At 65.5% G+C, this 57,671-nt stretch carries 46 protein-coding genes and 1 riboswitch (1 of these 47 running past the window's edge); of the genes, 33 read left to right on the top strand and 13 right to left on the bottom strand.

Annotated elements, in window-relative coordinates; all coding sequences use genetic code 11:
* A protein-coding gene (locus A9Z00_RS01330) for an endo-1,4-beta-xylanase (RefSeq protein WP_296973539.1) crosses the window boundary here: on the top strand, positions 1-2,419 show its 3' portion. The gene continues 2,000 nt to the left of window position 1, outside the view; only the last 2,419 of its 4,419 coding nucleotides appear in the window; the start codon falls outside the window, past its left edge; the stop codon is at positions 2,417-2,419.
* A 70-nt stretch (positions 2,420-2,489) separates the two neighbouring features.
* Here A9Z00_RS01330 and A9Z00_RS01325 read toward each other — a convergent pair whose 3' ends face one another.
* Both A9Z00_RS01325 and thrC read right to left on the bottom strand, forming a co-directional pair.
* Entirely contained in the window at positions 2,490-3,347 is an 858-nt protein-coding gene (locus tag A9Z00_RS01325) for an AraC family transcriptional regulator (protein ID WP_296973538.1), read from the bottom strand.
* A gap of 148 nt (positions 3,348-3,495) precedes the next feature.
* Positions 3,496-4,887, bottom strand: coding sequence for a threonine synthase (gene thrC, locus A9Z00_RS01320; protein ID WP_296973537.1), 1,392 nt, complete (start codon positions 4,885-4,887; stop codon positions 3,496-3,498).
* Between the two features lie 323 nt (positions 4,888-5,210).
* Here thrC and greA point away from each other — a divergent pair, with 323 nt between their 5' ends.
* Complete coding sequence (gene greA, locus A9Z00_RS01315; RefSeq protein ID WP_296973534.1) at positions 5,211-5,687, top strand: transcription elongation factor GreA; 477 nt, start codon at positions 5,211-5,213, stop codon at positions 5,685-5,687.
* Positions 5,688-5,866: 179 nt separating this feature from the next.
* Here the strand turns inward: greA and A9Z00_RS01310 are convergent, their stop codons facing one another.
* Positions 5,867-7,003, bottom strand: coding sequence for a zinc-dependent alcohol dehydrogenase (locus tag A9Z00_RS01310; protein ID WP_296973533.1), 1,137 nt, complete (start codon positions 7,001-7,003; stop codon positions 5,867-5,869).
* 319 nt (positions 7,004-7,322) lie between these two features.
* Positions 7,323-8,567: a peptidase T gene (pepT, locus tag A9Z00_RS01305; RefSeq protein WP_296973531.1), complete on the bottom strand. Its 1,245-nt coding sequence runs from the start codon at positions 8,565-8,567 to the stop codon at positions 7,323-7,325.
* Between the two features lie 308 nt (positions 8,568-8,875).
* Between pepT and A9Z00_RS01300 the strand changes: the two genes are divergently transcribed.
* The 4 genes from A9Z00_RS01300 (at position 8,876) to A9Z00_RS01285 (ending at position 11,996) form a co-directional block, all read left to right on the top strand.
* The gene (locus A9Z00_RS01300) at positions 8,876-9,574 is read left to right on the top strand and encodes a futalosine hydrolase (RefSeq protein ID WP_483316246.1); all 699 of its coding nucleotides are present in this window, start codon (positions 8,876-8,878) and stop codon (positions 9,572-9,574) included.
* An 8-nt stretch (positions 9,575-9,582) separates the two neighbouring features.
* Positions 9,583-10,416 (top strand): 1,4-dihydroxy-6-naphtoate synthase, encoded by an 834-nt coding sequence (locus tag A9Z00_RS01295; RefSeq protein ID WP_296973640.1) that lies wholly within the window; start codon positions 9,583-9,585, stop codon positions 10,414-10,416.
* A 445-nt stretch (positions 10,417-10,861) separates the two neighbouring features.
* Positions 10,862-11,152, top strand: a complete 291-nt coding sequence (locus A9Z00_RS01290; RefSeq protein WP_296973529.1) for an alpha/beta-type small acid-soluble spore protein — start codon at positions 10,862-10,864, stop codon at positions 11,150-11,152.
* A 133-nt stretch (positions 11,153-11,285) separates the two neighbouring features.
* Positions 11,286-11,996 carry a type 1 glutamine amidotransferase gene (locus A9Z00_RS01285; protein WP_296973527.1) on the top strand — a complete coding sequence of 237 codons (711 nt, stop codon included), beginning with the start codon at positions 11,286-11,288 and terminating at the stop codon, positions 11,994-11,996.
* 83 nt (positions 11,997-12,079) lie between these two features.
* Here A9Z00_RS01285 and A9Z00_RS01280 read toward each other — a convergent pair whose 3' ends face one another.
* The gene (locus A9Z00_RS01280) at positions 12,080-13,699 is read right to left on the bottom strand and encodes a glycoside hydrolase family 9 protein (protein ID WP_296973526.1); all 1,620 of its coding nucleotides are present in this window, start codon (positions 13,697-13,699) and stop codon (positions 12,080-12,082) included.
* A 218-nt stretch (positions 13,700-13,917) separates the two neighbouring features.
* On the opposite strand from A9Z00_RS01280, the gene A9Z00_RS01275 reads away from it, so the two are divergent.
* The 8 genes from A9Z00_RS01275 (at position 13,918) to A9Z00_RS01240 (ending at position 23,918) form a co-directional block, all read left to right on the top strand.
* On the top strand, positions 13,918-14,862 hold the full coding sequence (locus A9Z00_RS01275) for a helix-turn-helix transcriptional regulator (protein WP_296973525.1): 945 nt from the start codon (positions 13,918-13,920) through the stop codon (positions 14,860-14,862).
* Positions 14,863-15,015: 153 nt separating this feature from the next.
* Positions 15,016-15,639 carry a ThuA domain-containing protein gene (locus A9Z00_RS01270; protein ID WP_296973524.1) on the top strand — a complete coding sequence of 208 codons (624 nt, stop codon included), beginning with the start codon at positions 15,016-15,018 and terminating at the stop codon, positions 15,637-15,639.
* 69 nt (positions 15,640-15,708) lie between these two features.
* A riboswitch (cyclic di-GMP riboswitch) is annotated at positions 15,709-15,821 on the top strand.
* Between the two features lie 20 nt (positions 15,822-15,841).
* On the top strand, positions 15,842-16,111 hold the full coding sequence (locus tag A9Z00_RS01265; protein ID WP_296973521.1) for a hypothetical protein: 270 nt from the start codon (positions 15,842-15,844) through the stop codon (positions 16,109-16,111).
* 424 nt (positions 16,112-16,535) lie between these two features.
* Positions 16,536-18,320 carry an ABC transporter ATP-binding protein gene (locus A9Z00_RS01260; protein WP_296973519.1) on the top strand — a complete coding sequence of 595 codons (1,785 nt, stop codon included), beginning with the start codon at positions 16,536-16,538 and terminating at the stop codon, positions 18,318-18,320.
* Positions 18,317-20,431, top strand: a complete 2,115-nt coding sequence (locus A9Z00_RS01255; RefSeq protein ID WP_296973517.1) for an ABC transporter ATP-binding protein — start codon at positions 18,317-18,319, stop codon at positions 20,429-20,431. The genes A9Z00_RS01260 and A9Z00_RS01255 overlap by 4 nt, the downstream gene beginning before the upstream one ends.
* Before the next feature lie 193 nt (positions 20,432-20,624).
* Complete coding sequence (locus tag A9Z00_RS01250; protein ID WP_296973514.1) at positions 20,625-22,031, top strand: ABC transporter substrate-binding protein; 1,407 nt, start codon at positions 20,625-20,627, stop codon at positions 22,029-22,031.
* Positions 22,032-22,093: 62 nt separating this feature from the next.
* Positions 22,094-23,065 carry a carbohydrate ABC transporter permease gene (locus tag A9Z00_RS01245; protein WP_296973510.1) on the top strand — a complete coding sequence of 324 codons (972 nt, stop codon included), beginning with the start codon at positions 22,094-22,096 and terminating at the stop codon, positions 23,063-23,065.
* Positions 23,058-23,918 carry a carbohydrate ABC transporter permease gene (locus tag A9Z00_RS01240; protein WP_296973509.1) on the top strand — a complete coding sequence of 287 codons (861 nt, stop codon included), beginning with the start codon at positions 23,058-23,060 and terminating at the stop codon, positions 23,916-23,918. The genes A9Z00_RS01245 and A9Z00_RS01240 overlap by 8 nt, the downstream gene beginning before the upstream one ends.
* Before the next feature lie 243 nt (positions 23,919-24,161).
* Here A9Z00_RS01240 and add read toward each other — a convergent pair whose 3' ends face one another.
* Complete coding sequence (gene add, locus A9Z00_RS01235) at positions 24,162-25,217, bottom strand: adenosine deaminase (protein ID WP_296973508.1); 1,056 nt, start codon at positions 25,215-25,217, stop codon at positions 24,162-24,164.
* 188 nt (positions 25,218-25,405) lie between these two features.
* On the opposite strand from add, the gene A9Z00_RS01230 reads away from it, so the two are divergent.
* The 6 genes from A9Z00_RS01230 (at position 25,406) to A9Z00_RS01205 (ending at position 35,477) form a co-directional block, all read left to right on the top strand.
* Positions 25,406-26,095, top strand: a complete 690-nt coding sequence (locus A9Z00_RS01230; protein ID WP_296973506.1) for a metal-dependent hydrolase — start codon at positions 25,406-25,408, stop codon at positions 26,093-26,095.
* A gap of 274 nt (positions 26,096-26,369) precedes the next feature.
* Positions 26,370-28,280 carry an ABC transporter ATP-binding protein gene (locus tag A9Z00_RS01225; RefSeq protein WP_296973504.1) on the top strand — a complete coding sequence of 637 codons (1,911 nt, stop codon included), beginning with the start codon at positions 26,370-26,372 and terminating at the stop codon, positions 28,278-28,280.
* Positions 28,273-30,057 carry an ABC transporter ATP-binding protein gene (locus tag A9Z00_RS01220; RefSeq protein WP_296973501.1) on the top strand — a complete coding sequence of 595 codons (1,785 nt, stop codon included), beginning with the start codon at positions 28,273-28,275 and terminating at the stop codon, positions 30,055-30,057. Before A9Z00_RS01225 ends, A9Z00_RS01220 begins: the two co-directional genes overlap by 8 nt.
* A 25-nt stretch (positions 30,058-30,082) precedes the next feature.
* Positions 30,083-31,621, top strand: coding sequence for an ATP-binding protein (locus tag A9Z00_RS01215; protein ID WP_296973500.1), 1,539 nt, complete (start codon positions 30,083-30,085; stop codon positions 31,619-31,621).
* Between the two features lie 209 nt (positions 31,622-31,830).
* A complete protein-coding gene (locus A9Z00_RS01210) occupies positions 31,831-32,334 on the top strand; it encodes a MarR family winged helix-turn-helix transcriptional regulator (protein WP_296973498.1) in 504 nt (167 codons plus the stop codon).
* Complete coding sequence (locus A9Z00_RS01205) at positions 32,331-35,477, top strand: MMPL family transporter (RefSeq protein ID WP_296973495.1); 3,147 nt, start codon at positions 32,331-32,333, stop codon at positions 35,475-35,477. Before A9Z00_RS01210 ends, A9Z00_RS01205 begins: the two co-directional genes overlap by 4 nt.
* Positions 35,478-35,709: 232 nt before the next feature.
* Here A9Z00_RS01205 and A9Z00_RS01200 read toward each other — a convergent pair whose 3' ends face one another.
* Together A9Z00_RS01200 and A9Z00_RS01195 are read right to left on the bottom strand one after the other, a co-directional pair.
* A complete protein-coding gene (locus tag A9Z00_RS01200) occupies positions 35,710-36,015 on the bottom strand; it encodes a hypothetical protein (RefSeq protein ID WP_296973492.1) in 306 nt (101 codons plus the stop codon).
* A gap of 118 nt (positions 36,016-36,133) precedes the next feature.
* Entirely contained in the window at positions 36,134-36,322 is a 189-nt protein-coding gene (locus A9Z00_RS01195; protein ID WP_296973490.1) for a sporulation protein Cse60, read from the bottom strand.
* 253 nt (positions 36,323-36,575) lie between these two features.
* On the opposite strand from A9Z00_RS01195, the gene pdaA reads away from it, so the two are divergent.
* Both pdaA and A9Z00_RS01185 read left to right on the top strand, forming a co-directional pair.
* Positions 36,576-37,451 carry a delta-lactam-biosynthetic de-N-acetylase gene (pdaA, locus tag A9Z00_RS01190; protein ID WP_296973488.1) on the top strand — a complete coding sequence of 292 codons (876 nt, stop codon included), beginning with the start codon at positions 36,576-36,578 and terminating at the stop codon, positions 37,449-37,451.
* A 231-nt stretch (positions 37,452-37,682) separates the two neighbouring features.
* Positions 37,683-38,663, top strand: a complete 981-nt coding sequence (locus A9Z00_RS01185; protein WP_296973485.1) for an aldo/keto reductase — start codon at positions 37,683-37,685, stop codon at positions 38,661-38,663.
* A gap of 354 nt (positions 38,664-39,017) precedes the next feature.
* On the opposite strand, the gene A9Z00_RS01180 is transcribed toward A9Z00_RS01185, so the two are convergent.
* A complete protein-coding gene (locus A9Z00_RS01180) occupies positions 39,018-41,234 on the bottom strand; it encodes an LTA synthase family protein (RefSeq protein WP_367188953.1) in 2,217 nt (738 codons plus the stop codon).
* Positions 41,235-41,480: 246 nt separating this feature from the next.
* On the opposite strand from A9Z00_RS01180, the gene A9Z00_RS01175 reads away from it, so the two are divergent.
* The 10 genes from A9Z00_RS01175 (at position 41,481) to rbsK (ending at position 52,877) form a co-directional block, all read left to right on the top strand.
* On the top strand, positions 41,481-42,194 hold the full coding sequence (locus tag A9Z00_RS01175) for a queuosine precursor transporter (protein ID WP_296973638.1): 714 nt from the start codon (positions 41,481-41,483) through the stop codon (positions 42,192-42,194).
* Between the two features lie 322 nt (positions 42,195-42,516).
* Complete coding sequence (locus A9Z00_RS01170) at positions 42,517-43,206, top strand: FadR/GntR family transcriptional regulator (RefSeq protein ID WP_296973482.1); 690 nt, start codon at positions 42,517-42,519, stop codon at positions 43,204-43,206.
* A 264-nt stretch (positions 43,207-43,470) separates the two neighbouring features.
* Positions 43,471-44,850, top strand: coding sequence for an acyclic terpene utilization AtuA family protein (locus A9Z00_RS01165; protein WP_296973479.1), 1,380 nt, complete (start codon positions 43,471-43,473; stop codon positions 44,848-44,850).
* Positions 44,834-45,169 carry a DUF4387 domain-containing protein gene (locus A9Z00_RS01160; protein WP_296973477.1) on the top strand — a complete coding sequence of 112 codons (336 nt, stop codon included), beginning with the start codon at positions 44,834-44,836 and terminating at the stop codon, positions 45,167-45,169. The genes A9Z00_RS01165 and A9Z00_RS01160 overlap by 17 nt, the downstream gene beginning before the upstream one ends.
* Positions 45,166-46,059 carry an ABC transporter permease gene (locus A9Z00_RS01155; RefSeq protein ID WP_296973475.1) on the top strand — a complete coding sequence of 298 codons (894 nt, stop codon included), beginning with the start codon at positions 45,166-45,168 and terminating at the stop codon, positions 46,057-46,059. Before A9Z00_RS01160 ends, A9Z00_RS01155 begins: the two co-directional genes overlap by 4 nt.
* 15 nt (positions 46,060-46,074) lie before the next feature.
* On the top strand, positions 46,075-46,947 hold the full coding sequence (locus A9Z00_RS01150; protein ID WP_296973474.1) for a carbohydrate ABC transporter permease: 873 nt from the start codon (positions 46,075-46,077) through the stop codon (positions 46,945-46,947).
* A gap of 88 nt (positions 46,948-47,035) precedes the next feature.
* Positions 47,036-48,547 (top strand): extracellular solute-binding protein, encoded by a 1,512-nt coding sequence (locus A9Z00_RS01145; protein WP_296973472.1) that lies wholly within the window; start codon positions 47,036-47,038, stop codon positions 48,545-48,547.
* Between the two features lie 54 nt (positions 48,548-48,601).
* Positions 48,602-49,756: an ADP-ribosylglycohydrolase family protein gene (locus A9Z00_RS01140; RefSeq protein WP_296973469.1), complete on the top strand. Its 1,155-nt coding sequence runs from the start codon at positions 48,602-48,604 to the stop codon at positions 49,754-49,756.
* Positions 49,757-49,819: 63 nt separating this feature from the next.
* Positions 49,820-51,937: an ADP-ribosylglycohydrolase family protein gene (locus tag A9Z00_RS01135; RefSeq protein ID WP_296973466.1), complete on the top strand. Its 2,118-nt coding sequence runs from the start codon at positions 49,820-49,822 to the stop codon at positions 51,935-51,937.
* A gap of 25 nt (positions 51,938-51,962) precedes the next feature.
* A complete protein-coding gene (gene rbsK / locus A9Z00_RS01130; RefSeq protein ID WP_296973464.1) occupies positions 51,963-52,877 on the top strand; it encodes a ribokinase in 915 nt (304 codons plus the stop codon).
* 569 nt (positions 52,878-53,446) lie between these two features.
* On the opposite strand, the gene A9Z00_RS01125 is transcribed toward rbsK, so the two are convergent.
* From A9Z00_RS01125 to A9Z00_RS01110, 4 genes are all read right to left on the bottom strand, one after another.
* Positions 53,447-54,694, bottom strand: coding sequence for an MFS transporter (locus A9Z00_RS01125; protein ID WP_296973461.1), 1,248 nt, complete (start codon positions 54,692-54,694; stop codon positions 53,447-53,449).
* Between the two features lie 295 nt (positions 54,695-54,989).
* The gene (locus A9Z00_RS01120) at positions 54,990-55,787 is read right to left on the bottom strand and encodes a Nif3-like dinuclear metal center hexameric protein (RefSeq protein WP_296973460.1); all 798 of its coding nucleotides are present in this window, start codon (positions 55,785-55,787) and stop codon (positions 54,990-54,992) included.
* 22 nt (positions 55,788-55,809) lie between these two features.
* Positions 55,810-56,391 carry a thioredoxin family protein gene (locus A9Z00_RS01115; protein WP_296973457.1) on the bottom strand — a complete coding sequence of 194 codons (582 nt, stop codon included), beginning with the start codon at positions 56,389-56,391 and terminating at the stop codon, positions 55,810-55,812.
* Positions 56,392-56,639: 248 nt separating this feature from the next.
* The gene (locus tag A9Z00_RS01110; protein WP_296973455.1) at positions 56,640-57,182 is read right to left on the bottom strand and encodes a DoxX family protein; all 543 of its coding nucleotides are present in this window, start codon (positions 57,180-57,182) and stop codon (positions 56,640-56,642) included.
* Positions 57,183-57,516: 334 nt separating this feature from the next.
* On the opposite strand from A9Z00_RS01110, the gene A9Z00_RS01105 reads away from it, so the two are divergent.
* The coding region (locus tag A9Z00_RS01105; protein WP_296973636.1) for a UPF0236 family transposase-like protein at positions 57,517-57,671 on the top strand (155 nt) is incomplete at its 3' end.

The raw sequence follows: 57,671 nt of genomic DNA, 5'->3' as shown, positions 1-57,671 counted from the left end.
GAACGAGGCGATGAACGACAATCCGCCCAATCCCGAGGATTGGCGGGCTTCGCTGCGCCGGTCGGGCTGGTATTACGCGATCGGTCCCGACTTCATCTACGAAGCGTTCAAGGCCGCACGCGAAGTGATTGACCGGCATGGCTGGAACATCGAACTGTATTACAACGACTACAACGACGACAACCAGAACAAGGCGCGGGCCATCGCCAACATGGTCAAGGAGCTCAACGAGCGGTATGCCGAAGAGACGGGAACCGACAGGAAACTGATCGACGGCGTCGGCATGCAGTCGCACTACAACCTGAACACGAATCCGGAAAACGTGCGCGCCTCCATCGAGCGTTTCATCTCGATCGGCGTGAAGATCGGCATCACCGAGCTGGATGTCATGGCCGGAGACAACGGCACGCTGACCGAAGATCAGGCGATCCGGCAAGGCCAGCTGTACGCGCAGCTGTTCAAGCTGTACAAGGAATACGCCGACCATATCACGCGCGTCACGTTCTGGGGCGTGGACGATGGCACGAGTTGGCGTTCGGAGAACGCCCCGCTGCTGTTCGACAGCCGGTTCCAGGCGAAGCCGGCCTATTACGCCGTCATCGATCCGGACGGGTTCCTCGAGGAGCATCCGCCCAGGGAAAAAAAATACGAGAAAGGAACCGCCGCCTACGGCACTCCCGTCGTGGACGGCGAGGAGGACGAGGTATGGAGCCGGGCGGAAGAACTGCCGATCATCAAATATCAGACGGCGCATAACGGCGCGAAAGGTACAGCCCGGGTGCTCTGGGACGATCAAAACCTGTATGTCCTGTTCAAGGTTCAGGATACCGAGCTGGACAAGGCGAGCGTCAATCCGTGGGAGCAGGATTCGGTCGAGGTCTTCCTCGACGAGACGAACAGCAAGGATCCGTTCTACGGACCGGGCGTCGGCCAGTATCGCGTCAACTACGAAAATGAAGCGACGTTCAATCCGGAAGGCATCGCCGAAGGATTCGAATCCGCGGTGGTGGTGGACGGCACGAACTATACCGTCGAGATGAAGATTCCGTTCCGAATCATCACGCCGGCGAACGGCCATCTCATCGGATTCGACGCGCAGATCAACGACGCGAAGGACGGCAGCCGCCAGAGCGTGGCGATCTGGAACGACACGACGGGCCAGGGCTGGCAGGATCCGTCCGTGTTCGGCGTGCTGGAATTGACCGGCAAGCCGGCAGTCGTGATTTTGCCTCCGCCGTCTTCCGCTCCGCAGCCGTCCGTATCGGACGACGGCGTCGTGAGCGTCAAGCCGGTCGTCGAGAACGGGCGGGCGAAGGCGAGCCTCACGGAAGACACGTTGGCCCGTGCGCTGGAAAACGCGGCGCCGGATGCGGGCGGAAGCAGAATCATCGTGATCGACCTTGCGGCGGAAGGTGCCGATGCCGTCGAAGTCGGGCTGCCGCGGTCGGTCCTGGACGGTGACGAACCGTACGTGATCCGGCTGAAGACGCCGCTCGGCGCGATCGACCTGCCGTCGAACATGCTGGCCGGCATCGCGGAAGGGGCCGGGACGGTCACGATTGCGATCGAGCGGGTCGATGCCGACGATCTGGACGAAGGCGTGCGCCATGCGATCGGCGGCCGGCCGGTGATCAGCCTGAATGTCCTCGCGGACGGCGAGGCGGTCGCGTGGAACAACCCGGACGCGCCGGTAACGGTGTCCATCCCGTACGAACCGGCGGACGAGGAGCTCGCCCATCCGGACCGGATCGTCATCTGGTACATCGACGGGGAAGGCCGCGCGACGGCCGTGCCGAACGGCCGCTATGACGCCGATTCGGGTGCCGTCGTGTTCCGCACGACCCACTTCAGCGTCTACGCGGTCGTCTACGCGGACGTGAAGTTCGGCGACATCATCGCAAGCGCGCCCTGGGCGGTGCAGGCGATCGAAGCGATGGAGGCCCGCGGCATCCTCGCCGTGTCCGCCGACCCCCGGTGGCCGTACGAGCCGATCGGCCGGGCGGAATTCGCCGCCGCCCTCGTCCGGCTGCTGGAACTGCGCGCCGCCGATGAAGGCGCAAGTCTGTTCGCCGATGTGCCGGCATCGCACCAATACGCCGCGGAATTGAGGATCGCGAAACAGCTCGGCATCATCCGCGGCGACGGGAAAGACCGGTTCCGTCCGGACGCGCCGCTCATCCGCCAGGATATGATGGTGATGGTTGACCGGGCGCTGGCGGCCGCGGGCAGGCCGCTTCCGGCGGGAGGTTCCCTCGCCGGATTCCCCGACGCCGGCAATGTGGCCGGCTACGCGCGGAGCAGCGCGGAGAAGCTCACGGCGGCCGGGATCGTGATCGGCTCGCGCGGTCAGCTGGTCCCCGCAAAACCGCTGACGCGCGCGCAGGCGGCCGTCGTCCTGCACCGGATCTGGTCGCTCTGAGGATCAAACCAATCGGGGCCGTCCCCCTCGCAGCCGCGGGCTGCCGGGAAACGGCCCCTTCCTTCTCATGCTACTTCTTCACGATCGGAATCCATACTTCGCAGCGGTAATCGGGCGCGGACGAATCGCCGTCCAGGTACACCTCCAGTTCGGGTCCGTGAGCATGCTCGTAGTTCGTCGCCGGGAACCATTCCTGGAAGATGCGCCGGATCGTGTCCTGAATGGAACCCGGCAGCGGGCCGACCGACGTGAACACGGCCCAGGTTTGCGCCGGCACCGTGTACCCGGTCCATTCGTCCCCTGCAAGTTCCGGTCCGCCTTCGACGGCGATCATGTACGTCAAATCTTCGCTGCCGGGCGCGATCGGCAGGCAGACGCCCATCGCCATCTTGCCCGCGAGCGACTCGAGGCGCGGGATCCAGCCATCCGCATAACCGGAATTCCAGAATGCCGGAATTGCCCTGAAATTCTCGCCTTCCTGCAGCGTCGTGTGCAGCACCTTCCCGACGACGTGAAAGGCCTCCCGTTCGACAATCCGATAATCCATCGCATGAACTCCTTTCAATGATAATTGGAATTCCATGCGGGGAAAAGCCTTCAGCCGGACGCCGGGGTTGCGCGCTTCCGACGGCGATACGCCGTGCAGCCGGCGAAACGCCTTGGCGAACGACTCGGGCGAATCGTATCCGTACTTGAGCGCGACATCGACGACCCGGGTTGCGGTCGACGCCAGTTCCTGCGCCGCCAGCGTAAGACGTCTGCGCCGGATATACTCCGTCACCGTAAGCCCGGTCACCATATGGAAGAGCCGGTGAAAGTGAAACGCCGACGACCAGGCCGCACGGGCCGCTTCCTCGATGTTCACTTCATCCTCCAGATGGCGCTCGATGTAGTCCAGCGCCCTGTTCATCCGCTCCAGCCATTCCATCCGCATCGTCCTCCTGCTTCCCAACTTAGCATGAGAGGCCGCAAAGCCGCCTGTTCAGGCTTGCTCTCCGATGACAGATGGCGGCAAAGTCTGCGGCGGCGCACCGGCCGGGCGCCGACGGCGCGGCGGCGATCGCCGGCATGCCGGATCAGGCGAAGAACGCCTCGAGCTGCTCCTTCACCCGGTCGCGCGAGTTCGCGACGACCGTGACGCGGCGCGGTTTGCCGAACAGCGCTTGGATCGGCTCCGGATAGACCTGCGTGATGTTCCGCAGCCGGATCGCCTCGTCGAATTTGGCGGGGTGGGCCGTGGACAGCGCGATCGTGACCTCACCCGCTTCCGCGCGCCGGTCCGCGGCCGCGACGCCGCAGGCGGTGTGCGGATCGAGCAGGTAGCCGTACGCTTCGTAATAGCGGGCGATCGTGTCGAGGCATTCGTCGTTCGACACGCTGTACGCGGTGAAGTCGCCCCGCGCCCGGCGCAGCACGTCCGCCGGGACTTCAATCCGGCCTTCGGCCTTGAACCGCTCCATCAGCGAAGCGACCGTGCCGGCATCGCCGTCATGCAGGTCATGGAGATAGCGCTCGAAGTTGCTTGCCACCTGGATGTCCATCGAAGGGCTGTACGTGCCGCGGAACTCGCCGGGCTGATAGACGCCGCTCCCGAAGAAGCGGGCGAGGATGTCGTTCTCGTTCGTCGCGAGGATGAGCTTGCCGACCGGAAGGCCCATCCGCTTCGCGAGGTAGCCGGCGTAGATGTCGCCGAAGTTGCCGGTCGGCACGCTGAAATTGACCGGCCCTTCGTGGCCCTGCTCCGCCAGCCGGAAGTACGCGTAGAAGTAGTACACCGTCTGCGCGAGGATGCGGGCGATGTTGATCGAGTTGATCGCGCGCAGGTGATGCCGGCGCTTGAACGGAACATCCGCGAACAGCTCCTTGATGATGCGCTGGCAGTCGTCGAACGTGCCCTCGACGGCGAGATTCAGCACGTTGTCGTCCTGCACCGTCGTCATTTGCAGTTCCTGCACGCGGCTGACCCTGTTGTGCGGGTGAAGGATGCAGATCTTGATGCCTTTCTTGCCTCGCACCCCCTCGATCGCGGAGGCGCCGGTATCCCCGGACGTCGCGCCGAGGATGTGGATGACGGAACCGGTCCTGTCCGCGACGTATTCGTACAGGTTGCCGAGGAACTGCAGCGCCACGTCCTTGAACGCGAACGTCGGGCCGTGGAACAGTTCGAGCACGTGCAGGTCATCGCGCAGCTTCACGACCGGCGTGACGCGCGGATCACGGAACGTCGCGTAGCTGGCGTCGACGAGCCGTTTCAGCTCGTCCCGCGGGATGTCCTCCTCCATGAACAGCGCCAGAATCTCCAGCGCCAATGCGGTGTAGGGCAGCTTCTTCCACGCTTCCAGCGTGTCCGCCCGGACCTGCGGCAGCCGCTCCGGCACGAGCAGTCCGCCGTCGTCCGCCAGCCCCATCAGGATGGCGTCGGTGAATCCGATCGGGGCGACCCCGCCCCGGGTGCTGATGTACTTCATATCGCACTCCCTGTCGCATGCGCTTGATGTGAAGCGGCGTCCGGACCGGGCCGCTTCCTCCATGCCCCCTATTGTACATCAGGTTGCCCGTCCGGTCGACTCCTCGCGTTCGGACGGTTACGGCGGCAAGGTTTGCACGCTGTGCCATGCTGCGGCATGCGGCCGAGGAAGAGGGGCAGATATCCGCCGGACGTCCGCGGAAGGCGGGAGAGCGCCGGCAGGGCGGGCAAAACGCGCATTTTTTGCGGATCATCGATTATCGAAACCGGCGGGCTTGGGGTAAAATATAGAGGGTTATGCAATTGATGGGGAGTGGAAAAACCATGGCGAACGACGAACTGATCCTGACACCTGAGGGTTACAGACAACTAGAAGAAGAGCTCCGCGAGCTGAAGGGACCGAAGCGGAAGGCGCTCGCCGAGCGGCTCAAGGTGGCGATCAGTTACGGAGACCTCCGCGAGAACAGCGAATATCATTCCGCCAAGGAAGAGCAGGCGTTCATGGAGACGCGCATCAAGCAGCTTGAGCGGATGCTGCGGACGGCCAAGGTGGTCAATCCCGAAGAGAACCGGGACGGCACGATCCAGATCGGCTCGACCGTCCTCGTGCATGACCTCGAGTTCGACGAGAAGATCGAATACCGGATCGTCAGCCCGGCGGAGGCGAACGTCAACGAGAACAAAATCTCCTACGAGAGCCCGCTCGGCAAGGAGCTGCTCGGCAAGAAGGCCGGCGATACGGTGAACGTGAGCGCTCCGATGGGTGTCATCCAGTACAAGGTGCTCGAAGTCAAGGGCTGAACGAGGCTCCATCGCAGCGAGCCGTTGCGTGCCCTGCGGCGGCAGTACGGGTTCGGGAATCCGGTTCGCCGTCTGCGCGGGGCCGGTGCGCCGCGGCCGTCCGTTCACGCATGCTCCGTCGGCCCGCGCTGCCGCCCGGTTCGGCCCGGCGGCGCCGGCGAGGGCATCGACGCGGGCCGTCACGGCCGCAGGATCACCTTGATGCAATGCTGCTTCCGCTTCGCGAATATTTCATACCCCTCTTTCGCTTCCGAGAGCGGCATCACGTGGGTCACGATGTCTGCCGGATCGAGGCGGCCCTGCGCCATCAGGTCGTAGACGACGGGCATGTAGCGGACGGCCGGTGCGAGGCCGCCTTTTAGCGTCACGTTGCGGGAATAGATGTCCCCGTAGGGGAAGCCGTTGTAACGCATCCCGTACAGGCCCGTGACCTGGATCACCCCGCCCTTGCGCACCGCCTGCACGGCGGTGCTGAGCGCGCTCAGCGAGCCGCCCTGGATCTTCAGCATCGTCTCCACGTATTCGAGGGGCGTCATTTTGGCCTCCATGCCGACGCAGTCGATGACGATGTCCGCGCCTCCCCCCGTCATCTCCTTGATCAGGTATCCCGTCTCCTTCGGCGATTCGAATTTCACCGTGTCCACCCGGTTCGTCCGCCTCGCGTGATCCAGCCGGTAATCGACCGCCTCGACCGCGATCACGCGCTCCGCGCCCATCAGCCAGCACATTTTCTGTGTCGCCAGCCCGATCGGACCGCAGCCGAGCACGACGACGGTAACGCCCGGCTTCACGCCCGCGTTCTCCGCGCTCCAGTACGCCGTCGGGAGCACGTCGGAGATCAGGACGAGCCGTTCGTCGGTCAGCTCGCAGTCTTCGGGTACGCGGAACGGCAGGTAATTGCCGTAGGGCACGCGCAAATATTCGGCCTGTGCGCCGGGGAAGCCTCCGCCCTCCTCGGAGAAGCCGAACACGGCGCCGACCTCGGCGTTCTCGTTCGCATTGTCGCATTGGCTCTCCAGTCCGTGCCGGCAGTAGAAGCATTCGCCGCAGCTCACGTTGAACGGGATGACGACCCGATCGCCCTTTTTCACGTGTCGGACCTCCGGTCCGACCTCCTCGACGATGCCGAGCGGCTCGTGGCCGAGCACGAAATCCTTCGGAAGGTCCGGGACCATGCCGCTCACGAGATGAAGGTCCGAGCCGCAGATGCCGCTCGCCGTCAGCCGGACGATGACGTCGTCGGGCCGTTCGATGCGCGGTTCGGGGACTTCCTTCACTTCAATGGTGCGGACGCCCTGGTACGTGACGGCTTTCATGTGCAAAGCATCCCCCCGCCTCAGTCGGTGTGGGTTCGCCTGCCGGTAGGTTGTCCAATCGCATCCATGTTATACCGGGGGCGTCCGCGGACTCTCCGGTCAGCCGGCCGGCATGGCGGCGGGCGGATGATGGACGGGCTCGCCGCGTACATGCGGGCTTCGGACACCGGATCGGATTTCGGGCGGACTTGATTCGCCGGCGGGCTCCCGTCGGGAGCCGGTGCGTTCAGGGAACGGAACGCGGCGGTCTTCCGGATGGACGCGTTCCGCCCGTATCCGGACGGGCACCGGCCAATGCGCGCCGCCGGCGATGCGGCGCTTACGGGTTGGGCCAGTCCCGCTCCGCGAACCGCTTCACGATTCCGATGACCGTCCGGGCGGACTGCTCCATGACATCGACGGACACATATTCGTAAGGACCGTGGAAGTTCTCGCCGCCGGTGAACAGGTTCGGCGTCGGCAGCCCCATCCAGGAGAGCTGGGACCCGTCGGTGCCGCCGCGGATCGGCCGGATGACCGGTTCGATGCCGAGCTCGCGCATCGCGTCTTCGGCGATGTCGACGATCGCGCGCACCGGCTCGATTTTGTCCCGCATGTTGTAGTACTGGTCTTTCATCTCGATCCGGATCCGGTCCTTGCCGTAGACCGCCTGCAGTTCGGCGGCGATGCGGGCGAGGAACGCCTTCCGGTCCTCGAATTTGTCCCGGTCGAAGTCGCGGATGATGTACTGGAGCCGGGCGCGCCCGACGTCGCCTTCGAACCGGACGAGATGGTAGAAGCCTTCGCGTTCCTCCGTGTGCTCGGGCGCTTCCGCGGCGGGCAGCTTCGCGTGAAGCTCCATCGCGATTTTCGCGGCATGGATCATTTTGCCCTTGGCGGTGCCGGGATGGACGCTCTTGCCGATGATTTCGATATCCGCCTGCGCGGCGTTGAAACTCTCGTACTGCAGCTCGCCGGACGGGCCGCCGTCGACGGTGTAGGCCGCCCAGGCGCCGAACCGGGCGATGTCGAACCGGTGCGGGCCGCGGCCGATCTCCTCGTCGGGCGTGAAGGCGACGCGCACGGTGCCGCGCGGGATGTCCGGATGCCGGACGAGATCATGCATCGCGGTCATGATGATTGCAATGCCGGCCTTGTTGTCCGCGCCGAGCAGCGTCGTGCCGTCGGTCGTGACGAGCGTGTGGCCGCGGTACCGTTCGAGTTCGGGAAATTCGTCCGGCGACAGCACGATCCCCCGCTCCTCGTTCAGTACGATGTCGCCGCCCGCGTACGGATCGACGATCCGGGGCTTCACGCCCGCGCCGGTGAAGTCGGGGGACGTGTCGAGATGGGCGAGGAAGCCGATGACCGGCACATGGCGGTCCGTGTTGCCCGGCAGCGTGGCCATGACATAGCCGTTCTCGTCCATGGACGCGTCGGCCAGGCCGATCGCCTTGAGCTCTTCGACCAGCATGCGGCCGAGCTCGAGCTGGCCGGGGGTCGAGGGACAGCCCGGGTTTTCGGGGTCGGACCGGGTGTCCACCTGCACGTAACGTACGAGGCGCTCGATGAGCTCCTGTTTCATCGCGGCATCGCTCCCGTGGAAAGGATTATTGGGTTATTATAGGCATTCGTCCGGGCCGGCCGCAACCGGCGGGGCCGCGCGGCGGGAGCGGGGGACGTGTCCGCCGTGAAGCGGCGAAGGACCTTACGGTTCCCCGCCCCTTCGGTTATAATGGGAAAAGCTGCAGACCGGCGGTGCCTTCACCGCGCGCATGAAGGCGCACGTGAAGGCCGTTCGGCCGACGGACTGCCCGGCACCGCCGCCTGCGCCGTGGGGGCGAAGGCCGGGAACAGAATCTTCCCTATATGCATGGCGGAGGTGCGGCGGGAATGGAGCGGATGAGCCCGGCCGGCGCGGACCGGCCCATGGACCGGAAGGCAGAACCGGACATTCTCATCATGACGGCGGTGGAAGCGGAGCGGGAAGCGGTACTGCGCGGCCTCGCGGGCTGTCCGCGGGCGGAGGTGCGGATCGCCGGTGTCGGCCCGGCTTCGGCGGCCGCGCGGACCGCGGCGGCCCTCGCCCGCGGCGGATGGCGCCTCGTCGTCAGCGCGGGCCTGGGCGGCGGATTCACCGGCGCCGCCGGCATCGGCGATCTCGTGCTGGCCGATGTGATCGCGGCCGCCGATCTCGGCGCCGAGACGCCGAACGGTTTCCTGACGGTGGACGAGCTTGGGTTCGGCGCGTCGCGCATCGCGGCCGACCCGGATTGGACGGAGCGGCTTGCGCGGCGGATCGAAGCGGCCGGCCTGCCGCTGCGCCGCGGCCCGGTGCTGACCGTCTCGACCGCGGCGGGAACGGCCGCCACGGCGGCCGAGCGCGCGCGCCGCGTGCCCGGTGCCGCCGCCGAAGCGATGGAGGGTTTCGGCGTGGCATCGGCGGCCGCCGATGCGGGCGTGCCGGTCGTCGAGCTGCGCGCCGTATCGAACGCGGTCGGTCCGCGCGATCGCGCCGCATGGCGCATTCCCGAGGCGCTTGCCGCGCTGGAGGCGGCGTTCGCCGCCGCGAAGGAGGTTTTCGGGAACTGATGGATACGTTGCGCATCGCCTATTCGCCGTGTCCGAACGACACGTTCGTGTTCCATGCGCTGGCGCACGGTCTCGTGCCGGGAGCGCCGAAGCTCGACGTGACGTATGCGGACGTCGACAGGACGAACCGTTACGCGGCCGAGTCCGAGGCATTCGATGTGCTGAAAATATCCTTCGCCGCCCTGCCCTGGGTGCTCGACCGGTACGCCCTGCTGCCGTGCGGCGGCGCGCTCGGCCGCGGCTGCGGCCCGCTCGTGCTGACGGCGCGTCCGGCCGGTCCGGAAGCGCTCGCGGGCAAGCGGGTGGCCGTGCCGAGCGACCGGTCGACGGCGTACCTGCTGTTCCGGCTGTGGGCGGCCCGGCATGTGCCGGGCGGCGTCGGCGAGATCGTCGTCATGCCGTTCCATCGCATCATGCCCGCCGTCCGGGACGGCGAGATCGACGCCGGCCTCGTCATCCACGAGGCGCGCTTCACGTACCACGAATACGGGCTGTCCCTCGTCGAGGATATGGGCCGCTGGTGGGAAGAGGACACGGGGCTGCCGATACCGCTCGGCGCCATCGTGGCGCGGCGGTCGCTGGACCGGGAGCGCATCGCGTCCTGGATCCGCGCCTCCGTCGAATATGCCTGGGCGCACCCGGAGGCGTCGCGCGAATACGTGCTGCGCCATGCGCAGGAGATGAAGCCCGAGGTGGCGCAGGCCCACATCGATCTGTACGTGAACCGGTTCACGGCGGATCTCGGAGAGGAAGGCTACGCGGCGGTCGAAGCGCTGCTCGGCCGCGCCGTGCAAGAAGGGCTCGTGCCCCCGTTCGATTTGGCGGCGTTGCGCTGCGGGTAGCGGTTCGGGCGTTCGCCGGGGCCCGGTATGCCCGGCATATGCCGAGTCCCGGGATTCCCCCATTGGTGAAGCTCCGGTACCCGGCATGTTGGAACAAGCGAACCATTTGCGTTTGTCGGATTCCGGCGTCGGGTCCGAATCAGGCGCAAAAATTTCGCTTATTTTTTTTGGTTACGGGGAATATCGGGGCTGCGCGGAAGAATAGAAGAAGTCTTTGCGCTTATTTTTGATTCCGGCGCCGGACCGGACGAAACAGGGGCAAACCGTTCGCATGCCGCGACGCATCCGCACCGCGGGCCCGGCCCGCGCGCCCGTCCGCGTCCGTCCGATCGCCCGCCGCACGAAGTCCGGCCGGAGCGCCGCCGTCGCCGGCCGGGCTGGCAACGATTCACGCGGTTAAAATGCGTCCGGGCGGGGAAGTTAAGCGCGAAAGGAGGCGGCGGACATGGCGAGGAGAGGCAGAAGAAGGCCCGTCGTTCCCGGAGCCGGACCGGCGCTGGACGCGCTGAAGGCGGACGTGATGCGGCGCGAAGGCTGGGCGGTCAATCCGGCCCGGCCGGACGACGTGAAATACGAGATCGCGCGCTCGATCGGCGTTCCGCTTCAGCCGGGCGCGGGCGGCGAATTGCGCACCGGGGAGGCGGGAAAAATCGGCGGACGCATCGGCGGCCCGATGGTGCGCGAGATGATCCGCATGGCGCAGGAACGGCTGGCCGGACAGACGCCGCGCATGTGACGGATACAGGACGGGTGCCCCGGACGGGGCCCTTTTTTTATTTATCGGGGTGATTGCATCATTTTATCGGGCGGGATGTGCCGCTCCGACAGCTAGCATGTTAAAATAATTGACGCAAGAGGAGGGTGGAGCGATGCGTTTGCTTGTATTGAAGCATTTTTCGTTTGATGATGCGTCAGTTATTTTGACATGGGCAAGGGAGCGGGGCTGTCCCGTAGAACGGTTCGAGCCTCCGTCCGGTCTGCCGTTTCCACCGCCCGACAGCTTCGACCTGCTCGTCATCCTCGGCGGCCCGATGAGCGTCACCGAAGAAGACAGGCATCCTTGGCTGAAGACGGAGAAGGCGTTCCTGCGGGAAGCGATCCGGTGCGGCAAACGGGTGCTCGCCATCTGCCTCGGCGCGCAAATGCTGGCGGAGGTGCTCGGGGGCCGGGTGTACCGGAACCGGGAGAAGGAGATCGGCTGGCATCCGGTGCGCCGGACGGAGGCCCGCCACCCGCTGCTCGGCGGGCTGCCGGAGGTGTTCTGGACGTTCCATTGGCACGGCGACACGTTCGACCTGCCGGAGGGCGCGGTGCATCTGGCCTACTCGGACGCCACCCGAAACCAGGCGTTCGCCTGGGGCGACCGGCTGCTCGGCCTGCAGTTCCATCTCGAGACGACGCCGGAATGCATGAAGACGATGACGGAAGCCTGGGCCGGCGAGCTGGTGCCGGGCCGGTGGATCGAATCGGCCGGGGAGATCCTCGGGAAGGCGTCCCGCTGCGCCGATTCGGCATTGTACCTGCGCGGGATTCTGGACAGGATTCTCGCGGCGCACGCGGAGGAACGCGCGGCGGGGTGACGCCGCGCGCGGCCGGCCGGTTGCGGCGTTCCGCGGACGGCGGAAACGGAGCGCGGCCGGCCGGTTGAGGCGGGCGCGCCGGTCTATTCCGCAAAAGCCGACACCGCAAATACGGCGGGCGAGTTCCAGTAGATCGCCACTTCGTTGCCGGCGTAGCTGTCCCGGTGGTCGACGTAGCATTGCGCCGGCGGTTTGCCCTGCAGTTCCGCGCGCATGCGCTCGTCCTGCAGGCCGGCGTTCGGTCCGCCCGCGACGAAGCCGGGAACCGGATCGTCGATGCCGTCCGCGACGCCCGGGCGGTAATGCGGATCCCGGCACGACCGCTCGCCGTAACCGGTCACAAAGCTGATGCCGAGCACATTGCGGCCCAGCAGATAATGGATCTGGTCGAGCGCCGCCGCGCGCCAGGCCTCGTTTCCGAGCAGCCGGTCGGCGATCAGGAGCAGCATCGCGTCGTTCATGACGAGCATGTTGCTGCCCCAGACGTATTCGTGCCGCTCCAGCGATACCCGGTAGCCGGAGGCGTCGACGAGCCCGGCGATCCGGTCCGCCTCGGCGCGAAGCCCCTCCAGCAGCTCGTCGTACAGCGCGGCGTCGGCCCGGTCCCGGCCGTTCATGAGGTAGGCGGCCGTGCCGTAGCCGCCCATGTCGGCCCAGCCGAGCGCGAACCGGTCGAAATCCTCCCGCGCCAGCCGCCGGAACGCCTCGTGATACGCCGCCTCGCCGGTCGCGCGGTACAGTTCGGCCGCTGCCCAGTACCGCTCGTCGCGGTCGCCCCGCCGGTCGCCGTACTCGCCCGTGGAGACGCCGGGCGGATTCCTGAATCCGGGAGCGTCCGGATGCCGCTCGAGCCAGTCCCACGCCCGGCGCGCCGCCGCGAGGCAGCGGTCGGCATAGGCGGGATCGAACGGCCGCAGGACGCGGGAAGCGAGCGCCATGACCGCCGCGAAATCGGCCGTCGCCGTCGGCGAAACCGGCATGACGTAGAGGTCGCCGTCGTCCTCCTCCGCCTTCCGGTTCAGCGGGGGAAAGCCGAGCGTCGTCAGCTTGTGGTGCACGCCGCCCGTCGCTTCGTCCTGCATGTTGAAAAGGAAATCGAGCTCGTACCGGCATTCGTGCAGCACATCCGGCATGCGCCCGTCCGTCTCCGGAATCGGCACGGGCTCGCGGAACGCGCCGGGGAAGCATTCGTACGCGAGCAGCAGGTCGGCGACCGCCTTTGCGGCGGGCACCGTATATTTGCCGTAGTCGCCCGCGTCGTGCCAGCCGCCCCGGCCGTCGATCCGGCGCTCGGGATCGCCGTATACGACGGCGGGCTTCAAGTGGCAGGCGCCGCGCGACCACGGTCCGGCGATTTCGGGCACAAGGTCCATGCCGCAGCGGAAATGGTAGAAGGCTTTGAGCAGGCCGCGGTGCAGCTCGTGGTAAGGGCGATCGGAAATGTCGAACGCCGCGGACGATGCCCCGTCCATTTCGATCCGGTAGCGGCCGGGCGCGGTCAGTGCCGTGAAGTCGCCGTGCGCCACGCTGACGCCGCTGTCCGGGTCGTGTCGGGCCTCGCCCGTGCGGCCGGTGTAGACGGTCTCGCCGGTCGCGGCGTCGACGACCCGGAATTCACCGGCCTTCGTGAAGCAGGCCGTCTTCGCCGCCCGCGCGGGGTACCCGATCTGGTTGACGGCGATGGGGCAGATGTCATGAGCCAACAGCGATCGCTCCCTTCCCTTCCGTCCGCCCGGCGTGCGATAATGGAAGCGGAGATGCGCTCCGTCGAGATTGTCGCGGACACAACCGGCGGACGTTTTTTCGAAAGCGCGTACATACCGGTTGTTCTCATGATTATAGGCGGTTCCGTGGGTTCGGGAGTATCAGACGGGCAACTTCTTCTGTCACGGAATCAACCTGTTCGGAGGGATTGGCGCGCATGTCCGTGATCGAGTTCACCGCGCTTCCGCTGCCCCATTACATCTGCGCGGGTTACAGCGTTGCCGGACCGGGCCGGAAGCATCCCGAGCGGTACGCGATCGGCGAGTTCGATCTGCTGGTCGTCGCGCAAGGCTGTCTGTACATCGGGGAGGAAGATCGGCATTACGAAGTATCGGAGGGCCATGCGCTCATCCTGCGGCCGGATCTGCACCATTATCCGACGGCCGGCTGCCGGGAGAAGACGATCTCGTACTGGCTGCATTTCCATACGGCGGGGTCGTGGCGGATGGCGGACGACGAGGACGGGGAGGACGGGAGCCGGCCGGACGACCAGCCGGCGCCGGGCCGCACGTTCCGGATGCAGACGTTCCGGATCCGCGTGCCGCAGTTCAGCCGCCTTGCGCACCCGGCGAAGATGTACGAGGTGCTGCGGCAGCTCGTCGCGCTCGAGCGCGATTCCCACCTGCACTGGGTGCGCTGGGAGCAGCAGCTCCTGTTCCAGCAGGTGCTCATGATGCTCGCCGCCGGCGACCGCGCCCGCCTGCCGCGCCCGGGCGCCGTGGTGGCGGACCAGGCCGCGTCGTACCTGCGCCAGCACTACCGCGAGAAGCTGACGGCCAGGGATCTCGGCGAGGCGCTCAATTTCCACCCGGTCTACATCGCGCGATGCATGAAGCGGCAGTTCGGCTGCTCGCCGATGGAGTATCTGATGCATTACCGGCTGGAGCAGGCGAAACTGCTGCTGCTCCAGACCGACCTGCCGGTCGGCCAGATCGCGCAGGAAGTCGGGTTCCGGCAGCCCGCCTATTTCACCGCCTGCTTCGTGAAGCATGAAGGGGTGACGCCCAGCGAATATCGCCGGCGGTTCCTGCAGCATCCCGGCGGCGCGGAGGGGGCGCATCCGAAGCCGGCCGTGCAGGCCGCATCGGAAGGCGGGCATTGAGATGGAGAGACGCTGACGCGACGGGAGGCGGCCGCGGAAAGCGTCGCATGGCATGCAGCCGGCGACCCTGCAGCACCATCGGCGGGAGTACGGCTCGAGGCAACGGGCTTCCCATCCGGGGAGCCGGCAATCTGCACGAGGAGGAATCGGAGCATGAAACAGGTGGTGGCCCTGGTCGGCGACTATTGGCACGCGGAAGACATGATCCGGGAAGCGCTGGACAAAGCGGCGGAGGCGGCCGGCGGCATCGCGCTCGCCTACGTGGAGCACGGCGAACTGAAGGACCGGCTGTCGGAAGGGCCGGACGCGGTCGTGCTGTTCAAGCAGAATCCGCTGAACGCGCCGGACGAGCCGTTTGTGCCGTGGATGACCCCGGAGATCGAAGAGGCGATTGTCCGGTATGTGGAAGGCGGCGGGCGCTGGCTGGCCTGGCACACGGGAACGGCCGGCTACGACCGGGACGGCGCCTACGTGAAGATGCTGCGCGGCCGGTTCCTGCACCATCCGCCGATGGGCGAGGTCACGTATGTCCGCGCGTCGGACGGCGCCGAGGTGATGACGCTGTACGACGAACATTACTTTGTCGAGGTCGACGAGGCGGGGACGAACGTGTTCCTCCGGTCGCGTTCGGCGGCCGGCGAATCGATGGCCGGCTGGGAGCATGCGTGCGGGCGGGGCAGGGTGTGCTGCCTGACGCCCGCCCACGCGCGCGAGGCACTGCTCGATCCGCGGTTTCAGGCGCTGCTCGCGGAGCGGCTGCGGTGGCTGCTGGCCTAAGGAACGGGTCTCATCCCGACATTGACGATCTAGGATTAATTACCTATACTTGAGGTGCGCAAGTCCTACCTGCGATCAGGGCAACCTGCGCGAAAGCGCAAGGACGCAAAGCTACAGGGGCTAATCGGCGGAAGCGGCCGTCCGCTCGGGCGGCGTCCGCCGAATGCCAGCCAGCTGCCGACAAGGAAGGAGGGCGCTCGGGATGGAAACCGCACAACCGCGGATCGCATCCGGGCATGCGGCCGCCCGCGGGGCCGGGGGGAACGCCGCCGATTCGCATCCGGCGGAAGAAGACGGCGCCGGGAGTCCGCGCCCGGCCGGGGGTGAAGCCGGCGGGGCGATCCGCGCGGGAGCCGTGCATCGCCTGGTGATCGCCAGCTACGCGAAGTTCAAGGGATCGGGCCCTCCCGGGCGTGCGGAAGGGATGCCGCCCGCGCTGCTGATCGGCGCCCATCTGGACGTCCGGGTGTGAGGCGGAGCCGAACCGGATCCGGGCGCGAGACCGCGAGAGGCGGCCGGCGGGAGCACGCTGCCAACCGCCCCCGGGCCTCCAGGCCGCTGAAAACCGTTGACAATTCTTCGAACGTCATGATACTGTACGTTTTAAAGATTCGAAATCAAGGTACGGAAAGGAGCTGCGGACAATGAAGGGACAACGCATGGAACACCTCCTCCTTGCGCCAACCGGAGGCCATCTGCATATTGTCCGCGGCTGTTTCGTGCCGGTTCGGGCCCGCCGTCCGCGTCCGGCCGGTTGAATCGTTCGGGGAAGCACGCCGCGGAAGGGGCGCGGCGTGCACCCATATGCGCACCCATATCGGGACAACGGGAGCACATCGCGGCTACTGCGGTGTGCGTTTTGTTTTTGCGGCAAGCAACAGAGGGGAGATACAGGCATGCTGGCGGTGCTTCGAAAACTCGGCTGGTTCTTCAGACAGGAAAGAAAACGCTATCTCATCGCCCTTCCGCTGATGGTCGTATCCGGTCTCATCGAGGTGCTGCCGCCGATGATGGTCGGGGACGCGATCGACGCGATCTATCAGGGCACGATGACCTGGCGCAGCCTGACGATGACGCTCGCCGCGCTGCTGGCGATGACGGTCGTCATTTACCTCATTTCCTTCACCTGGCACTACAACCTGTTCGGCGGCTCGTTCGTCGTGGAGCGGATGCTCCGTTCGCGGCTGATGCGGCATTTTCTGAAAATGACCCCGTCGTTCTTCAACCGGAACCGCACGGGCGACCTGATGGCGCGCGCGACGAACGACCTGAACGCGGTCAGCCTGACGACCGGCTTCGGCATGCTGACGCTGATGGACTCGACGCTGTGGATGGCGCTCCTGCTCGTCATGATGACCGTGTTCGTCTCGTGGAAGCTGACGCTGGCGGCGGTGCTGCCGCTGCCGCTCATGGCCGTGCTGGTCGGCAGGTACGGCGGCTGGATCCACGACCGGTTCACCGCGGCGCAGGACGCGTTCGGCGACATGAACGAGCGCGTGCTCGAGACGATCTCCGGCATCCGCGTCATCCGCGCGTATGTGCAGGAGCGGGCGGCGGAGCGTCAGTTTGCGGAGGTCACGGAGGACGTGTACCGGAAAAATCTCTCCGTCGTGCGGATTGAGGCGCTGTTCGAGCCCACGGTCCGCATCTTCGTCGGCGCGAGCTACCTGATCGGGCTCGGCTACGGCGCCTGGCTCGTCTTCCGCAACGAGCTGACGATCGGCGGGCTCGTCACCTTCAACGTCTACCTCGGCATGCTGATCTGGCCGATGTTCGCGGTCGGCGAGATGATCAACGTCATGCAGCGCGGCAACGCGTCGCTCGACCGGGTGAACGAGACGCTGAACGACAGGCCGGACGTGCCGGACGTGCCGAACGCGGCGGAGGCCGGAGAGGCCGCGGACGCACCGGAGAAGCCGGGCGACATCGTCTTCCGGAACGTGACGTTCCGGTATCCGGGATCTCCGGTCGACAGCCTGCGGAACGTCAGCCTCACGCTGCCGCGCGGCGGCACGCTCGGCGTCGTCGGGCGGACCGGCGCCGGCAAGACGACGCTGATCCGGCAGCTCCTGCGCGAATATCCGCCGGGAGAGGGCGAGATTACGATCGGCGGCGTGCCGATCGAGCGGATCCCGACCGACCGGCTCAAGTCGTGGTTCGGCTATGTGCCGCAGGAGCAGTTCCTGTTCTCGCGGTCGGTGCGCGACAACATCCTGTTCGCGCGCGACGAAGCGGGCGAGGAGGAACTGTGGCGCGCGATCGAGGCGGCCGCGCTGAAGAAGGATCTGGAATTTTTTCCGAACGGCCTGGACACGCTCGTCGGCGAGCGGGGCGTCGCGCTGTCCGGCGGGCAGAAGCAGCGCGTCGCGATCGCGCGGGCGCTCGTCCGCGACCCGGAGATTCTGATGCTCGACGACGCGCTGTCCGCGGTGGACGCGCGGACGGAGGCGGAGATCATCGCGAACATCCGGCGCGAGCGGAGGGGCAAGACGACGATCATCGTCACGCACCGGCTGTCCGCCGTCCAGCACGCGGACCGGATCATCGTGCTCGACGACGGGCGGATCGTCGAGGAGGGCACGCACGAGGAGCTGCTCGCGCTCGGCGGCTGGTACAAGAAGCAATACGAACGGCAGCAGATGGAAGAGGCCGTCGGATTGGAAGCGGGTGATCGCGGATGAGCGCGGAAGACTTTTTCCAGCAGGATCTGGACATCGACCGCAGGTCGGCCGGCAAGCGCGCGACGGTCCGGCGGCTCGTGCGCTACGCGATGCTGCACAAATGGCAACTGCTGATCGCGATTGCCATGCTGGCGGTCGCGGTCGGCACGAACCTGGCCGGCCCGTTCGTGGCGAAGCGGCTGATCGACGTGCACATTTCGGGCATCGAACAGCCCTGGTACGAAGCTTCCGGTCCCGACGCCTGGACCGTGGAGTACGGCGGCAGGCTGTACAAGCGGGCCGACCATTTCGCGGAAGGCGAGGCGCGGGGCGGCGAAGTCCGCATTCTGCAGATCGGAAGGGACTACTATTTCATCCCGCAGGCGATTGCCTTCGACGGCATGCGCTCGGTGGACGCGGAAGGCCGGGTCGTGATCGGGAAGGACGGGCGGACGGCGGTCTATCCGGCGGAACGGATCACCGAGGAGGACATCTTCCGCTTCTACCGTCCCGAGGTGGACGGCATGGTGCGGCTCTGCCTGTTCTATTTCGGGCTGACGGTGCTGTCGGCATTCTTCGCGTACGGGCAGCGCTACTGGCTGCAGGCGGCGGCGAACCGGATCATCTTCCGGATGCGGAACGACGTGTTCGCCCAGGTGAACCGGCTGCCGGTCCGCTTCTTCGACAATCTGCCGGCCGGCAAGATCGTCTCCCGCATCACGAATGACACGGAAGCGATCCGCGAGCTGTACGTGACGGTGCTGGCGAACTTTTTCACCGGCGGCGTGAACATGGCGGGCATCCTCTTCGCGATGTTCCTGCTCGATGCGCGGCTTGCGGCGATCTGCCTCGTCATCGTGCCGATTCTCGCGGCCTGGATCTGGATCTACGGCCGGTTCGCCCGGCGGTACAACCGCGTGATCCGCGCGACGCTGAGCGAAATCAACGGCCGGATCAACGAGGCGATCCAGGGGATGTCCGTCATCCGGGCGTTCCGGCGCGAGAAGAAGATCGAAGAGGAGTTCGAAGCGTACAACCTCCGGAACTTCGTCTACAAGAACAAACTGCTCACCCTGAACTCGCTGACCTCCTGGAACCTGGTCGGCGTCATCCGGAACCTCGCCTACGTGGCGGTGATCTGGTATTTCGGCGCGGAGCGGCTGACGGGTCCGGAGGCGGTCGTGTCGCTCGGCGTGCTGTACGCGTTCGTCGATTACCTGAACCGGCTGTTCGACCCGATCGTGAACATCGTGAACCAGCTGCCGAATCTCGAGACGGCGCTCGTGTCGGCGGAGCGGGTGTTCGTCCTGCTCGACGAGCCGGGCGAGGACGTGTCGGACGAGCGGAGGCCGCGCTTTGGCGGCGACGTCGAATTCCGCGACGTCTGGTTCTCGTACAAGGAAGGCGAGCCGGTGCTGAAGGGCATCTCGTTCTCGGTGAAGCGGGGGCAGACGGTCGCGCTCGTCGGCCATACCGGCTCGGGCAAGAGCTCGATCGTGAGCCTGCTCTTCCGCTTCTATGACCCGGACAGCGGCAGCATCACGATCGACGGCGTCGACATCCGGAACATTCCGCGCCAGGCGCTGCGCGCGCACATGGGCATCGTGCTGCAGGATCCGTTCCTGTTCACCGGCACGGTCCTGTCGAACATCACGATGGGCGATCCGCGGATTACGCGGGAGCGGGCCGCGCGGGCGCTGGCCGAGGTCGGCGGCGAACGGATGCTTCGGACCCTGCCGCGCGGCATCGACGAGCCGGTGCTGGAGCGGGGGAGCACGCTGTCGGCCGGACAGCGGCAGCTCATTTCGTTCGCCCGCGCGCTGGCGTTCGACCCGGCGATCCTCATCCTGGACGAGGCGACGGCGAACATCGACACGGAGACGGAGGCGATCATCCAGGACGCGCTGGAAGTCGTGAAGAAAGGGCGCACGACGTTCATCGTCGCGCACCGGCTGTCGACGATCCGGAACGCCGATCTCATCCTCGTGCTCGACCGCGGCGTCATCGTCGAACGCGGGAACCACGAGTCGCTGATGGCGCAGCGCGGCAGATACTGGCAGATGTATCGGACGCAGCACGGCGAGGCGCAGGCCGCGGACTCCGCGGCGGGCGCCGAACCGCTGAAAACGTGAACATGCAGGGGAACCCCGGGACCGCGGACGGCGGACCGGGGTTTTTTCAACATGACAGAACCAAAAAAAGATGGAACATACCCAACGACTGCATCCTTATCCGCACGGAAAGCCGGATCTATAATATGATTGCGTTTACATCCAGAAATGCAGAAAGAGAAAACACATGGAAAAGGGAGGAAGGACACAAGAGATGAAGCGGACACTGGCACTGATCACCGCGATCATCATGCTGGCATCGCTCCTGGCGGCTTGTGGAGGGGGTAAGAAAGAAAACAACGCGGGATCGGGCTCGAACGGCGGCAACACATCGACGACGACCAACTCGGGCGGTTCGTCGGGTGGCTCCGGCGGCTCGGGCGAAAAGATCACGATCAACCTGTGGTCGTTCACGGACGAGATCCCGAAGATGACGGAGAAATACCTGGAACTGAACCCGGATCTGAACGTCGAATTCAATTCGACGATCATCTCGACGACGGACAACGCGTACCAACCGGCGCTTGACCAGGCGCTGGCGGCCGGCGGCAAGGACGCTCCGGACATCTACGCGGCCGAAGCGGCGTTCGTCCTGAAGTATACGCAGGGCGACATGTCCGACTTTGCGGCCGGCTACGCCGACCTCGGCATCACGGAAGACATGGTGAAGGAAGCCGGCATCGCCGAGTACACGATCGACATCGGCACGAAGGACGGCGAGCTGAAGGCGCTCGGCTATCAGGCGACCGGCGGCGCGTTCATCTATCGCCGCTCGATCGCGCAGGACGTGTTCGGCACGGATGATCCGAACGCCATCAAGAATGAGATCGGTCCGGGCTGGGACAAATTCTTCGAAGCGGCCGAGAAGCTGAAGCAGAAGGGCTACGCGATCGTCTCCGGCGACGGCGACATCTGGCACTCGATCGAGAACAGCTCCGACAAGGGCTGGATCGTCGACGGCAAGCTGTACATCGACCCGAAACGCGAAGAGTTCATCGACCTGTCGAAGCGTCTGAAGGACAACGGCTACCACAATGACACGCAAGACTGGACGGAAGCCTGGTACGCCGACATGAGGGGCGAAGGCCCGAAGCCGGTGTTCGGTTTCTTCGGTCCGGCATGGCTCATCAACTACGTCATCGGTCAGCATGCGCCTGACACCGCCGGTGACTGGGCCGTCACCGAACCGCCGGTCGGCTTCTTCTGGGGCGGCACCTGGGTGCTCGCGAACAAGGAAGTGCTCAAGGACGAAGCGAAGAAGCAAGTTGTCGCCGACTTCATCCGGTGGGTGACGGTGGACACGTCCGACAACGGTCTGCAATATCTGTGGGCCAACGGCCTCATGAACGAAAACGGCACGAAGGACACGGTCGCATCCTCCGTCGTCATGGCGAAGTCGAACGGCGAACTCGATTTCCTCGGCGGACAGAACATGTTCGACGTGTTCGTGCCGGCCAACCAGTTCGCTTCCGGCAAGAACCTGACGCAATACGACCAGTCGATCAACGACATCTGGCGCGCTCAGGTTCGTGAATACACCGCCGGCAACAAGAGCCGCGATCAGGCGATTGCGGACTTCAAGAATCAGGTCAGGGACGAACTCGGCATCGACAGCGAATGACGGGCGCCAAACGGGGCGGGCGGGCAACCCCCGCCCCTTTACATCATTGGGGGTGATTGCGTTTGCGCCGGCGGTCGATCAGCTACTCCAGGTACGGTTTTCTCTTCTGCCTTCCCTTCATATTGGCGTTCCTGGTTTTTTCGCTGTATCCGATTCTGTACACGGCATTTATCGGGTTTACCGATTTGAAGGGCGTCGCCACAAAGGAATTCCACGTGCTGGACGACCCGTTCGAAAACTTCAAGAACCTGCTGTTTGACAACGATCTGTTCCGCAATTCGCTTCTGAACACCGCGATCATCTGGATCATCAACTTCATTCCCCAGTTGGGGATCGCGCTGCTGCTCACCGCCTGGTTCACCAACCGGAGACTCAAAATCCGGGGGCAGGGCGGATTCAAGATTCTGTTCTACATGCCCAACATGATCACGGCCGGCACGATCGCCGTGCTGTTCAGCTCGTTGTTCGCTTATCCCATGGGTCCCGTCAACAGCCTGTACCAGATGCTCGGATGGTCGGATGAGCCGATCAACTTCCTGCTGGACAAGTGGACGGCGAGGGGGATCGTGTCGTTCATCCAGTACTGGATGTGGTACGGCCACACGATGCTGATTCTGATCGCCGGCGTCATGGGTATCAACCCCACGTTGTATGAAGCGGCCGAAATCGACGGAGCCAACGGATGGCAGCAATTTACGAAAATTACGCTTCCGAGCCTCCGGACGATCATGCTGTATATCCTGATCACGTCGATGATCGGCGGTCTGCAAATGTTCGACATTCCGCTGTTGTTCCAGAACGGCGGTCCGGACAATGCGACCTACACCGCGTCGATGTTCATCTACGCGCAGGCGTTCAAGGGGCAATATCTGTACAACCGCGCGGCTGCGGCGAGCATGATCCTGTTCGTGATCGCGGCCGTCCTGTCGGCGATCCTGTTCTATCTGCTGCGCGACCGCGACGCCGCACGGCTCAAGCGGGAAGAGAGAAGGATCCGGAAGGCGGCTGCCAAAGGGGGCGTCATGAATGCATAATACGGCGGTCAAGAAGACCAATTCCTTCGCCCTGCGGCTGAACCGGACGTTCGTTTATATCGTCTGCGTCTTCCTGGCGCTGCTCAGCATCATGCCGTTCTGGATCATGTTCGTGAACGCCACGCGTTCGACGCCGGAGATCCAGTCCGGTATCTCGCTTCTGCCGTCGGGCCATCTGATGCGGAACCTGGAAGTTCTGGTGGGCAAGAGCTTCGACCCGATTACCGGTTTCATCAACTCGTTCACCGTTTCCGCGGGCACGACGATTTGCGCGATCTATTTCTCGTCGCTGACCGCGTACGCGCTCGTGGTGTACAACTGGAGGTTCCGCCAGCCGTTCTTCACCTTCATCGTGCTGATCATGCTGATTCCGGCCCAGGCCAGCGCGGTCGGGTTCTATCAGTTCATGTACAAGATCGGCTGGACGAACAGCTTCCTGCCGCTGATCCTGCCCGCGATCGCGTCGCCGGCCATCGTATTCTTCATGCGGCAGTATCTGCTCGGCGCGCTGCACTATGAAATCGTGGAATCGGCGCGGGTGGACGGTTCCGGCGAGTTCGCCACGTTCAACCGGATCATCCTGCCGATCATGGCGCCGGCCCTGGCAACGCAGTCGATCTTCGTTTTCGTCGGCAGCTGGAACAACCTGTTCATGCCGCTCATTCTCCTGACGCAGAAGGAGAAGTACACGCTGCCGATCATGGTCAACCTGCTGAGGGGCGACATTTACAAGACGGAATACGGTTCGATCTATCTCGGTCTGTCGCTGACGGCGCTTCCGCTGTTCGTCATCTACTTCCTGCTCTCGCGGTACATCATCGAAGGTGTGGCGCTGGGAAGCGTGAAGGAGTAAGGATATGCAGATCGGCGAGGCTGCTCCGGGCCCGGATCCGGGAGCAGCACGCCGATGACCTCCGGCACACGCCGGAGTTTCATGGCCAGGTTTTCCCCTCTCCATTTCATTTCCATATCCGTCTTGAACCTTGCCTAGGCCCGATGCGTCGCGCGCGCGTCGGGCGCTTTTTATGACGGCGGGCTGCGGTGCCCGCAAGCGGAATGCGGCCGCGAAGCCGAAGGCGCGCGCGTCGGCCGCCGCTCAGGCGTCCGGATGCCGCGGACGGAGGCCGAGGGCGTCCAGCGCCGCGATCACCCGGGATTTCAGCGCGCGCTTCGCCTCCGGCTCGAGGAAGGCCGCGTCCGCCGCGTTCAGGACGAGCGCCGCGATCTCCTCCGGCGGCATGCCCAGCCGTTCGTGGAGCAGCCGGTACTCGTCCGCGATGGTCGTGCCCGATACCGTCGGGTTGTCCGTGTTCGCCGTGACGACGAGCCCTTCCGCGGCGTAGCGGCGAAGCGGGTACGCGTCCCAGCCCGGCACCGCGCGCGTCTGAAGGTTGCTGGTGGGGCACATTTCAAGCGGAATCCGGCGTTCCCGGAGCAGGTCGCAGACGTACGGGTCCTCCTGCGCGCGGACGCCGTGGCCGATCCGGACGGCGCCGAGGCGCTCGACGGCTTCGCGGATGCTGTCGGGGCCGGCCGCCTCGCCGGCGTGGATCGTGGCTTTCAGCCCGAGCGCGGCGGCCGCCTCGAACACCCGCCGGAAGGCGGAGGTCGGCCAGCGCGACTCGTCGCCGGCGAGATCGACGGCGGCCACGCCGTCGCCGGCGAAACGGGCCGCCGCCTCGACGGCGGCGATGTTCGTCGCCTCGTCGTGATGGCGCATGCAGATGACGATGGCGCGCGCCGGAATGCCGCATGCATCCTCGCCGCGCCTGAGACCGGCGAGGACGGCGCGGATCGCGCCGTCCGCGGTCAGTCCCTCCCGCGTATGGAGCATCGGGGCGAAGCGAACCTCGACGTAGAGGCCGCCGCTTGCCGCCGTCTGCTGCACGCATTCGAACGCGACGAGCTCGAGCGCTTCGGCATCCTGCAGATGGGGCAGGACGAAATCGAAGCGGGTCAGGTATCCGGTCAGATCGGCGTTGTCGGGCGCTGCCTGCATGTAAGGCCTCAGCCGCCCGGGGTCCCATTCCGGAAGCGCGCGCTTCCGCTCGCGGGCGAGGCGGATCAGCGTCTCCGGGCGGACGCAGCCGTCCAGATGCAGATGAAGGTCGATCTTCGGCATCGCGTCGATCCGTTCCAGGGCTCCGGCCACAGGGAACTCCTCCTCCCGTCATCGGCGCGGCCCGCGCGTCCGGGATCCGCGCCGGAATTTTCCATCATCGTAGCGTTGCGGGCGGGAGGGTGTCAACCGGCTCCGGACGGCTCAAGCATGGACATTCGGACGCGATTTTCGGATAATGGAATTATGATGACAATATTTTGAAACAAGGGGTGGGGGACATGAAGCTGACCTATTACGGCCACAGCTGCGTGTTGATCGAAACGAACGGCAAGCGGCTCGTGATCGATCCGTTTCTGACCGGCAATCCGTCCGCACCGGTCGCCGCGGGCGATATCCGGGTCGACTACGTGCTGCTCACGCACGGGCACAACGATCATGTCGGCGATGCTTTTGAGATCGCGAAGCGCTGCGACGCGGTCGTCATCGCGCCGTTCGAGCTCGCGACCTACGCGGGCTGGCAGGGCTGCAAGAGCCATCCGATGCACATCGGCGGTTCGCATCGGTTCGACTTCGGCACGGTCAAGCTGACGCTCGCGTTCCACGGATCGGGCTACCAGCCGGCGGGCGAGCAGCACTTCGTGTACATGGGCATGCCGGCGGGCCTGCTCGTGACCGCGGAAGGCCGCACGATCTACCACGCGGGCGATACGGCGCTGTTCGGCGACATGAAGGTGATCGGTGAGCGGCATGCGATCGATCTCGCGTTCCTGCCGATCGGCGACAATTACACGATGGGACCGGACGACGCGCTGACGGCAGCGGAATGGCTGCGCGCGAAGCGGGTCGTGCCGATCCACTACAACACGTTCCCGCTCATCGCACAGGACGGGAAGGCGTTCGCCGAGCGGCTGAAGGCCGCCGGCATCGAGGGGCTGCCGCTGGCGCCCGGCGAATCGGTCGAGCTGTGACGGGGCGCGGAACCGGTCCGCGCCATCGGGCCGCGCCGGTCCGATGGACCGGGACAGGCGTGCGGTGCAAGCAGCCGGCGTTTCCGGCGAAAGCGCATTCGTGCCGGATGCCGGCCGCATCCGGCCCCGCGGCGCGCAATCCGTGCATCCGGGAAGGGAGCTGCATCGACTGCGGCCCGCGTGTCCGGCGCGGGCGCATCCGTTCCGGTTGGCGTGAAGGCGGATGCTTCGGGGTTCCATGTCCGGACGGAAGGGGTGAGCGGAGTTGCGGTGCTTGCTGCGCCATTTGAAACCTTATCGTCTGGCCGCGGGGATCGCCCTCATCCTGATGCTGGCGGAGCTCGTCGTCGAGCTGTGGCACCCGGTGCTGATGGCCCGGATCATCGACGAGGGGATTCTGGTCGGGGATACCGTCGCGGTGCTGCGGATCGGCGCCTGGATGACGTGCCTCGCGCTGCTCGGCTTTGCCGCCGGGATCGTGAACAGCTTCTTCGCCGCCCGCGTGAGCCAGGGGTTCGCCCATGACGTTCGCGCCGCGATGTACATGCGGGTGCAGGGGTTTCCCTATGCCGTGTTCGATCGGTTCACCGCGGCGACGCTGATGAACCGGATAACGAGCGACGTCACCCAGGTGCAGAACGCGGTGTTCATGGGGCTGCGCGTCATGTTGCGGGCGCCGCTCCTGATGGTCGGCGGCCTGGTCATGGCGCTGGTCATGAATGTCCGGCTCGGAATGATCCTGCTTCTCATCTCGCCCGTGCTCTTCGCGGTGCTCGTCTGGATGATGAGCCGGGGCTTCCGGCTGTTCCGGGCGGTGCAGGCCCGGCTGGACCGGACGAACGGGCTGCTCCGGGAGAATCTGGTCGGCATGCGGCTCATCCGGCTGATGGTGCGCTACGAGCGCGAGCGCGAGCGGTTCACGGAGGCGAACGCGGATCTGATGGCGCGCACGATCTCCGCGATCCGGGTCGTGGATCTGACGGTGCCGGCGCTGCTCATGGTCATGAACATCGGCATTTTGCTGCTGCTCTGGCTCGGCGGCGGCGAGGTGCAGGCCGGCCGCGCGGAAGTGGGCGGGATCGTGGCGGTCGTCAATTACGCGATGCGCATCATGGCCGCATTCTCGATGCTGTCCTGGATCGTGACGAGCCTGGCCCGGGCCCGGGCGTCGGCCGGCCGGATCGCCGAGGTGCTCCTGACGGAGGCGCGGGAAGCGGCGGTGCCCGAAAGCGCGCCGGATGCGGCGGTCGCCGGGCGGCAGGCCGATGCCGTCAAGCGGGGCGCCGCCGGGCGGGCCGCCGACGGCGGACCGCAAGACGCGCCGGCGCGCGCCGGGGATGGCGGGCGCGGCGCGGACGCGCAAGCGGCGGCCGAAGCGGCGGGTGCGCGTACATCGGCCGGCGCGGCGGATCGCGCCGCCTTCGCCGTCCCGCGGGATGAAGGCGCGGAGGTCGTGTTCGAGAACGTCACGTTCCGATATCCCGGCATGAACATACCGGCGCTCGCGCATGTGTCCTTCACGATCAGGGCGGGACAGACGGTCGCGATCCTCGGCGCGACCGGCTCCGGCAAATCGACGCTTCTCCAGCTCATCCTGCGGCTGTTCGACCCGGACGAGGGCGCCGTGCGCATCGACGGCCGGGACGTGCGGAGCCTGGATCCGGAACGGCTGCGGGCGCAGATCGGCTACGTGCCGCAGGAGGTCGTGCTCTTTTCCGGGACGGTGCGGGAAAACCTGCTCTGGGGCAAGGAGGACGCGACGCGGGAGGAGATCGTGGAAGCGGCGCGCGCCGCGCAGATCCACGAGACGATCATGCGGCTGCCGGAGCAGTACGAGACGGCGCTCGGGCAGAAGGGCGTCAACCTGTCCGGCGGGCAGAGGCAGCGGCTTGCGGTGGCGCGGGCGCTCATCCGGAGGCCGCGGCTGCTCCTGCTTGACGACAGCACGAACGCCCTGGACGCGAAGACGGAGGCGGCGCTGCTGGATGCGCTGCGGTCGTACCGCTGCACGAAGCTCGTCGCCACGCAGAAGATCTCCGCGGCCGCGGGGGCGGATGCGATCCTCATCCTCGAGGACGGCCGGCTTCACGCGTTCGGGACGCACGAGGAACTGCTTCGGACGTCGCCGCTCTATGCGCGCATCGTCAGCTCGCAGTACGGAGAGGAGGCGGCGCGCCATGGCTGACCGCGGCGGCAGGCGGGGGGAGCGGCCGAAGCGGTGGCTGCCGACCCTGCTTCGCATCTGGTCGTATCTGGCCGCGCACAGGGGGCTGCTGGCGGCCATCTTTCTCATGACGGCGGCGGGCTCGACGCTCGGGCTGCTCGGTCCGTACCTGCTGGGACGGGCGATCGACGACTATTTCGTGCCCGGCGATTACGAAGGTCTCGCCGCGCTGATCCTCGTGCTCGGCGCGGTCTACGTCGCGCAGGGCGCAGCCGGCTGGCTGCAGAACTTCTGGATGATCGGCGTCGCGCAGCGCACCGTCGCGAAGCTCCGGGCGGATCTCTTCGACGCGCTCCACCGGCTGCCGATCGCGTATTTCACGAAGCGGCAGCACGGCGAGCTGATGAGCCGGATGACGAGCGACATCGACAACGTGAGCCAGACGCTGAACAGCTCCTTCATCCAGCTCGTCTCCAGCCTGCTGACGTTCGCGGGCATGCTCGGGCTCATGCTCTGGCTCAGTCCGCTCATGACGCTCATCACGCTGACGACCGTGCCGGTGATGTTCGCCGGCATGCGGTGGATCACGAACCGGACCAGCCGGTATTTCCGGGAGACGCAGCGCAATACGGGGGCGCTCAACGGCTTCGTCGAGGAGACGCTGTCCGGCCAGCGCGTCGTGAAAAGTTTCTCGCGCGAGCGCGCCGTCATCGAGGCGTTCAGGGAGAAGAACGACCGGCTGCGCGAATCCGCCTATTGGGCGCAGGTCTACTCCGGCTTCATTCCGAAGCTGATGAACATGCTGAACAACATGAGCTTCGCCGTCATCGCCCTGGCCGGCGGGCTGCTCACGCTGAAGGGGATCGTGTCCGTCGGCATCATCGTGACGTTCGCCGAATACGCGCGGCAGTTCACCCGGCCGCTGAACGATCTGGCGAACCAGTTCAACACGTTCCTGTCGGCCGTCGCCGGCGCCGAGCGGGTGTTCGAGGTGATCGACGAGAAGGAGGAGACGGTCGACGAGGGCGGCGCGAAGCCGATCGGCAAAGTCAGAGGTGAAATCGTTTTCGAGAACGTCTCCTTCGCCTACGAACCGGGCGTGCCGACGATCGAGAACGTGTCGTTCCGCGCGGAAGCGGGAGAAATGATCGCCCTCATCGGCCCCACCGGAGCGGGCAAGACGACGATCGTGCATCTCCTCGCCCGGTTCTACGATCCCGACAGCGGGCGGATCCTGATCGACGGGCGGGACATTCGCGGCGTGACGCGCCGGTCGCTCCGGCAGGCGATGGGGTTCGTGCCGCAGGATGTTTTTCTGTTCGAGGGGACCATCCGGGAAAATATCCGGTACGGCCGGCTTGACGCGACCGACGAGGAAGTCGAGCAGGCGGCCCGGGCGGCGAATGCGCACCGGTTCATCATGAAGCTGCCGCAGGGCTACGATACGATGCTTCGCCCGGACGGCGGCGGCATCAGCCAGGGGCAGCGCCAGCTGCTCGCGATCGCGCGCGTGTTCCTGGCCGATCCGGCGATTCTCGTGCTCGACGAGGCGACGAGCAGCATCGACACGATCACGGAACTGCATATCCGGGAAGCGCTGCAGAGGCTGATGGCCGGGCGCACGAGCATCGTCATTGCGCACAGGCTGAACACGATCCGGCGTGCCGACCGCATTCTGGTGCTGGACAGGGGCCGCATCATCGAGCAGGGGACGCATGAGGAACTGATGGCGCTGTCCGGCTTCTACAGCAGCCTCGTGCGCAGCGGCCGGCAGACGGTATCGGCGGGTGCGGAGTGAAAATGGTGTACGGGAGCGTGCAGCGATGCGGAAACGGAAAGAAGCGGGGAATGGCTGCAGCGTGCCGGACGGGCTGTTCGCCCCGCTCATCCGGCATTCGGATGACATTTACCTCGGACTGGGGCCGGACATGACGATCGAATTCATATCGCCTTCGGTCGAGCGCGTCCTGGGCTACCGTCCGGAAGAAATGACGGGCAAGCCGGGCGTGCTGTACATATGTTCCGACGATCTGCCGCGGCTCGGCATCCATCTCCTTGCCGGGGGAGAAGAGGGGACGGCCGCGGCCGCTGCGGCGGGCGTTCCGCATGTCGCGGAAGTGACGGAGTCGTACCGGTTGAACCATGGCGTGCGGGAGCTCCGGGTGCGGCGGCGGGACGGGCGGTACATCTGGTGCAGCGTTTCCTTCGCCATCGAACGGGACGCGCATGGGGCGGTCGAGCGGATCGTCGCCGTCGCACGCAACATCACGAGGCAGAAGCGGGCGGAGGAGGAGCTCCGGCGCGCCCGGGCCAATCTGCTGCTCGCCCGGCGCTTCGCGGAGTTCGGCTATTTCGAATGGTGCCCCGAAACGAACGAACTGCATTGGTCGGACGAACTGTACGCCGTCTTCGGCGCAAAGCGGACCGACTTCGCGAGCGACCTGGAAGCGTTCGAGAAGCTCGTGCATCCCGAGGACAAGCCCGGCCTGGCGGCGTATTTCCGCGAGCGGGCCCGGAGCGGCGCGGACGGGGAAATGAAATACGAGTACCGCGTCATCGCGCCGGACGGGAACATCCGGACGATGCAGGCGTACGGCCTGTGGATGCGGGATGACTGCCGGAATGCGAACATGCTGGCCGGCATCGTCCGGGACGTGACGATCGAGAACCGGAAAGAGGAATTGCTGCGCACGTCGGAAAAGCTGAAGATGGCCGGGCAGCTGGCCGCCGGGATCGCCCACGAGATCCGCAATCCGCTCACCTCGCTGAAGGGATTCTCGAAGCTGCTGCTCAAGGCGACCGGCGAGCAGGCCGAAAGGTACTACGAGATCATGGACCAGGAGTTCGTCCGGATCGAGATGATCCTCGGCGAGCTGCTCCTCCTGGCCAAGCCGCAGGCCTCCGTCTACCAGGACTGGGATGTCCGCGTGATCATGCACGAGGTCGCCGATCTGCTCAGCAGCCAGGCGATCCTGAACAACGTGATCATCCAGGAGCAGGCGGTCCCGGAGGCGTGCATCGTCCGATGCGACAAAAACCAGCTCAAGCAGGTGTTCATGAACATCGTGAAAAACGCGATCGAGGCGATGCCGACCGGCGGTTTGCTCGCCATTTCGATCGAACGGGAAGGGACGGATGTGCTCGTCCGCGTCACCGACCAGGGCAGCGGCATTCCGGAGGATCATCTTCCACGCCTCGGGGAGCCGTTTTTCACGACAAAGGAGAAAGGCACCGGGCTCGGCCTCATGATGAGCCACAAAATCATCGAAGAGCACGATGGGCAAATCCGTTACGACAGCCGGGAGGGAGAGGGGACGACCGTCACGATCCGGCTGCCGAAGGCCGGCGCTGCACACCGGTAACGGCGCGGGGAGCGCATCCGGTGGCGCGCGGCCCTTTTTTTATGGCTTGTTGTCGCGGCATGGCCGGGGCCGCCTTCGCCGCCATGCGGGCGGAACGGTCCGCGGCGGGCGAATTGACGGGACGGGTTTTGCCGTGATATAGTTCAATCGTGAAATCATTCGATTATCGAACTATCGACAATTCCGCGAAGGACCGCGAGGGGTGGAGCGTGACGGACGACCGCTTGGAACAGCCGTTGGATCGGGAGCTGCTGGCGTCCATCATCCGGCGATACGAGGATGCGACATACCGCATGCACCGCCGGGTGAACGCGCTGCTGCGCAAGTGCATCGGCGAGGAGGATATCACGCTGGATCAATATCTGGTGATCCGGTATCTGCGCATGAAAGGCCGTTCGATTTCCTCGGAGCTGGCGGACGTGTTCGGCGTCGGCAAAAGCTCCATCACGGCGATCATCACGAGGCTGTTCGACAAACGGCTGATCGAGCGGCATCCGGACGCGAAGGACCGGCGGATGATCTATCTCTCGCTGACCGAGGCGGGCCGCAGGCTGGCCGAACTCGTGGACGAACGGATGCGGGATCGGCTGTCGGCGGTCATGAATCATTTCAGCCGCGACGAAGCGCTCCGGTTCATCGGAACCTACGAGAAAATGGTCGATTTGTTGGCGGAAGCGGCGGAAACGGAAGGAAGGGGCAGATCAACCGTATGAGACATGTCGTGAAATGGCGGTGGCTGGTGCTGGTGCTGTGGCTGGCCGCGGCGGCCGGTTTGCTGCTGACGTCACCCGACCTTGCCGAGCTGGTGCGGGAGAAAGGGCAGATCACGATACCGGACGACTATCCGTACGTCAAGGCCAATGAAATGCTTGACGCCATGGGCGACACCGGCTACTCGACGGTGCTCGTCTTTCACCGCGAATCGGGACTCACCGACGCGGATTTCGAGGCGATCCGGGAAGGCGTCTCGCGGTTTCAGGAGGACGGCGATGCGTACGGCGTCGTATCGGTGACGTCGCCCTTCGACAACGAAGAATTGGAATCGATGATGATTTCCGGGGACGGCACGACCCTGCTCACGCTGCTGAACGTGGAGTTCGGCGACCGGACGCCCGGGGAAGAGCGGGAGGCGCTGCACGAGGCGCTCGGGGACATCGATGTCGATCATTATCTCACCGGCGACTGGGTCATCATCGAGGACGTCATCAAAAGTTCCGAAGAAGGGTTGAAGAAGACCGAAATCATCACCTTCTTCATCATTCTCGTCATCCTGTTCATCGTCTACCGGTCGCTGGTCGCGCCGTTCATTCCGCTCTTGACGATCGGGCTCAGCTATCTGGTGGCCCAGTCCGTCGTCGCGTTTCTGGCGGAATACGCGGATTTCCCGCTTTCCAACTTCACGCAGATCTTCATGGTCGCGATCATGTTCGGCATCGGCACGGACTACTGCATCCTGCTGATCAGCCGGTTCAAGGAGGAGCTGACGAAGGACGGCGACAAGGTCGGCGCGATTCTGCGCACCTACCGGACGGCCGGGAAGACGGTGCTCGTCGCGGGGCTGGCGGTGCTCGTCGGCTTCACGTCGATCGGGCTGTCGCAGTTCTCGCTGTATCGTTCGGCCGTGGCGGTCGCCGTCGGCGTCGCGGTCATTCTGATCGCGCTCGTGACGATCGTGCCGTTCTTCATGGCGACGCTCGGGAAGGTGCTGTTCTGGCCGCAGCGCGGTTCCCTGGAGCACAAGGAAAGCCGGCTGTGGGGCGCCGTCGGCTCGTTCGCGATCAAGAGGCCGCTGGGCGCCCTGGCGATCATCGCCGTGCTGGCGGTGCCGCTCCTCGTGGCTTATCAGAACACCTTGACGTACAACCAGCTTGATGAAATCGGCGAACGTTACGAGTCGGTGCGCGGATTCAACCTCATCGCCGAAGGTTTCGGCCCCGGCGAGACCTTGACGACGACGGTCGTGCTGCAAAGCGATGCGCCGCTCGACACGCCGGAAGGGCTGGCCGCGGTCGAACAGGTGACGCGCCGCATGGCGGAAACCGAGGGCGTGAAATCGGTGCGCAGCGCGACGCGTCCGACGGGCGAACCGCTCGAACAGCTGCAGGTGACGTATCAGGTATCGGAGCTGGACAGCGGGCTCGGGCAGGGCGGAGAAGGCCTGAGCCGGATCGGCTCGGGGCTCGTGCAGGCGAGCTCGGAGCTGAAGGCCAATGCGCCGAAGCTGGAGGAGGCGGTGGACGGCGCGAAGCAGCTCGCGCACGGGACGGTCGAACTGCAGAAGGGGCTGGAGCAGCTCGGCGACGGGTTGCGGCAGCTCGCGCAAGGCTTGGGCCGCGGCGAGGCCGGCGCCGGCGAGCTCGCGACCGGCGCCGCGGAGGCGCGGAAGGCCGCGGAGCAGCTGGCCGCCGCCGCGGAGGAGCTGCTCGCGGGATACGAGCAGGTCGCGGGCGGCCTGGATCAACTGTCCGCAGGCTACCGCGAAATGGCGGGCCGGCTCAACGAACTGGGCGGCGGGCTGGCCGGACTTGCGGCCGGCATCGACGGCCTGGCGCTCAAATATCCGGAGCTTGCGGCGGATGCGGATTACCGGATGCTGCAGGGCACGGCGAAGCAGCTCCAGGAAGGCGCGGCGCAGCTCGTCGCGGCGCTGGAGCAGCTGAACGCGCAGCTGGGCGGCCTCGGCGCCGGCCTCAAACAGGCGAACGAGGGGCTGAAACAGGCAGCCGCGGGTCAAAAGGAACTGGCCGCAGGTCTCGCGCAGATTGCGGACGGCCTGAAGGAGCTGCAGGCCGGACTTGCGCAGGCCGCCGAAGGCCAGAACGCGATCCTGCAGCGCTTGCCCGAAATGTCGGGCGGCGCCGGACAACTGGCCGAAGGACAGGAGCAGCTCGCGGCCGGGCTTGCCGGGTTGATCGACCAGCTCGGACAGCTCACCGACGGGCTTGACCAGTCGGCGGACGGCCTCGAGCAGGTGGTGGCCGGACTGGAGTCGGCCCGCGAGTATCTGGGCGGGCTGTCCTCGTCGCCCGATCCGCAGCTGGCGGGGTGGTACCTGCCGGAAGAAGCGATCGAATCGGAAGCATTCCGGCAGGCGCTCGACCAGTACATGAGCGAAGACCGGCGGACGGTGAAGTTCGACGTCGTGCTGGAACACCATCCGTATTCGATCGAAGCGATGGATACGGTCGAACGGCTGTCGGACGCCATCCCGGGCATGACGGAAGGCACGGTGCTGGAGGGAGCCGATTTCGCGGTCGGCGGCGTCTCGAGCCTGAACAACGACCTCCGGAACATTACCGATGCCGACTATTCGCGCACGGTCATCATCATGCTGGTCGGCCTGGCGCTCATCCTCGTCATCCTGTTCCGTTCGATCGTCATGCCGATCTACCTCGTGCTGTCGCTGGTGCTCACGTATTACATGTCGGTGGCGGCGGCGGAGGCGCTGTTCGTCCGGCTGGTCGACATGCCGGGCCTCAGCTGGTCGATGCCGTTCTTCTCCTTCGTCATGCTGCTGGCGCTCGGCACCGACTACTGCATCTTCCTGATGGACCGGTTCCGCGAGTACCGGGATCTGCCGCCGGGCGAAGGCATTCTGAACGCGATGAAGAACATGGGCATGGTCATCGTGTCGGCGGCGGTCATCCTCGGCGGCACGTTCGCGGCGATGATGCCGGCGGGCGTCATGTCGCTCCTGCACATCGCGACGATCGTGCTGGTCGGGCTGTTCCTCTACGCGCTCGTCATGCTGCCGCTGTTCATTCCGGTCATGGTGCGGCTGTTCGGCGAGCACAATTGGTGGCCCTTCGGGCGCCGGAGCGTGCGCACCGGAGCGGGTGCCGCGCCGGGAGCGTGATCCGGCGGGCCGGAGCCGCGCGGCGATCAGCCGGGTGCAGCCTGACCCGCGGCAGCGGGCCGGACATGCGACCCGGTCCTCCGTCGACGGTCCGGGCGCGGAACCGGGTCCGCTTCGGCGGGGCCGGGCAGCCGGCCCTCGGCTTGACCCCGACCGCTTGATGACGAAAAACGCCGTCCTTCCGCGGCTTTGGCCGCGGAGGGACGGCGTTTGCGCTTTGCGCGCCGGGTTTTCATGCGAGCAGCGATATGACGAGCAGCTCGTACAGGACCAGCGGCAGGATCGTATTGTAGTACGGGTTGAAGCCGATGAACGGATTCCAGAAGGCGCGGTATCCCGGCGAGTCCAGTTCCAGGTACAGGATGCAGCCCTCGTGATGGCGGATGATGCCGTCATACACGGCACCGTCCATCGTCTGCACCCGCACCAGGCGTCCGGCGTAGGTCTCGCACAGGTCGCACAGCTTCTTCCGGATCGATAACAGGGATTCGGCGGCGTTCGCATCCGCGCGGTAGATGACCGTCGGTTTTTGTTCCATGGCTTACGGCAGCCTCCCAACAGCGGAATTCTGCTGTCAGGATATGCATTCGCCCAGATCGTGGTGCAGACCTCAAGCGTCCGCCGATCCCGGCCGAGGCGATCCGGGGGCGTTAATGTCAATCGTCCGTCCGGTAGACGACGAGGATGCAGGTCCGCTGGTGCTGCATGCCGTTGGCGCCGGTCTTCGTGTAGGAACCGTAGCAGATGTTGATGACCTGCTCTTCGCGCAGGGTGGCGAGGAATTCGTTCACTTTCTTGACGGCATGCGAGGATTCGGTGTCGAGAAATTCCTTCACTTGGATCATGCGGTTTCACCCCTGTAATGAAAATGTGGCGCCTGGCGGCGTTGCGTTGCTGCGCCAACAGGATGTCCGCCTTGTCGCCGCACTCCGGTCCGGGAGCAGATCCGGATATCCATCTTTTATGATACCACATTGCGATTGTATGCGCATTCAGCCCCGCCTGGTCCCGCACGAAACGGCCGGCCGCTTCCGGCATAAAACCTTCCCGCCCCGGTCATCTTAAGCGTGATTGGCAGATTGTACAGGGGGGATCGGCATGTCCAGACGGTTCAAACCTTCCGCGCTTGTCGGTTCGATCGCGGCGATGCTGCTCGGCATATGGACGGGCCTCGCCCTGTCCGGTCCGGATGCGGAGCGATCCGTGCCGGCGGCGGTGCGGGGAGACAGGAATCCGGCGGATTCCGCCTGGTCGGCGGGCGATCGCGCTTACCATTTCGGCTTCAAGAAAAGCCGGAACGGCGAGCCCGCGTCGATCGACCAGGAGGGATTCGGTCCGCTGCTGGAACGTTACGGCGCGGTGTTCCGGGGCAGTCCGGAGGGACGGAATCTGTATCTGACCTTCGACAACGGCTACGAGAACGGGTATACGGCGAAAATCCTCGATGTGCTGAAGGAGAAGGGCGTGCCGGCCTGCTTTTTCGTCACGGGCCATTACGTGCGCACGGAGCCGGAACTTCTCAAGCGGATGGTTCGGGAAGGCCACTTGATCGGCAACCATTCGTGGTCGCATCCGGACTTCTCGAAGCTGTCGGACGAGAAGATCCGCGAGGAGCTGGACCGGGTGAAAAGGGAGGTCGCGGACATCACCGGACAAAAGGACATGCGCTACCTGCGCCCGCCGCGGGGCATTTTCAGCGAGCGGTCGCTGCGCGTCAGCCGTGATCTCGGCTACACGAACGTGTTCTGGTCGATCGCCTACAAGGACTGGGACACGTCCGCGCAGCGCGGAGCCCGCTACGCCTACGAAAACGTCGTCTCGCAGCTTCATCCGGGAGCCATCATCCTGCTGCACAGCGTGTCGAAGGACAACGCCGAGGCGCTGGGCGCGATCATCGACGAGGCGCGCCGGCAGGGGTATACGTTCCGCAGTCTCGATCATCTGATGTCGCCGTTGCCGGAGCTTCCGATGTGACCGCCGTCCGGCCCGCCGGGAACGCGTGCGGTGCGGGACCGGCGGGAAGGTGCGGACGGAATCGCCATGGCGGGATGGCGTTTGCGTGAAGGCCCCGGCGGGGGTGGTCGCGCGGACCCGCCCGGCCGGAAGATCCCTGCGGAACCTCCGTCTTGCCAGGAACGCTTCCCGACCGCATAATGGGGGTGGCGGCATGTACCGCAATCTTGGAGATGGAGGCGGGACGACACCATGAAATACCGTCCGCTTGGCGACACCGGCATGCATGTCAGCGAGATCAGTTTCGGGACATGGGCGATCGGCGGCTCCTGGGGCAAGACGGATGACGCCGAATCGCTGAACGCGCTGGCGCGCGCGATCGACGCGGGCGTCAATTTCTTCGATACGGCGGATGTCTACGGCGACGGCCACGCCGAAACCTTGCTCGGCAAGGCGGTGAAAGGGCGGGACGACATCTACATCGCCACGAAGTTCTGCCGGGCCGCGAACATTCACGATCCGGCGGTGTACACCTACGAATCGGTGCGCAGGTTCTGCGAGGCGAGCCTGAAGCGGCTCGGCCGCGACCGGATCGACCTGTACCAGGTCCATTGTCCGCCGACGGACATCATCCGCCGCGGCGACGTGTTCGAAGCGCTCGACCGGCTGCGCGAAGAAGGCCTGATCCGCGCGTACGGCGTCAGCGTCGAATCGGTCGAGGAAGGGCTGATCGCGCTGCAGTATCCGAACGTGAAGGCGCTGCAGGTGATCTTCAACATCTTCCGGCAGAAGCCGGCGGAGGAGCTGTTCCCGAAAGCGCACGCGCAGGGCGTCGGCATTCTCGCCCGGTTGCCGCTGGCGAGCGGGCTGCTCACGGGGAAATTCACCGAGCAGACGACGTTCGAACCCGACGACCACCGGAACTTCAACCGGAACGGCGAGGCGTTCAACGTCGGCGAGACGTTCGCCGGGCTGCCGTTCGAGACGGGCGTCCGGCTGAGCCGGGAGCTCGCCTGGATCGGTGAAGGGCGCGGCAGCATGGCGGTCGCCGCGATCCGGTGGATCCTCGATCATCCGCATGTCAGCTGCGCCATCCCCGGATTCAAGACCGTCGCCCAGGTGGAGGAGAATCTCAAGGCCGCGGACGTTCCGCCGTTCACGGAAGCCGAGCGGGCGCGGCTGCGCGCGTTCTACGAGCAGAAGGTGCGGGCGCATATCCGCGGAAAGTATTGATCGCCGGCGCCGACGGGTGCGCGCCGGACGGGGACCGGACCGGAAGGAAGCATCATGGACGCGGAGGTAGCGCCGTGAGCCGGCCGTCGGCCGGGATGGAGCGCGCCTCCCGGGGGACGGCGGGCTGCGGGTACATATGGAACCCATCCCCCTCGCGCGGAAGCGACGGGGACGGGCATCGCGCGCCGTGTTTCGCAGGCAGGCACCAAAAAACCGGCAGGCGCACGCGGTTCGGGTCCGCATGCGCCTGCCGGTTCACACGATCGGAGCGCACCTGCCGCCGCCGGGTCCGCGTCCGCCGCATGGGTGCGGCTTTCGCCGGCCGCATCCGCGGCGTCGGGATCCGCTGCGGCATCAGGATGGGACGGCATCGGGAGCCGTCGCGGCGCCGGCGTCCGGCGCGGCATCCGCTTCCGCGGCTTCGTTCGCGTCCGCCGCTTCATCCGCGCCGGCGGATGCATCCCCTGCACCGGCCGCGGAAGCGGCGTCAGGGGCGTGACCGATGCCGGCAGCGGACGCGGCATCGGGAGCGGAAGCGTCATCGGCGACGTATGCGTCATCGGCGACGGACGCGTCACGGTCAGCGGCGCCGGAAGCCCCGGCTCCGTCCGACGCATCCGGCGCGTCCGCATCCGGCGCTTCCGCTTCTTCCGGCTCCGGCACCACCGCGACCGGCCGGTCATCCGGCGAGCGCTCCGGCAGCTGGCGGACATAGCTGTCGGAGAGCTGCAGCAGCCGGAGCGCCCGCTCGAACGCGTCCTTCGTGACGACGGTCTCGTCGCCCGGGACGCCGGAGAGCGGATAAAGCGTGCCGTCTTCCCAGGATTCACCCGGGATGAAGAGCGACCGGCCGTTCACCACCGTGCCGGAGGGCAGATAGTACCGCTGCGGAATCAGGTTGTCCTGATCGATCAGCAGGTTCTGCCCGAAATGGACGTGTCCGTTCAGCGGGATGCCCATCAGGGCCGCGACCGTCGGCAGGACGTCGACCTGGCCGCCGAGCCGCCCGTCGAACCGCTCCGCAGGGAGCCTGCCTTCCGCCAGGATGAGGAGCGGCACGTTGATCATGTCGGCGTAGCCGTATTCATGCCCGATCAGCTCGGCCAGCAGTTGCTGTTCGCGCCGGTTGAGCGAGTAGATCGGCAGGCCGACGTGGTCGCCGTAGATGACGACGAGGCTGTTCTGCCAGATGCCGCGCGCCTTCAGGTCCTCGACGAAGCGGCCGAGCGCCGCGTCCGCGTAGTGCTGCGCCTCCAGGTAGTCGCCGACGAACGTGCCGTCATACCGGGCGGACAGCCGGAGGTCGATCTTTTCCTTCGGCAGCGTGAACGGATGATGCGCCGTCATCGAGATGACCTGGGCGTAGAATTTGTTGCCTTCGGCCGCCACGCGCGCGAGCTCTTCGGCGGTTTTGCGGTACAGCACGTCGTCGGAGGCGCCGAAGAACACCGAGTCCTCCGTGCCGAAGAACCGGTCGTCGTAATAGCGGTCCCAGCCGAGCGCGGCGTACAGCTCGGTGCGGTTCCAGAATTCCGCGGTGTTCGTGTGGAACGTCATCGTCTCGTAGCCGCGCGCGCCGAGGAGCCGCGGCAGGCTCGGCAGCTCGCGGTCCACGTAGCGCATCGTGGCCGCGCCCTGCGGCGGAATGTAGAACGACGTGTTGACGACGAACTCCGCGTCCGACGTGTTGCCCTGACCGACCATGTGGTAGAAATCCGGGAAATAGAGCCCCTCCCGCGCGAGCGCGTTCAGGTTCGGCGTCACTTCCTGCCCCTCGACTTCCAGGCCGATCAGGAAATTCTGCAACGATTCCATCTGGATCAGGATCAGGTTCCGGCCCGCGGCCCATCCCTGGTACGGGGACGGGAACACGCGCCGGACGCCCTTCAGCTCGTCGATCGCATCCTGGGTGATCTCGGATTTGTCGATCAGCTCGTATTCATCGTTCGCGATCAGGGCGTACGCCTCATAGTTGAGGATGCCCATCTCGGCCGCCTGGACGACCTCGTTCATGCTCGTCCGGTGGGGCCAGATGTTCATGATGCAGCCGATGACCGACAGCGCGAAGATGAGCGTCATGATGCCGCGGCGCTCGTTCGGCCGGTTGCAGATGCGCAGCAGCCGGTAGACGGGCCCGTGCTTCTTCCGCCGGCCGTCGATCAGCAGGTAGATGAACACGACGATGTCGCTGAAGATGAACAGGAACTGCGGATGGATCAGCGAGAAGACGCTGTTCTTCACCGCCGTCACCTGGTTGACCTGCTCCAGCGCGCGCCAGGTGGCGATGACGCCGTAGTATTTGTAGTAAATGATGACCGAGAAGAAGATGGCGGTCAGCGCCAGATTCACGATCAGGTAGGCGGTCATTTTGCGCTTGGACGAGAACCACTCGATCAGGCAGAAGATCGCCCAGATGAACGGAATTTCCGAGACGAGCGGCGCCCAGAACGGCATGTCGTCGAAGATCGCAAGCCATGCCACGTAGCTCTTGAACACCATGATGATCGAGAAAAAGATAAACGGCCGCGAACCGAACATCCGGTAGACTCTGCCCGGCAGAGCCGACCTCATGGGACTTCCCCCTCGCCAAGACAACAAGCCGGTTACGATCGTGCGCGGCCGGCTTGCTGTTTTTTCTGTATAATAGACGTATCATTCCTTGTCAGGGTTGGCTCATTTCATTATGCATCGGAGGCAAGCCGCTGTCAAAGGCGATTCGCGGATGTGACGGGGTGAGAATGACCAAATTTCCATCGAATTGGCATTTGCCCGTGCCGCCTTTGCCAATTTGTATCCGGGAGTGGTGGAGAATTGGATTTGTTCAACCTGTGGTGGGGCGTCCTGTTCGGGATCGTCCAGTTCGCGCTGTTCCTTGCATGCTACCGGCTGTTCGGGCGAGTCGGCCTGTTCGCCTGGGTCGGCGTCGCGACGGTGCTCGCCAATCTGCAGGTCGTCAAGACGATTGAAATGCTCGGCCTCGTCATGACGCTCGGCAACATCACCTACGCCTCGATCTACATGGCGACCGACCTGCTGAACGAGCGGCACGGCCGGGAGGAGGCGAAGCGCGCGGTCTGGTTCGGCTTCTTCTTCCTCTTCGCGTCCACGCTGGTCATGCAGCTTGCGCTCGTGTTCCGGCCGGACGCGTCCAGCCTGGAGATGCAGACGGCGATGGAGACGGTGTTCGGTCTGGCGCCGCGGGTGGCGGCGGGGAGCCTCGCCGCCTATCTGGTCAGCCAGGTGCTCGACGTGCATCTGTTCAGCCGGCTCAGGCGGCGGTACGCGGCGCACGGGCAGTTCTGGATCCGGATCCTCGGCAGCACGCTGGTCAGCCAGTTCGTCGATACGCTGGTGTTCTGCACGATCGCATTTGCGGGCGTGTTCGAGGCGGCGATCTGGGTGGACATCCTCGTGACGACGTATCTGATCAAGTTCGTCGTCTCGGGAGCCGGCACGCCGGTGCTCTACATCGCGCGGAGCTTCAGGGACACGGAGGGGCTGTGGCACCGGCTCGGACGGAAGGACGGATAGCCCGGATGCGACGGGAGCCCGTCTCTTCCGGGGGTACGGGACGGGCATCCGGGATGTTCCTTCGGCCGCATGGCGATCCTGTCCCCTTCGATCGGCGGCATCCGTCCGGTTGATCGAAGGGGATATGCTTCAGTTGAGCGAAGGGGATAGGATGCAAAAGAGCCGTGGACAACCGCCTTGCCGGGTGAAGGGGCCCCATCCGGCAATTTTTGGCCGGGGCATCGCTCCCGTTGACAGGCGGACCATTTTCGGGTTATGATCCGGGTGAGAATTGGTCCACCCAATCGACCAATTTTGATGGAAAGGGTGGAAGAAAGAACCGATGGCGATCAGGAAAATCAAATATCAGCGGGTTTACGAAAACGTGATCGAACAGATCAAAGAGATGATCATCGAAGGGAACCTGAAGCCGGGGGATCTGCTGCCGACCGAGCGGGAGCTGGCGCAGGCGTTCGGCATCAGCCGGGGCACCCTGCGCGAAGCGTTCCGCATCCTGGAACGGGAGAATCTGATCGAGACGAAGCCGGGCGGCGGCCGTTACCTGTCCCGCTCGATCGAATCGATCGAGGACCAGAACCGGATTCTGGACAACATCGAACGCGCGACGATCATCGAGCTGCTCGAGGCGCGCGAAATTTTCGAGACCGGCATCGTCCAGCTGGCCTGCGAGCGGGCGACGGAGGAGGACATCGCGGAGATCGTCGCCGCCTTCGAGCGCTGGGGCGCCGAGGACGAGGAGGACCACACGCGCCCGGACCAGGCGTTCCATCTCTCGATCGCGAAGGCTTCGCACAACGTCGTGCTCATCAACATCATGGAACTGCACATGGATTTGCTCCGGCGGACGCTGAGCAAGACGCTGCAGAACGCCGGCCGCCGCGAGGAGGTCTACCGGGAACACCAGCAGATCGTCGAGGCGATCAAGCGCCGGGACGCCGAGCAGGCGAAGGCCGCGCTGCTGCACCATCTGCAGAAGGTCAAGGAAAACATTCTGGTGAAGCAGACGTTCTGATGCTTTTCCTTGAAATTGGATCACCCAGCAACCAAGTGATCCGCATGATCGGAGCGATCGTTGATTCGGGCAGCCGGGCGATCAGGGGCGGTCCGGATGACCGGAGCGGCAACCGGATCACCCGGCAGTCCAATGGCACATGGACCGCAAAATTGGACCACCCAGCAATCCAATCATACCGGCGGCCGGCCGCGGCATCATCCGCCGACGCGGCGGGATGATCCGCCGGCATCGCCGGCATCACGGGAAAACGAGGGAAGCAAGATGGGCCAGGAAATCCGCATTCTGTCGCCCTGCGGGATGCTCGGGTACGGATTCCCGGAGGAATCGTTCCGCAGGGGCATGGAGCATCAGGTGCACGCCGTCGTCGTCGACGCGGGGTCGACCGACGGAGGACCGCACAAGCTGGGAGCCGGCGTCCCGATCGTCAGCCGCCGCGCGTACAAGAAGGATCTGGAGATCATCCTCGGTGCGTGCCTGCCGCGGAACGTGCCGGTCATCATCGGCTCCGCCGGGGGATCGGGTGCGCGGCCGCACGTCGAATGGACGCTCGAGATCATCGGGGAGATTCTGCGGGAGCTCGGGACGACCGCGAAGATCGCCGTGATCCGGGCGGACTTTACGCAGGAGCAGGTGCTGGACGCGCTCCGGCAGGGCAAAATCGTCCCGCTCTCGCCCAACATTCCGCCGCTGACGGAGCAGGCGGTCCGCGAGACCGCCAGCATCGTGGGCCAGATGGGGCACGAGCCCGTGGTCAAGGCGCTGGAGGCGGGCAGCGACATCATCGTCTGCGGCCGATCCTACGATCCGTCACCGTTCGCCGCGGTGGGCCTGCTGCACGGCAAGGATCCGGGGCTCAGCTATCACCTCGGCAAGATTCTGGAATGCGGCGCGCTCTGCGCGGAGCCGGCGACGACGAAGGACTGCATCCTCGGCACGATCGCGGACGACCACTTCACGGTGCGGGCGCTCAGCGACTGCCGCGCCTGCACGCCGATCAGCGTGGCGGCCCACACGTTCTACGAGAAGGATCATCCGTATCTGCTGCAGGGCCCGGGGTTTGTCCTCGATCTCGAGCGCTGCGAGTTCACGGAACCCGAACCGGGGATCGTGCGCGTGAGCGGCAGCCGCTATCTGCCGCAGGACAAGACGTACGTCAAGCTCGAGGGCGCCCGGCTCACCGCGTACCGCACGTTCGTGATCGCGGGCATCCGGGACCCGATCCTGCTCGGGAAGCTGGAGGAAGTCGAAGCGGCCGTCGCCGGACAGACGAAGCGCTATTATCCGGAGATCGACGAGCGCGATTACGAGATCCGTTTCCTGAATTACGGCATGAACGCGGTGCTCGGCGAGCGGGAGTTCGAGCCGTTCCGCGGCCACGAGGTCGGCGTCCTGTTCGAGGTCACGGCGAAGACGCAGGAGCTGGCGAGCAGCATCTGCGCGACGCTGCGATCCACGTTCCTGCATTACGGATACGAGGGGCGCAAGTCGACGGCGGGCAATCTCGCGTTTCCGTTCGCGCCGAGCGACATCGAGTTCGGTCCGGTGTACGAGTTCTCGATTTATCACCTGATGGAATGGCGCGCGGACGATTTTCCGATCGAGTATCGGCTGGGAGGCGTTCGGGGTGGCGAAGCTGGGTGACATCGCCAGGGTCATCAGGAGCAAAAACGCCGGTCCGTTCGAGATTACGCTGGATTGTCTGTTCGACAATCGCGAACACTATGAACGTGTGAAGCGGTCGAACGCGATCACGAGGGAGACGATCGCGAGGCTGTACCGGATCCGGGAAGACCAGGTGCATCGGATCGTGTTCTACGACCAGGCGCTCGGCTTCAAGGTGACGATCGCCCGGGACGCATCTTCGGGATCGGCCGGCGACCGCGACGTCTACGGCGCCCAGCAGCACGCGCCGCTGATGAATCTCGACGTGACGACGGAGGAGGGAGGTGGAGCTCCGTGAAGGTGCTGAAAAGGCTGCGGCAAGACTGGGTCCTGTACGCCATGCTGGCGCCTCCCCTCGCGTATTTCGTCGTCTTCCACGTGATTCCGATCCTGGGCATGCGGCTCGCGTTCCAGGATTACCGGATCATCGGGGACAACGTGTGGGTCGGCACGAAGCATTTCGAGGTGCTGTTCAGCTCGCCGGCGTTCCTGAACGTCCTCCGGAACACCGTGATCATCAGCGCGATGAAAATGATCCTCGGATTTCCGGTGCCGATCCTGCTCGCGATCCTGATCAACGAGGTGACGCAGCGCCATTTCCGCAAATACGTGCAGTCGGTCGTCTATCTGCCGCACTTCCTGAGCTGGGTCGTGATCGCGGGGATCTGGATCAAGCTGCTCAGCCCGTCCGAGGGCGCGGTCAACCTGATCGCGGACTTCCTCGGCCTGCCGACGGTCGACTACATGACGAGCAAGGACCATATCCGCTGGGTGTTCGTCGTATCGGAAATCTGGCGCAGCGCGGGCTGGGACTCGATCATCTACCTGGCGGCGATCATGAGCATCAGCCCGGCCCTGTACGAGGCCGCGAAGATCGACGGGGCGACCCGCCTCCAGTCGATGATCCACATCACGCTGCCGCAGATCGTCGGCACAATTGTAACCGTCTTCATCCTGAATCTCGGCTTCTTCATGAGCGCCGGATTCGACCAGGTGTTCAACATGATGAACGACGCGGTCATCAGCGTGGCGGACATTCTGGATACGTACGTGTACCGGATCGGCATCGTGAACGGCCAGTTCGCGTATTCGACGGCGGCCAGCCTGTTCAAGGGCGTCATCGGGATCGTGCTGATCCTCGGCACGCACTTCACCTCGAAGCGGCTGACCGGCAGGGGACTCTGGTAGAAAGGGGCGACGGGCATGCGAAGGATCGAGCCGATGAAGGTGTTCATCCACGTCTTCCTGTTCCTGTGCACGCTCGCGGTGCTGCTGCCGCTCGTCAATCTGCTCGCCGTCTCCCTGACGGACCCGGCCTACGCCCATCTCATGGACGGGCTCGATCTGTGGCCGAAGAAGTTCTCGCTGTTCACCTACGAGGTGCTGCTGAAGAACCGGCTGATCGCCGGCGGGCTCCTGAACTCGGTGTTCATCACGGCGGCGGGCACGCTGCTCAATCTGCTGCTGACGACGATGGCGGCGTACGTGATCGCGCGGAACGATTTTTACGGCAAAGGCCTCGTCGTGTTCTTCCTGATCGTCATCCTGGTGTTCGAGCCGGGCCTCATCCCGGAATATCTGCTCGTGAAGGAGCTCGGGCTTATCAACACCTACGCGGTGCTCATCCTGTACAAGGGCATCAACGTGTACTACCTGTTCATCATGATGCGCTATTTCCAGGATGTGCCGAACGAGCTGCTCGAGGCCGCCAGGATCGACGGCGCGGGCCATCTGCGCATTTACGCGCAGGTGATGCTGCCGCTCTCGAAGGCCGGCATCGCGACGCTGGGCCTGTTCTACGGCGTGTTCCACTGGAATGAATATTTCCGTTCGATGATCTACATCTCGGACCAGCGCAAATGGCCGCTGCAGGTGGTGCTCCGCCAGTTCGTCATCCGTCAGGACAACGCGACGATCCTGGGCGGCTACGAGCACCTGTTCGGCGGCACGATCGTCGATTTCGACGCCCTGCAGGCGGGAACGATCATCATCGCGATTGTGCCTCTGCTGCTGCTCTATCCCATGATTTTGAAATATTACGCGAAGGGCGCGATGGAAGGCGGTGTGAAGGAATAATGGACGTCTAGGGGTTATCGGAACGCAAGCGGCAAGATTCCGGCCTGGAAGACCATCAAAAATCGCATTTCGAGGGGTGCTGGAAAAGATGAAACGCTGGAAAAGCCTGATCGCACTGACGGTCTGTCTCCTGCTCGTGCTCACGGCGTGCGGCACGGGCGGCAAATCGGACAACGCGGGGCCCGAGAACCCGCCTTCGGGCCCGGCTTCGAACGAACCGGCGGGCGGCTCGTCCGAGCCTTCGGCGGAACCGGTCACGATCCGGATCGTCATCAAGGACGTCTCCGCTTCCAATCCGCTGTACGCGCGGTATTTCGACACGCTGGAAGCGGAGCTGCTGGAACATGAAGGGCTGCATGTGCAATTCGAGATCGTCGAGCTGCCGCAGGGCAACTACGCGGAGAACCTGAACCTGCTGCTCCTGGGCGGCGACATTCCGGATCTCATCTACTTCCAGGGCGGCGACCAGCCGATCGCGGCGCAGGGGCTGCTGGAAGACCTCCGTCCGTATATCGAGAACTCGAAATATCTGAAAGGCATCATGATGGAGCACAACGTCAAGCGGATCGAGAACTATCCGTACCTGCTCTGGATCAAGCCGGTGACGCCGAAGGTGCCGGTCGTCCGGGCCGATTGGTTCAACGAACTGTCGACGGGGCGGGCGCTCCTGGACAATCCGACGGTGGACAACTATTACGCGTTCTTCCGGGAGCTCGTCGATTCGGGCAAGGCGAAGTACGGTATCACGGTCGCGGGCGATCTCGCCGAGATCGACTTCATCTTCAACGAGGCGTTCGGCATCACCTCGACCTGGCTGAAGAAGGATGACGGCACCTACGAGCATTCGCTCGTGTCCGAGGCGGAGAAGAACAAGCTCGCGTTCTACAACCGGCTGTACCGGGAAGGCCTGCTCGACAACGAGTATATGACGAAGCAGTGGGACACGAAGGAAGACGCGTTCTACAAGGGCGACGCGGGCGTCGTCGTCGGCACGGCGGGCAAGGTCCTCGACCTGTACGAGGGCCGCATGAAGGAGCTGAACGGGGATCAGGCCGGCCTCGTCGTGCTGCCGCCGGCGAAGGGCGTCTCGCAGGGCTTCGGCGCGACGGACGTCACGAAGGAATCCCGCGGCTTCGCGATCTCCGCGCTGTCCGAGCACAAGGACATCGTGTTCCGGGTGCTCGACTTCCTCGCGGGCCCCGAGGGGCAGACGCTTGACCGGCTCGGCTTCGAAGGGCAGCACTACAACGTGGTGGACGGCAAGGCGGTGCTGACGGAAGCCTACTTCAGCGAATGGTACGCGTCCTTCTGGGAGCCGATCGAGGTGAACACGTCGATTCCGGTGGACGGCTCGCTGCTCGGTCCGGCGGGGCAAGAATCGCTCGAGATCTCGGCGCAGTTCTTCAAGGAAGACAACAACTTCGCGATTCCGGAGGAATACGTCGCGACCTGGGACGCGCTTTCGAATCTGTACAAGGAATACGCGGCCGACATCATCTCCGGCAAGCGGCCGGTTGACGACTTCGCGAAGTTCGTGGAGGCCTGGTACGCGAACGGCGGCAGGGAGCTTGCGGATTACGCGAACAGCGTGCTGAAATGAATCGGAATTTCATGATCATGTGGGCTTGACGGCCCGTGGAGGAGTGCGCGGCGGATGAAGGTTTTCCGGGACAAAGTCAGGGGAGTGGTGGCCGGCGTCGCGCTCGGCGATGCGATGGGAGCGCCGGTCGAGAAGCTGAGCTTCGATCAGATCCGGGAGCGGTACGGGAAGATCGACTCGATCATGACCCGGTGGTACAAGGCGGATCTCGACGAGGAGACGCGCCTCGGGCGGATGCGCGGCTACGGCATCATCACCGACGACACGCTGATGACGCTCGCGCTGATGCGCGTGTACCGGACCGAGCGCCGGCATCTGGATGCCTGGGACATGGCGAACGAGTTCGTGAAGGAGATCGCGTTCCGCAAGGTCTGGGTGCCCGAATTGGGGAAGGAGACGACGATTCTCGAGCGGCTCTTCTATCCCGAAAAATATATCTTCATCCGCCACGTGCTCGCGAACTGCGAGCCGCGCGAAGGCGGGATCGGCAACATGGTGAACTGCGGGGCGGCGATGTACATCGCGCCGGTGGGCATCGTCAACGCGGGCGATCCGAAGGCCGCGTACGACGAGGCGATCCTGTTCGCGATGGGGCATCAGTCCAGCTACGGCCTCGAGGCGGCGGGCGTCATGGCGGCCTGCGTCGCGAAGGCGATGGAGCCGGGCTGCACGGTCCGGGACGTGCTCGATACGGCGCTCGCGTACGCGAAGGACGGCACCCGGCTCGCGATCGGGGCGTGCCTGGACGTCGCGGACGGGCTGAAGCGGAAGGGCGCATGGTCCTACGAGGAGGCGGTCCGGCGGCTGCACGAGGCCCTGCTGCCCTACTCGCCGATGGGGGACGACGTGCACCGCCATATCGACAAGGTCGGCAGGCCGAGCAACCACTACGCGCCGAGCCGGCTCGGCAGCATCGAGGAGCTGCCGGTCGCGCTCGCCTTCATCCATCTGCGCGACGGCGAACTGTATCCGGCCCTGAGCGACGGCGTCAGCTCCGGCCGGGACACCGACTCGATCGGCGTCATGATCGGCGCGATTCTCGGGGCCATGCACGGGATCGGCGCATTCCGCCGCGAGGATCTCGAGCAGATCGACCGCGCGAACCGCTTCGACCTGATGGCCCAGAGCGACGCCTTCGCGGAGGCGGCGGCCGAGATCATCCGCCGGGACCTGGACAGGCTCGAGCGGAGACGGGCCGTGCTCGGCTGAATTTCAGATGCGAACCGAACTTATCCGAAATGCCGAAACCGAACGGGGGTGCGGAGAGGAACCATGCTGCCCGCAAATTATTTGGAGCGCGTATACGCCGGATTTCTCGGCATGAATATCGGCATCCGCCTCGGGGCGCCCCTCGAGCCGGAGGTGTGGACCTTCGAGCGGATCGAGCGGGTGTACGGGGACATCCGGGACTATGTGAAGCCGTATCGCACGTTCTCCGCGGATGACGACGCGAACGGCCCCGTTTTCTTCATGCGGGCGCTGTATGACGACGCGACGGACCGGGAACTCACGGCGCGGGACGTCGCCCGCGCGTGGCTGAACTACACGCGGGAAGGCGTCGGCATGTTCTGGTGGGGAGGCGTCGGCGTCAGCACCGAGCATACGGCTTACATGAATCTGCGAAACGGCATCGAGGCGCCGGCTTCGGGATCGATCGCCGTGAACGGGGAAGTGCTGGCGGAGCAGATCGGCGGGCAGATTTTCGTCGACGTCTGGGGGCTCCTGTGGCCGGGCGACATGGACCGGGCGGCCGACTGGGCGGAGCGCGCGGCCAGCGTGTCCCACGACCGCAACGGCCTGTACGGCGCGCGCTTCATCGCGGCCTGCATCGCGAAGGCGTTCACGGCGGACGACATCCGGGAGGTGGTGGAGTCGGCCCTCGGCGTCATTCCGGCGGATTCGCTGTACGCCGCGGTGGTGCGGGCGGTCATCGATTTCCACGACCGGCATCCGCACGACTGGCGCGCGTGCCGCCGGTATCTCGAGGCGGAATGGGGCTACGACCGGTACGGCGGGGTCTGCCACATCATTCCGAACGCGGGGGTGTGCGCGCTGGCGCTGCTGTACGGCGGGGGCGATTTCGCCCGGACGGTGGAGATCGCGGCGATGTGCGGCTGGGATACCGACTGCAACGCGGGCAGCGTCGGCACGATCACGGGCGTGCTGCGCGGGCTCAAGGGCATTCCCGGGCATTACCGGCGGCCGGTCAACGACTGCATCGTCGCCAGCAGCGTGTCGGGGTATCTGAACATCGTCGATTTGCCGACGTTCTGCAAGGAGCTGGTCCTCCTGTCGTATCGCCTGCACGGGCTCGAGGCGCCGCGGAAGCTGAAGGAAAGCGTGCGGTTCGGCGAGCTGTACTTCGACTTCGATCTGCCGGGCTCGACCCACGGCTTCCGTACGAGCAATCCCTTCAAGACGCCGGTGCTGCGCCATACGCGGCGGGTGCGGGACGGCGAAAGCGGCGGGTCGCTGGAGGTGATCTTCGACCGGATCACGAATACGGAAAGCGCCAGGATTTATTACAAGCCGTTTTACCGCCGCGAGGACTTCGACGACGAGAAGTACAAGCCGACGTTCGCGCCGCAGGCATACAGCGGGCAGACGGTCGAATTCCGGCTGCGCCTGGACCGGTGGGAGGGCGCGCCGCTCCGGATCACGCCCTATGTCCGGGACACGCACACGAAGGAAGTGATCGCGCTTGATCCCGTGGAGCCGGCAAGCGGCGAGTGGTTCACGCTCGGCTTCGAGGTGCCGGATCTGGCGGGCAGCTTCGCCGACGAGATCGGGCTCATCCTCGATTCGCCGGCGGCCACGGCCGCATCCCGCGCGTTCGGCGCGCTCCATATCGGGCGGATGCGCGTCCATGGCGGCGGGCGGTACGCGATCGACTGGAACAAGCAGGCGGTCGAGTTCACCTCGGTGACGCCGATGGCCCAGCACCGCGGCGAATGGAGCCTGCGGGACGGACGGCTGCATTACCGGGCGGAGGGATACGCCGCGGCCTTCACGGGCAACTATTACACGCGGGACGCGGAGATCGAGGCCGAATTCACGCCGCTCGCCGGCGAGTCCCATGGTCTCGTGGTCCGGGCGCTCGGCGTCGAGCGGTGCTACTGGCTCGGATTGTCGGAAGGGGGCACGGCGTCGATCCGGAGGAACGATTTCGGCTGGACGGAGCTGGCGTCGGCGGCCTTCCCCTGGGTGACCGGCCGCACCTACCGCCTGAAGGCCGTCGTCCGGGGCGCGTCGCTCCGGCTCTTCGTCGACGACCGCCTCGTTCTGGAGGCGGAGGACGGCAGGTTCACGCACGGGATGTACGGCGTCGCTTCGCTGCGGGACGCGGAGGGCGACGTCGGCACGTTCCGCGTGCGGTCATTTTCCGTATGAATCGGGAAGGCGGAGGGATGGCGTCATGAAGCAAATCGTCGTCGTCGGCAGCATCAACATGGACCTCGTCGCGAACGTGGAGGCTTTTCCGAAGCCGGGCGAGACGATTCCGAGCTTGGGCGTCGCGTATCTGCCGGGCGGCAAGGGGGCCAATCAGGCGGTCGCGGCCGCGCGCAGCGGCGCGCGCGTGAAGATGGTCGGCGCCGTCGGCACGGACAGCTTCGGCCAGACGCTGCTCGACAGCCTGGCCGCAAGCGGCGTGGACACCTCGGGCGTCCTGCGGAAAGAGGGGCATTCCGGGCTCGCGATCATCACGGTCGACCGCGGGGGCGAGAATTGCATCGTGCTGGCGGGCGGCAGCAACCGGGTGTTCGGGTTCGGCGAGATCGAGGACCGGATCCCCTGGGACGACGCGTTCGCCGTGCTGCTGCAGAACGAGATCGACTGGCCGGCGACGGAGGCCGTCATGCGGGAGGCGAGGCGGCGGGGCGTGCCGGTCTGGTTCAATCCCGCGCCGGCCCTGAAGCCGGAGCGGGAGGTGCTCGGCCTGATCGACACGTGCGTGCTGAACGAGACGGAGATCGAGGTGCTGACCGGCGAGCGGGTGTCCGGCCCGGAGGACGCGGCGCGGGCGGCCGGGCTGCTGGCGGAGGCCGGCGTGTCGCAGGTGGTGGTGACCCTCGGCGACAAGGGCTGCGTGCGGGTCGGACGGGACGGCGGCACCGTCCATGTGCCGGCGTTCCGGGTGCGGGCCGTGGACACGACGGCGGCGGGCGACACGTTCATCGGCGCGCTGGCGGCGGCTTCGTGCGAGGGCAAGCCGGTGCCGGAGGCGCTGCGGTTCGCTTCGGCCGCCGCGGCGCTGGCCGTGACGCGGCCGGGCGCGCAGGCGTCGATCCCGGCCCGGGAAGAGACGGAGCGGATGCTGGCGGGATCGTGACAAATCGCGTGCGGCGGGGGCATGGATTTTATGACGCCAATCGGCCCGCCGCAATTTTTTTTGACCGGATAGGCAAATGCCGGGAAATCGCGCATATACATACAGTACAACCTGCCCTGTCCCTTCCGCGTCGGGAGGAAGCGGGGCCTTGGCTGGGAGCGCATCTTCCTCCGGGTCCGGCGGAGACCGGCACCCGAGGCGTCCTTACGGCGCCGGGGAGGTGATCACATGGACACTCTTCCAATTTGTCATGGCGATGATGGCCTTCGGCACGTTTTTGCTGACGCTGCTGAGGTTCATTTTCGACCACCATGACAAAAACCGAAAGTAAACGTGCCCCATGCCGAGGTTGACGGTCACTTGCTCCAGTTACCCGACCGGAGGAAGCGTTGACCCCCGTCCAAGATGAGGTTGTGTGCCGGCAGCCGCCGGACAAGGGAGCCTGGGCCCCGGGCCCGGGCCATTCTTTGGTTCCCGGAATCCCGAAGCGGCCTATGCCGCGTGTCATGGACACGCCCATGGCGCCTGCGCAACGCGCGGCGGGCGGCATCCGCCGTCCCGGACCGGGTCTACCGGCCGGGCGACGGCCGGCCGATGAGCCGCGGTCCCGTGCACGCGCGGGGATTCGGCTCGCCGGGACGGATCGCGAGCCAGGCGATGATCGTCGATACGGCGCCGGCCCCCGCGAGGCACCAGAACAGCGGGGCGGCGTCCGGACGGCCGAGCAGCGCGGCGGCCGGCGGGCCGAGGGCGACGCCCGCGAACCGCATGCTGCTGTAGAACGAGCTGACGGTGCCGCGGTGCTCCTCGTCGATCCCTTCCGTGATGAAGGCGTCGAGGCAGGGCAGCGCGGCGCCGATGCCGAGCCCGGCGGCCCCGAACAGGGCAAGCTGCAGCCAGACGCCGTCCGCGGCGGCGCAGGCGCCCGCCGCGCAGGCCGACAGCGCGAAGCCGGTGACGGCGACGGCCTTCATCCGGCGCTTCCGATCGCCGATCCATTTGCCCGCAAGCCAGGAAGCCGCGCTGAGCACGGCGAGCGGAAGGGCGAGCACGGCGCCTTTCCACACGCCGGACAGGCCGAGCCGGTCCTCCAGGACGTCCGACAGATGGACAAGCCCGGCGAACAGCATGAACATGCCGAGTCCGCCGAGCGCGCAGACGGCGAACAGCCAGCGGCCGTGCCGCCGGAAAATGCTCCGCAGCGCGCGCAGGAACGCCGCCAGAGGCTGCGGTTCAGCCTGCCGCGCGGGCGCCCGGACCAGCAGTGCGACGAGCAGCGCCGAGGCCGCCGCGAACACCGGTATCGCCGCGAACGGCGCGTACCAGGCCAGCATCGCGAGGGCGGAGCCGATGATCGGGCTGAGGACCTTGCCGAAGGTGTTCGAGGTCTCGATCAGGCCGAGGGCTTCGCTCACCTGTTCCTTGCGCTTGAACCGATCGCCGACGAGCGGCATGACGACCGGGGCCGCCCCGGCGGCGCCGATGCCTTGCAGGACCCGTCCGGCCAGCAGATACGGATACGGAGGCTTGAACCAGATGACGGCGGCGGTGCAGACGGCGCCGCCGATGCCGGCCAGGATGAGGCACGGCAGGATGACGCGCTTTCGTCCGATCCGGTCGGACAGCCAGCCCGCGGGCGGGATGAAGAGGATCGCCATCACCGAAAAGACGGTGATGATCAGGCCGGTCTGGAAGGGCGTCAGCTCCAGCTCGCGGCGGATGGCCGGCAGCACGGGAATGAGCATCGAGTTGCCCAGCGTCATGATGAGCGGTATGGAAGCCAGCGCGAACAGCGCGCCACGTTTCGTACGGCTCACACCGGATCCCCCGTTTCGGGTGGTGTCGGAGGGAGCGCCGCATCCGGTTGTCCGGCAGCGCGCGCAGTAACAGGGATAGCGTGCGCCGCGGGGAAAGGTTTCATGCAAGCGGGTGCACCGGCGGAGGACGGAAGGGGGAAGGGGGGACGCAGGTGCGCCCGGACAACGTCCGGACAAGACGCAGACGAACATGAAAGAAGCCTGCGGCGAACGGACGCGACGGTCCAGCCGGCAGGCTTCGCGTGCTTTTCGCTTGCTTATATGGGTGAAGGATGGGTTTCACCTTAAGTAGGGGCTACAGCCAGGTGAACACCGGTTCCTCGTCAGCGGCGCGGACGGGGATGTGCGGGAAGAGGGCCGCAAGCCGGCGCGCGAGCAGGCGCATGCCCGGCCGCTCGCTCTCGCCGTGGCCGATCGCGATGAGCGCCTTCGCCCGGCCTTGCCGCGCGGCGTCGCGGGCGTATTCCGGCGCCTCCCATTCCGGGCCTTCGCCGCAGATGACGAGGTCGACGCCCTCGCGTCCGAAGAGCGGAATCGCGTTCGCGCCGCCGCCGCGGTAGCCGACGAGCAGGCCGATCCGCCGGCACGGGGCGTCCGGGTCGCCGGCGACGCGGACGAACCGGAGGCCGAGGCGCAGCTTCAGCTCCCCGGCGACCGCGCGCACGGTCGTCGGCTCGCGCTCGATGATCGCCGCCTCCGGCTCGTGCCGGACGCGATCATGCGTCCAGCCGAGCGCCTCGAGCAGGCCCTCCGCGATGCCGTCCGGGCTGTATCGGTGGATGTGGTCGTGGAGCCGGTAGACGGCCAGCCCCGATTCGCGGATGAAGCCGCTTTTCGCCCGGTAGACCGGATCATCCGCGATGGTCTTGGCGAAGGAAAGATGATGGCTGTAGAACGGCCCCTCGTGGGCGATGACGAGGTTCGCGCCCGAAGCGCGCGCCTCCTCCAGCACGCGCTGCGAGGGCATGAACGCGGTCACGATGCCCTTCACTTCGTCGTCGGGATCGCCGGACAGCAGCCCGTCCACCGTCTGTCCGACCGGCCCGGCGGGTCCCGTCACCGCCGCGATCACGTCGCGGATGGTCGTGCGCATCGGATGCGGGACTCCTTCCGCGTCAGACGAGGTCGCAGGCTTCGGGCGGCATCCAGTGCGCGTCCTTGCCTTCCCATTTCACGTTGCAGCCGATCGGGTTCGTGAGCGGCACCCGGACCGGCCGGCCGGCGATGACGTCCGCCAGCGCGTTGTCGAGGTCGTTCACGGTCATCTTCGACGTGTCGCGCGGATTGTCCACGCCGCGTCCCGTGTAGACGAGCTTGCGTTCCTCGTCGAAGACGAAGAAGTGCGGCGTCCGGAGCGCGCCGTACGCCAGCGCGACTTCCTGCGTCTCGTCGCGCAGGTAGACCCACGGGAAGCGGTGCTCCTCCATGCGCTTCACCATGTTCTCGAAGGAATCCTCCGGCTTCGTGTTCGCGCTGTTCGAGTTGATGCCGACGAAGCGGACGCCGTGCGGCGCGTATTTGAGCGCGGTCGCTCGGGTCACCTCGTCCGAGCCGATGACATACGGGCAGTGATTGCAGGTGAAGAAAATGACCAGCACGCGCGCGTCCTTGAAATCATCCAGCGAATAGGTGCGTCCGTCCGTAGCGGGCAGGCGGAAATCGGGAGCCCGCTCGCCGAGCTGAAGCGTGAATGCCATGGTTCATCCCTCCTTGCCGCCCATTATACAGCAACCCCCGGGAAAAAGTAATGCGGCGCCGGACCTTGATGTCGGACGTCGGCGGGAGCGGATTGCGGGGCTGCGGGAACGGGACCTCGGCGGGCGCCGGGGTGCGCGGCAAGCCGAAAAAGGAAAAAAGGACAGAAAGGCGGCCCCCCGAGCGGAGGGCCGCAAATTCCATCTATTTGGAGAAGGGGAGCGTGACCACCCTATCCATGGCGACGGCGTCAGACCGTCTTCGGCGCCGTCGTGCCGCCGCCGACCACGTCCGCGCCCTTGCGGCCGAAGAGTTTCCTCCAGCCGGCCTTGAGGAGCGGCATCAGCCAGCGGTCGAGGCCGAACGCCCCGGCGTTGGCGCCGGCGATGAAAATCAGCGCGCCCAGCAGGATCATCCACGGGTTCGTGCTGACGGTGCCCGCGAACAGGAACAGGAAGTTGAGCATCAGGCCGAAGAAGGTGGCCGCCAACGTCAGCGCGCCGAGGATGAGGCCGAGGCCGATCAGGAATTCGCCGACCGGGACCAGGAAGTTGATCAGTTTGACGTTCGGCAGCGCGAAATGCTTGATGAACGCCGTGTACGTCGGATAGACGGCTGCGCCGGTCGCCTTGTCGACGACGGGGTTTTCCACCGCCCGGGTCAGGAAGCCGGTGGCGTCAAACCCGTCCACCAATTTGTGCCAGCCCGCCTCGAGCCAGAGCCAGCCGATGTACAGCCGGAGCAGCAGGACGGCGCCCGCCGCGTATCGGTTTTCCCTCCAGAATTTCATCATGGCCGTTCACTCCTTGTTGGTATGGGATGGACTTGCGACCGACGTCGGTGTTTTCCTTGTTTTTTCGCTTTCAGTGTACAATGGCGACGCACGGCTGCATGTGATAAAAATCACAAAATTCGTGAAATTTTTCACAAATTTGTGACGGCGGATCGGAAGGCGGTGGGCAAACGGGAACATCGCGGTATCAGCGGAGACGGAGGGGGTTCGGCGGGTTAGAGTAAAATTTGCGTGGGGGTAAAGTCTGGAAAAAGCGAACATAGAACATAGAAAAAGAGCTTCTCCCTTGGTAAAGTGAATTTGCTGAAACACGCACCAAGAGGAGGAAGCTCCTATGCAGCACTTTACCACAATCATTCCCACAATGAAAGAGCTTGAGCAGTGGATGTTGCGGGAGATGCAGGAAGCGTTCGCCAGCGCGATGAAGACAGCGCTGGAGATGTTTGATCAGATCATCCTTGAGCAAAGGGATCGCCAGCGTTTTCGCGT

Origin of the sequence: Thermobacillus sp. ZCTH02-B1, from assembly GCF_002159085.1 — a bacterium.
Lineage (GTDB): Bacteria > Bacillota > Bacilli > Paenibacillales > Paenibacillaceae > Thermobacillus.
Note: the sequence above shows the minus strand (reverse complement) of the source record. Positions and strands in the feature narration are given on the sequence as shown.

Excerpts from the sequence above, each read along its gene's own strand:
- A9Z00_RS01325 (WP_296973538.1), bottom strand. The coding sequence starts at position 3,347 with ATGGAATGGCTGGAGCGGATGAACAGGGCGCTGGACTACATCGAGCGC.
- thrC (WP_296973537.1), bottom strand. The coding sequence starts at position 4,887 with ATGAAGTACATCAGCACCCGGGGCGGGGTCGCCCCGATCGGATTCACC.
- greA (WP_296973534.1), top strand. The coding sequence starts at position 5,211 with ATGGCGAACGACGAACTGATCCTGACACCTGAGGGTTACAGACAACTA.
- A9Z00_RS01310 (WP_296973533.1), bottom strand. The coding sequence starts at position 7,003 with ATGAAAGCCGTCACGTACCAGGGCGTCCGCACCATTGAAGTGAAGGAA.
- pepT (WP_296973531.1), bottom strand. The coding sequence starts at position 8,567 with ATGAAACAGGAGCTCATCGAGCGCCTCGTACGTTACGTGCAGGTGGAC.
- A9Z00_RS01300 (WP_483316246.1), top strand. The coding sequence starts at position 8,876 with ATGGAGCGGATGAGCCCGGCCGGCGCGGACCGGCCCATGGACCGGAAG.
- A9Z00_RS01290 (WP_296973529.1), top strand. The coding sequence starts at position 10,862 with ATGGCGAGGAGAGGCAGAAGAAGGCCCGTCGTTCCCGGAGCCGGACCG.
- A9Z00_RS01285 (WP_296973527.1), top strand. The coding sequence starts at position 11,286 with ATGCGTTTGCTTGTATTGAAGCATTTTTCGTTTGATGATGCGTCAGTT.
- A9Z00_RS01275 (WP_296973525.1), top strand. The coding sequence starts at position 13,918 with ATGTCCGTGATCGAGTTCACCGCGCTTCCGCTGCCCCATTACATCTGC.
- A9Z00_RS01270 (WP_296973524.1), top strand. The coding sequence starts at position 15,016 with ATGAAACAGGTGGTGGCCCTGGTCGGCGACTATTGGCACGCGGAAGAC.
- A9Z00_RS01265 (WP_296973521.1), top strand. The coding sequence starts at position 15,842 with ATGGAAACCGCACAACCGCGGATCGCATCCGGGCATGCGGCCGCCCGC.
- A9Z00_RS01260 (WP_296973519.1), top strand. The coding sequence starts at position 16,536 with ATGCTGGCGGTGCTTCGAAAACTCGGCTGGTTCTTCAGACAGGAAAGA.
- A9Z00_RS01255 (WP_296973517.1), top strand. The coding sequence starts at position 18,317 with ATGAGCGCGGAAGACTTTTTCCAGCAGGATCTGGACATCGACCGCAGG.
- A9Z00_RS01250 (WP_296973514.1), top strand. The coding sequence starts at position 20,625 with ATGAAGCGGACACTGGCACTGATCACCGCGATCATCATGCTGGCATCG.
- A9Z00_RS01240 (WP_296973509.1), top strand. The coding sequence starts at position 23,058 with ATGCATAATACGGCGGTCAAGAAGACCAATTCCTTCGCCCTGCGGCTG.
- A9Z00_RS01230 (WP_296973506.1), top strand. The coding sequence starts at position 25,406 with ATGAAGCTGACCTATTACGGCCACAGCTGCGTGTTGATCGAAACGAAC.
- A9Z00_RS01220 (WP_296973501.1), top strand. The coding sequence starts at position 28,273 with ATGGCTGACCGCGGCGGCAGGCGGGGGGAGCGGCCGAAGCGGTGGCTG.
- A9Z00_RS01215 (WP_296973500.1), top strand. The coding sequence starts at position 30,083 with ATGCGGAAACGGAAAGAAGCGGGGAATGGCTGCAGCGTGCCGGACGGG.
- A9Z00_RS01205 (WP_296973495.1), top strand. The coding sequence starts at position 32,331 with ATGAGACATGTCGTGAAATGGCGGTGGCTGGTGCTGGTGCTGTGGCTG.
- A9Z00_RS01200 (WP_296973492.1), bottom strand. The coding sequence starts at position 36,015 with ATGGAACAAAAACCGACGGTCATCTACCGCGCGGATGCGAACGCCGCC.
- A9Z00_RS01195 (WP_296973490.1), bottom strand. The coding sequence starts at position 36,322 with ATGATCCAAGTGAAGGAATTTCTCGACACCGAATCCTCGCATGCCGTC.
- pdaA (WP_296973488.1), top strand. The coding sequence starts at position 36,576 with ATGTCCAGACGGTTCAAACCTTCCGCGCTTGTCGGTTCGATCGCGGCG.
- A9Z00_RS01185 (WP_296973485.1), top strand. The coding sequence starts at position 37,683 with ATGAAATACCGTCCGCTTGGCGACACCGGCATGCATGTCAGCGAGATC.
- A9Z00_RS01180 (WP_367188953.1), bottom strand. The coding sequence starts at position 41,234 with ATGAGGTCGGCTCTGCCGGGCAGAGTCTACCGGATGTTCGGTTCGCGG.
- A9Z00_RS01170 (WP_296973482.1), top strand. The coding sequence starts at position 42,517 with ATGGCGATCAGGAAAATCAAATATCAGCGGGTTTACGAAAACGTGATC.
- A9Z00_RS01165 (WP_296973479.1), top strand. The coding sequence starts at position 43,471 with ATGGGCCAGGAAATCCGCATTCTGTCGCCCTGCGGGATGCTCGGGTAC.
- A9Z00_RS01150 (WP_296973474.1), top strand. The coding sequence starts at position 46,075 with ATGCGAAGGATCGAGCCGATGAAGGTGTTCATCCACGTCTTCCTGTTC.
- A9Z00_RS01145 (WP_296973472.1), top strand. The coding sequence starts at position 47,036 with ATGAAACGCTGGAAAAGCCTGATCGCACTGACGGTCTGTCTCCTGCTC.
- A9Z00_RS01140 (WP_296973469.1), top strand. The coding sequence starts at position 48,602 with ATGAAGGTTTTCCGGGACAAAGTCAGGGGAGTGGTGGCCGGCGTCGCG.
- A9Z00_RS01135 (WP_296973466.1), top strand. The coding sequence starts at position 49,820 with ATGCTGCCCGCAAATTATTTGGAGCGCGTATACGCCGGATTTCTCGGC.
- rbsK (WP_296973464.1), top strand. The coding sequence starts at position 51,963 with ATGAAGCAAATCGTCGTCGTCGGCAGCATCAACATGGACCTCGTCGCG.
- A9Z00_RS01120 (WP_296973460.1), bottom strand. The coding sequence starts at position 55,787 with ATGCGCACGACCATCCGCGACGTGATCGCGGCGGTGACGGGACCCGCC.
- A9Z00_RS01115 (WP_296973457.1), bottom strand. The coding sequence starts at position 56,391 with ATGGCATTCACGCTTCAGCTCGGCGAGCGGGCTCCCGATTTCCGCCTG.
- A9Z00_RS01110 (WP_296973455.1), bottom strand. The coding sequence starts at position 57,182 with ATGATGAAATTCTGGAGGGAAAACCGATACGCGGCGGGCGCCGTCCTG.